A 57,671-nucleotide genomic window follows, 5' to 3' on the forward strand; every position below is an offset into this window, starting at 1 on the left:
ATTCCAAGAAAAAATCTTCTCACGCTAGCTGGTTTTTGTTGCTGGAAATGGTTGCATCGTTTAAATTTATTAATGTTATATACTACCAAATTAATAGTTGCTCATTTAAGAACCTCCTTCAACTTTACCCAACTCGACACATATACTTTTTGAAACATTGCTGCAAGTAGAAAAAAACAGGTTACCCACCTTAACTTCTTTAAATTTGCTCACAATCTCTACTTGATGCATAAGGTTTTTGTTACACTCCTTTCATCTACCGATTACCTCTACCTACCGCCTTTACCTTTGCTAAGGTCAGAAACACGACTAGCTTCAGGACTTTCTAAGCTCGACTGTGGCAGGTCACCAAAATTACTGGAATCACTAACACCAAGCGATATAGGTGCTTCTACTAATCCATACCCTCCTCCTACTCTGTGATATCCTAATTCTAGATAAGTACGCAGTAATGGATCAATTTGTTCTCTATTTTGAATGTATGCTTGCAATTGCACATCTTGAAATCCCGGATCATTCCTGAATAATTGTGAAATGCCCACTCTTATGTTCTGAAAGTAATTTCTATCTCTGTTTGGGAGGCCTCTTCCAAGAAAATCGCGTATTATATTTATGATATTCTGCACTTGCCCAATATGATTTTCGTTTAGAACTCGATTAATATCACTAGCATTTTCTAATGTCCATAAACCACAATTCCAACCATCTGTTTGCTGACGAACAGAAACATTATTAATCCTGATATTATTTCCTAAGTTATTTTGAATGATATCGGTAATACCACCTGGAACAGCAGTAGCAGTTGAATCAGCATAGTACCCAACATAGTTCCCATTTTGACGTTCAATCACTAGTGTAACCCAATGAGTATTATTTAAAGTAATTATTAAAGTTAAACGCTGTTGTTCTTCATTTTCCCTAAATTGATTTAATACTCTAACAATGTGCTCGTTACCGTCATTCCTTGCCAAATTAGCTACTTCAAAAGTGTGATTACCTTCAGTACGAAGCTGATATCGCAATCTTCCAGCGTGAGCTATATCAATTTGTTGAAGCCAGTAATCATAATGTCCATTTCTCGTCGCAAATTCTAGTGTAAGCAGATCGTTGACATTTTGTATTTGATTACCATCTCCAAGAAGATTGTTTATTTGTCGTAATATTTGTTCTTGTGATAAATGAGTAGTTGTAGTTCCTTGTGATCCATTATGTGCAATATTATCTGTACCTGACCCTATTCTCCTTAAAACCTCTTCTCTTGTACCCTTGAAGTGACGTATAACATGTACCTCAACCCATTCATCATTACCTCGACTATATAAGAAAGTTGATGGCTGTCTTTCACCTTCATTAACATTTTCCTGAAAATTTCTAAATCTTTCATCTAGATTCCCTATTCCCTCCACTATTTCAGGTCTTCCAGTCTGTTCTGCCCCTAAAACACGACTATGACGATCAATTATATGTACATACAGTTCTTGTGGAATAGTTATAAGTTCTTCCTCTCTTCGTGCATCTCTATTAAATAGAGCATAAGACAAAACCACCTCATTTCCAGAAGTAATAAGCAAATATCCTCTTTGCTTGTTCATAAGTTCTTTTATTCGATCTTTTGCGTTATTCTCCTTTTGTGCTACTTCTTCTGCATTACCAGCAAATCTTAATATATATCCAATTGGATGAGTATCTAGATCATTCTCTGTAGGTTGTCTTAATAATAAAAGGTCTAATCTCTGTTCTGTAATTCTTGTGAGTATTACCCTTTCTCCTTCTTCTTCCTGACCCCTTTTCAAACTATATGTTTGACCAATTTTATACATAGTAATCACTTTATAAGGATTATCACTAGCATAAAATGTACCATGTAGTATAGAACGAAATTTATCCTCACTATTAACATTTATTGCATCCATAAGTGGCATCAATGCTCCAGAGATCTCTTGAAATAGTTCTCTATGCTGACCTACATTTTGCCAGCCATCATTCATAACTTGATTCAAAGTGTTATGTACATTTTCAGCATTAGGCACTTGTACAAGATCACCAGCAAGAAAATTATTTGCATTATTATTTTGGTAATCGTGATACAAACCAAGGTCATTTGGTTGATCAATATCTAGCTCAAATTGGTCATTAAGTGTGAATGAAACTTTCCATACATGAACATCATTCCCATCAATATTGAGAGTTTGTAAATTGATAGCTTCTTGTTGTACATCATCATTAATTCTGATATTAAATATAACTATATCAGAACCTTGAGCATGAAAGACCATGGTTAAAGCATGATCCCCATCATCATATCTAAGTATATACTTTGCTATAGGTACCTCTACTTCTTCTTCACCTTCTAGTTGTAAATGATGTATATCAAAAGCACTACTCCCAAAAGCAAAACCAGTTATACAATCAAATATTCTGTTATAATTCTCTGCATTCCTTGGTATTTCATTAGGAAGGTGTTGAAGCAAGAAATCTCTAATATTTTCTCTAATTCCTTCATTCTCCAAACACTCAAATAATCTTTGTACTAAAGGAAATCTATCCTGTTGAAGTTCTACTATATCAACACTAAAGGGATCTAGATTTAAATTAAAATTTAATCCAACACAGACAGTATTTCTTGATTCAGTATGAATAGGTATAAATGAAGAAGTGTGTAACCTTCCAGCGTAGCCTATGGCACAGTTTAATGCAACATCTGACGGTGTATCAAATATAGCAAGATTAATAACAATAGGAATATTTTCTCTTTCTGCTTGATGACGTACAAGAAATGCAACATGTGAGTTTCTAGGAGATAAGTCAAGGTCAATGCCTATTGCGTAGTGATGACTAAAATTTGCTAAGAAACCTAATAAAAACCCGTGACTCTCAAACTTTTGACTGCGATTTTCAATATTATTTTCTATCTGCGCTCTATAATTATTATAGGTATCAGTTATATATTCTAAAATATCTTCTCGGAGAGAATCTCTTACATCTTGTCTTTGGTTGCTTGCTAGCATTTCTATAAAATCGCCAATTCTTTGTTGACTAGGTTCGACTCGTGCAAAATTGATCAACCTATCAAGCTGTTCACACTGATTTCGATTGAGTTGTCTCCTTTCTATTTACTTAATTGTTAATCTGTGATCTTCTAAGAGCTGTCTAATAAGATTAATTTCAGATGCTGAATATTTGCCAAATTTATCTCTACCTCTAAGATCTTTTTCACGAATCACCTCGAATACTGTTGCAATTGCTTCTCCCTGACTCTTGCCCTTTCCATGCATGCATACTTTGTATTGCTCAAAATTTAGGTCTTCTTCCCTTAAATTTGGATTTTGCCCTCTAATCTCTCGCACTAGAGCATTTCTTTCCCTTGTACTGAACCTTAACCCATCACTATTAGGACGATCAGAAATACTGTAGCATCTGACAACTTGCTGTCCGTCACGATAAACAGCAACTTTTAGGTTTCCCGTATCTCGATTTTCACCATTACGTGGATTAACACCATGGTTATCAAAACGAAAATAGACTTTTTCACTTGGATCTAAAATACCTTCATCATGCGCAGTAGCAAACATACTAAAAAGAATACAGGAAGGAAACAACCTGCACTTACATGATACAAGAAAGATGGACATTGATCTAAAAAAGATTCAAACCTTTGTCTGAAGCCTTCAAGATCTCCATCCACTAAACTCCTAATAAGTCCATCACCATTATTCATATAAGATACCCTTCTATTTTCTACGGCTAGAGACACCACTCATACTAGGAGCTTCAAACTTGGACTGCGGACCATCACCAGAACCATCAAGTGGCAAAGATGTTTTCTTACTACCATGAGCTTGAGATTGCGTCCGTAAATCATACCTAGGGCCATCACCTACAGGACCAGGTGGTAAAATTGTTTTCTCTAACTCAGAGAATAATTCTTCTGCAAACAGACCGTAATCTACATTTACTCTTTTACCTTCTCTACCACACAATCTAAGGTTTTTTATTATCTTTTCCTTAAAGAACTCAAATCTCTCAGGAAAGCTATTTTTAGCAAATAACATCATATCTAGTATTTCTTTTTTCTCTATTTCTTTTTCCTCATCAGACTTATAAATGTCTTCTCGTTTCCAGTTAACTATCAATTCTGCAAGTACACCCTTTATAGGAATTCTACCATTCGAAGTATCAATAATAGCAGTCTTTTTGTATTCATCCAAGCTGTCACACTCCCAAATTTTCATAATAACAGACCTAGCTTGAGCACTTGACTCAGGATTTTTCAACATCACATCTGAAAGTGAGGAAAGAAGAAGCTCATAGTCTCGCTGTGAGAATATTTTGTCCGAACAGTCTCCTCCTGCTGGAACGCCTTTATAACACCAGCACTGTACCAAATCATGAACCGTATCAAAAAAACATGACTCTATTAATTCAGCAAGAAGGGAATATACTCCCTTATCTTTCTGCAATAATTTCTGTAAAAGAGTATCTTTGTCAGCTATATTCCTTACACAAAAATCTAAAATAGGAGCGTCTTTCTCAACAGATTGAGGACGAGAAAGAGCAATAACAGCTTCTGTAAGCTTCTTTTCTTTATCTTCTTCTTTTAGATGATTATAAAAATACTCTACTCCTTCACTCCATTTAAGTTTTACAGCACTGTCAAAACCTTCTACTGCATCATACTCCTTTAATTCCCCAGACTCTCTATTGATCCAGAAATCAAAAATACGACCATTCCTCTTTATCGTATCTAGCAGGGAGTTTCGTACGTATTTGTCAATTTCAGTTTCAGTTTTGCCATCAAATTTACCAGGAGGAAATTTGCTCTTGAGAAATTCGAATCTTTTTTGAAAGAACGGAAGAATTTTTTCTACCACACAGTAACTAGAAGCCATCTCATTCTGCGAAGTGGATTATCGATTTCTCCTATTTTCTCTTCAGTCAATCTTGTACCTAAAACATCATTATTTAACCTTGTACCTCACCAACAACCTTCATCTTGGAATACATTGTGCAAAAACTGCAGCTTATCATCCTTAAAAAATTTAATATTCTCTATATAGGTTTCCGCCCACCTTTTAATAGCTAACTTCCTTCCAGAAGCAATTTCAGAATCTGTATGTTTTATAACATCTTGTAGCTTTTTAAGTACTGCAGCATGACGATCTGTCTTCCTTGGCATTTTACCCTCCCATTAAATATTAATAGTATTATGTAAAAGGGGCATTATACAGACATTAGAATGGATTGCAATATTAAAATTACTAGAATAGAGGGTTTAATAAAAAAACGTTATGGCTAAAACTTCTTTTCTTGAATTTTCTCAATATAATCAACAGAGAGGCCAGTATCTTCAGCGATAACATCTGTTCACCTTTTTTTCGCCGATTAGGATTGTATATTAAATCAAAGTCGCAAGACTATAATGAGCAAGGAGTGATACTGTCAATTGGATTGATTGATAGAAATCGTAGGCATCTCAGTACACTCCTAGCTTTAAAAAATGGAGTACGAACGGTAGGAGGATCTAAAAGATCGAATCACAATCCTGTACAGCATTTACATTATTATTTGATTATATTTATAGGTACAAAAATGGCTAGAACAGTTTTTGTGGGTATTGATGTTTCAAAAGAAACACTTGATATCTCAATCAACAATAAACATCAGCGTATAGAAAATGCAGAGAGAGCTATATCTGAGTTTATAAAGTCGAAAATGGCTAACGTATTTGTTAAGTTATGTGTAGTAGAATCCACAGGAGGTTATGAGAAACTTGTAATAAAATTGTTACAAGAACATAACATAGCTGTTCACAGAGCTCACCCAAATCGGGTATGCATTTGCAAAAGCCTGCAACCACTTTGCAAAAACAGATAAATTAGATGCAAAATTACTAGAAAAATATGCTGAATTTATCACAAAAAATGACGAAGTAATAGAATACATAGTTTCACAAAAGCAAGAAGAACTAAAAGAGCTAAGAGCAGTTGAGCGCAATCTAAACGATGAAGTTCATGCAAATAAGTGTCGTTTGCATAAGGTTACAGGAAAAGCCAGGGAATATATAGAAAAACAGATAGAATTTGCAAAAAAACAATTAGAGCAAATTAGGCAAGACATAGAAGATATAATAAACTCTGATCCTGATTTGAAGGAAAAAAGCAAACTGCTAACTAGCTATAAAGGTGTTGGACGGAAAACCGCAAGTATCCTACTCATAGAGGTACCTGAACTTGGTAGGTTAGATAATAAGGAAATAGCTTGTCTAGTTGGAGTTGCACCAAAAACTAGTGAAAGCGGAAGGAAAGTGAGCAAGGCCCAAGTCATAGGTGGCAGATTTTATGCTCGAAAAGCATTATACATGTCTGCTGTGGTTGCAATGCGTCATAATAAAAAAATGAAAGTATTTTACCAGCGTTTAGTTGACTCTGGCAAAGTCGCTTTAGTTGCTGTAATGAGAAAAATCATCATTTGTTTAAATGCTATGATAAAAAACAATAATTTTTATCTTGATGTTTAAGACGGTAGATTCCTACTGAATAACAGTAAGATTTTTCAATCCTGTTCCACAGCAAATTTTAATGCCATGTGAGTAGTTATAGTGCTGTTAACAATCAAAACGACAAAAATTAACATGGTGATTAGTAGTGTATAAATATTCAAGGACAAATTTTCAAATTGAGTTAGCATTTTAAAATACAAAAAGGTTGGCATTATCATTGGCAAAACAAGAATTTGCGATACTCCTGATGCTAAGTTGTTTCGACCAATCATCAATGCATTTCCAGTGGCTGAAATATTAATGATTATCAGCGTATTAAATAATAAAGACACTCCAACTGCTATTGAGTGTTCAATACTATTGCCTAGAACTGCAAAGCTGAATATAGAAGAAACCACTGAAATCGGTAGCCCAAATAATAACCAGTGAGCGAAAATTTTATAAGCAACTATGAGCCTAGAAGAGAGTGGCTGTACAAAGATTTGCTCTAATATTCCATCATGATAATCAGATGTAAACAAATTATTTGTAGAGATCTGCAAAACAAATGTAGCACATATCCATGTTAATGTTAACATAACTTCTTGTTTATTGTTGTTTTCAAGTGTAAATGAAGATAAACTTAACATTATAATAAAAATACATACTATATAGGTAAGGTTCTTACCATCTATTACTAATTTTCTTACTAAGTCGATCATACTAGGCTTTTAAATGTTTATTATAAATTATAGTGTTTACTTTGAGGGTAGTATAATTTTTTGTTTATAAGTTATATAGGTTTTATTATTTTTTTGATAATGCAATTATGGAAAAGTTACCGAAAATAAAGTCACCAGAGGATTATACTCCTTCAGAAGATGAAGAATATATGAGCGTAAAACAACTGGAATACTTCAGCTTAAAGTTACAATCAATACTCGCTGAGTTGGAGAAACAAGAACTAGAAGATAATAGTATTGATACATACTATTCTGATGGAGATAGTGGAAATGAGGAATTAATCAAGCGCCGAAAAGATAGAAAAGAAAAGATTAAGGAGGCGTTAGAAAAAATAAAATTAGGCACTTATGGTTACTGCGATGGAACAGGAGAAGAAATAGGGGTCGAAAGACTTAAAGCTAATCCGCTTGCTATATATTGTATTGAAGAGCAAGAGAGAGTAGAAAAAGAAAAGAACGTGTACAACATTAACGATTAATTTACACATAAGTGGTGAGCCATTGGGCTTCAAGAGGAGCAAGAGGCGGATCAGGACTGAAGTATGTTATGCTATAAAGAAAGTGGAAAATTGGACATTCTCAACTCGACTCCTGCAGATTAAAAATTAAGTTGAATTAAAAATTGGGTTTGACGCAGTTTTTTCCCATAGTTTAAGAAATTAAAAACTTAACGATTAGAATTATAATTACAAACCACAGTAAAAAATAGACTTTTCCATTTGATTTATTTTTAACTTGGATGTTTTCTAATTTTTTATCAGCTATTAGGTTTAATTTTTCTATAAGGCTAAATATCCCTTGGATTGTTTTTACAGGATAAGAATTTCTAATTTTTTCCCTATACCCTATTTTACTTTCATGTTGACTGCTTATCCACGCTTCAACTACTTTCCACATATTGATTTCTGGGTAGATCTTTCTACATGTCCCTTCCAGTAAAATCATAGTTTTCTGCAGCAATAACAATTGTGTTTGAACTTTCATATCAAAATCACCAGTTATTTTTAATAGCTGAGCAAGTAAACTAGCAAATGAAATCTTCTGTATAGGCTGCCCAATAATGGGTTCACCTATTGCCCTGCAGGCTGTGACAAAATTTCTATGCTGTAATGAAACGTAACCAGCTTTAAAGTGCATTTTTGCAACGTGGTCATAATCCCGATTTAAAAAGCCTTTGAGTATCTCTATAACGTAATAGCATGTCTCACGATCTATTCTACCCATGATTCCACAATCCAGGGCAATAATATTGTTATTACTATCAACCATTAGATTTCCAGGATGCATATCAGCATGAAAAAAACAATCCCTGTATACCTGACTACAAAACGATTCTATAAGATTGATAGCTAATTGCTTACGATTATTCAGTTTTTCAACTTCGTATATTGGTGTTGCTTCTATCCATTCTAATGTTAAAACCTTTTTTGCAGTTCTATTCCAATCTATTTCAGGTACATAAAAACCTCTGTCATTTTTTGTGTTTTCCTTTAGTTCTGAAGAGTGAGCAGCTTCAAAACGTAGATCTAACTCTAATCGGCAAATTTCAGCAAAAGTTTTGACTAATTCAATTGGCCTCAGCCTTTTTGATTGTTCGCTAAATTTTTCTGCAATTTCTGCGAGCCAAGAAAGCATTTTTATATCCCTTGAGAATGTTTTCTCAATATTTGGCCTTAAAACCTTCACAGCAACTTTCTTACCCTCAGTTGTAACCGCTCTATGCACCTGAGAAATCGATGCTGCTGCAATTGGCTTTTCAGAAAAGCTTGAAAAAATGTCGCTCAATTTACAATTAAACTCACTTTCTATAGTTTTAACTGCTATTTTATGTGAAAATGATGGCAATCTATCACATATCAATAACAAGTTATTTGTTATATCCTCATTTAAAACATCAGTACGTGATGAGATAGACTGCCCAAACTTAATGAACACCGGACCTAATTTTTCAAGAGCACACTTTAGCTTATGGCCTTGTATTTTATTTATTGATTTCTTTGATGGTGGAAGTAAATAAGGTAATATATTGTAACGTGTCAGCACTGTAGTTATGTGCAGAAGACGCAAAATATTTTGAATCATTTTGCTACGTAACTGCTGAATATTTCATTTAGGGTTCTATTTTTCGTAATCTCATCAGGCTTGCCTTGGCAATAGATAGTATTATTTATACAAATTACGTAATCTGAGGATGGTAGAGCAGAGTTAAGATCATGAGAAGTCATAAGAATCGATACCAATCGTTTTTTTGCTATTTTATTTATAATATCATAAAATTTAGCCCGCGCGTTAATATCCATTGCACTGACTGGTTCATCTAGAATGATCAAGTCAGGCTCTGCAATTAAACAATGTGCAAGCAGTAGTAGTTGTGTTTGCCCTGCAGAAATTTCTAACACTTGATTCTTCAAAATGTTACCGATACCAACCAACTCTATCGCTTCTGTAATAATGGATTGATTTTTCTTTAGTCTTTTCAAGGAGCTATTTAAAAGGAAATATTCAACTGTTATTGGCATCAAATTACTAATACTAAAATTTTGCGGCATATAGCCAATTTTTATGTTGTCAGCAAATACGATACTACCGGTACAGCTTTTATTTATGCCAGCAATTGCTTTCACTAAAGAGGTTTTACCTCCACCATTTGGACCAAGTATTGTAATTACGTCTCCTCTTTCCATGAACATATTGATATTGTCAAGGATTCTTTTACCATCATATGTGAGAGCAAGATTTTCTATTTTTAGAACACGATTATTGACATTATTTAACTTTTTGGCAAAATTTAACTTCTTTTCAACGTTTATATGAGACATTTACTGGCTTTTTTTCTATTACTTTCATTTACACTATACTATAATATTGCCTTTTCATCCAATTTAAAAGTTGTAGCTACAATCAAACCTATCCACTCACTTGTAGCTTCTGTGACAGAAGGGATTTTAGAACCGGAATTGCTTGGCTATGCAACATCTGCGCATAATTATATATTAAAGCCGTCTGATGCAAGTAATTTGGAATCAAGTGATGTTATATTTTACACTGACGATAACTTAGAGACGTTTGTTCAAACTTTCGCCAAAAATAATAAAGAACTAGTGCAATTGTCAAAGGTAATCAACCTACTTCCTGCTCGGCCACATTCATTTTCTAGAAAAATTACCAATACTCAAGATGAAAAAGACCTACACATTTGGCTGAGTCCCGAAAATGCAAAGAGCATGGTACTTTTTATAAGTGCAACATTGTCTAACATAGATAAAGAAAATTTCCATCGATACAACTCTAATGCAACAAAAGCCATAAAAAAAATAGACCAAGAAGTAAAAGAAATAGTGAAAGAACTGAATGATTTTAAAAATCAAAAATACATCGTCACTCACGATGCTTATCAATATTTTGAAAAATATTTTGGTTTAAATCACCCAAGCGCCATTCTTTCTATAGAAGAGGATTCGTACATAGGTATGAAGAGTTTAATGAAGCTAAAAAAGATAATGAAGGAAGAAAACGTTAAATGTATATTTGCTCACTCACAAGAAGATAGCATAAAGCCTAATACTCTTTCTAATGACGCAAAAATGGTAGTTCTTGATCCTATTGGATCAGACATAGAGCCTGGAAAAGATGCATATCTAGCTATAATCAATAGCATTGCACAAAATTTCAAATCTTGTTTTGTTGAGTAACAAGTTCTTTTTAAAATGCCTCTGACTTACTGTTTTATTGTTCTGCATTTAAATCACAATTTGTCCTTTACATATTATACAGGTTTAAAATTATGCTTTATTCTTACGTTTATATCTTGGTCCAATGCAATCAATAAGTTAAGCAAGTATTCTAAGGAAAACCCTTCGATTTTTGACCTATTGATTTGAGATACTTTAGGTTGATCAATCTTTAGAGCGCTTGCTGCTTTTTTCTGTGTTGTGTACCTCTTACTTATTAATTGTGCAATGACCTTTATTAATTTCAGTTTTGCATCTTTTACATCCCTCAACTCTACTATTATAGGATAACTTAATTGTAAATTTTGCATAATAATAAAATTCCTTATAAAAAAACTACTTTAATTTTTCTTCTTTAAATAATACGTGCCTTCTGACTACTGGGTCATACTTCCTAAACTCCAGTTTTCTGGTGAGCTTTTTTGGATTACACTTTTTTACATAAAAATAGCCAGTTGATTTTTCTTCACCAGTTTTTGTTATCTTGATTGCAGTGCTGACTAACTTAACGAGCAAAGAAGCATTTTTTTTCGCCATACTTATAATGATATAATAAATTCTATGCGAGTTTATTACGCAAAACACTAAAAGTCAACCGAATAATGCAGATCGTAAAATTCTTGACAATCAACAGTGCATTAAGTAGCATGAAGTTAACTTCAGAATGAAAAGCAAACGGTAAATAAGTGGCAAATAGTGGCAAAAGGTTATTATTGATAGAAAATTCTGCCTGTTCTAATGAGGTAAGAGTTGCCTTATCAGTTAATAATAAGGTTGTAGAATTTGAACAAGAATTCAAGGAAAAAAAACAATTAAGAGGTAATATATACGTTGCTTATGTAAAGCGTATAGAGCCTTCTTTGCAAGCCGTATTTATTGAATATGGAAAAAACAAGCAAGGTTTTTTATCTTTTTCCGAGATATCTCTAGATTACTTCAATATTCCAGAAAAAGAAAAGGAAACTATCTTTGAGGGCTGCTCAAATGACGATTGTACAGAAGAAGCTTCAGCAAATGTTTCTTCAGATTCTGCAGCTAGTAAGAATGTCAACGAGTTAGGTAGTGGTTTTGTAAGAGAGGTACCTTTATATAAAAAATACAAATTACAAGATGTTATTTCAGTAAATCAAAAAGTATTGGTCCAGCTAACTAAAGAGGAACGAGGCAATAAAGGAGCTTCATTTACAACATACATAACTTTAGTGGGTAGATACTGTGTTTTCATGCCAAATTCCATGAGTAAAGGTGGAGTGTCTCGCAGAATTGAAGATGCTAATGTCAGAAAGCAGTTAAAGGATATACTGAGTTCAATAAACTTGCCAAAAAGATCAGGTTTAATAGTAAGAACTGTTGGTTCAGGAAAAGATAAGAAAGAAATTGAGCAGGATTACAATTACTTATCCTCATTATGGCAGAGCATTCAAAAAAATGCCTTCTCTGTAAATGCTCCATCATTAATTTACAACGAAGCAGATGTAATTATGAGATCTGTTCGTGATTTTTGTAGCGATGGTATAGAAGTCATAGTATCTGGGAAGGAAGCTTTTGAAGCAGTGAGACAATATACTAAAAATGCATTAAAAGGTAGTAAGTTGCGTTACAGATTGTATAGAGGTTCTATCCCAATCTTTACTTACTATGGAATCGAAGATCAAATTTCTGAGTTATATAGCAATAGGGTAGAGTTGCCATCTGGTGGGTCTTTGGTAATAACTTTAACTGAGGCGTTTGTTTCAATAGACGTAAATTCAGGAAAGATGACAGGAGAAGATAGCATAGAAGAAACAGCTTATAGAACCAATATGGAAGCAGCACCTGAAATATCAAGACAGGTGAATCTTAGGGGCCTATCAGGATTAATAGTAGTCGATTTTATTGACATGTTGAAATATCAGTATTGCAGAGCTGTTGAGTCTGCTATAAAGCAAGCGTTTAAAGACGATAAAGCTAAAGTTCAATTTAGCTACATAAATGACTTTGGTTTAATGGTATTTTCAAGACAAAGAATTAAACCAAACATACAAGAAATTAATACTACAGAGTGTTTACACTGCAAGGGTATTGGAAGAGTAAAATCGAACGAAGTAATTGTTGCATCGATACTAAGGGATTTACAACACATTGCTCATAGGAACCAAAATAAGTCTTTTGATTTAGTAGCGCATAGTGCGGTTATAGCGCATATTTTTAATAATAAACGGAATACAGTTTCTACAATCGAAAAAGAGTTTAATATTACATTTAACATTAGTATTGATAACAGTTTAGATATAAATACATTTGTTTTAAAACAAGGAGATGATGTTAATTCAAACGGTTATAAGCCATTACAGAACTCTGGATACCAAATTGAGGATAGCAGCAATGAAGAAGTTGATAATTCAAATAAACTACGAGGCAATTTTTGGCTGACTAAATGGCTTTCGCGCTTTTTAAGTTCTAATAACTAATTAGAAACCCTAAATTGGGCTTGTAATTAATAAGTCCTATACTTATATATTCTTATATCAGATAATATTTACAATGGGGTACTCATTATGGGAAGAGCAATAGGCATAGATCTCGGAACAACAAATTCTTGTGTTGCAATAATGCAGGGCAAGGATACAAAGGTAATAGAAAATAAAGAAGGGGCAAGAACTACTCCATCTATAATTGCATTTACTTCGTCAGGAGAAAGGTTGATTGGCGCTCCTGCAAAAAGACAAGCAACCACCAATGCAAGTAATACTTTTTTTGCTACTAAGAGATTAATAGGCCGTCAATACGGTGATTCTGAAATGAAAAATCTAAACGTGCCGTATAAAGTGTTTGCAGCAAAAAATGGTGACGCATGGGTTAAAACCACTGATAATAAAGAATACTCTCCTAGTCAAATTGGTGCATTCATACTACAAAACATGAAAGAAGCAGCAGAAGCTTATCTTGGAGAGGAAGTAAAAGATGCTGTGATAACAGTGCCAGCATACTTCAACGACTCTCAACGTCAAGCAACAAAAGATGCAGGAAAAATCGCCGGATTAAATGTGCTCAGAATAGTAAATGAACCGACTGCTGCAGCGCTTGCTTATGGTCTTGATAAGAAACATGGGCACACAATAGTGGTATATGACCTTGGTGGTGGTACATTTGATGTCTCAATACTTGAAATAGGTGAAGGGGTTTTTGAAGTAAAGGCTACAAATGGTGACACTCATCTTGGAGGTGAAGACTTTGATAACGCAATAGTGAGTTATTTACTAGATGAATTCAAGAAAAGTAATGGCATTGATTTGAAAAATGATCCAATGGCTATGCAAAGAATCAAAGAAGCTGCTGAAAAAGCGAAAATTGAATTATCAAGTGCAATGGAAACGGAAATAAATCTACCGTTTATTACAGCTGATGCAAGTGGTCCAAAACACTTAAATATGAAATTAACGAGAGCAAAACTTGAAAGCTTAGTGAATGGTTTAATCGAAAGAACTATGGCTCCTTGTAAAAAAGCTCTTGAGGATGCTGGTTTGTTTGCTAGTCAAATTGGCGAAGTGGTTCTCGTTGGTGGCATGACTCGTATGCCAAAAGTCATAGAGAAAGTTAAAGAATTCTTTGGCAAAGATCCACATAGAGGAGTAAATCCTGATGAAGTTGTAGCAATTGGAGCTTCAATACAGGCGGGAATCATTCAAGGTGATGTAAGAGATGTGTTACTACTTGACGTGACTCCACTTTCTCTTGGTATTGAGACTCTAGGAGGAGTATTCACTCCACTTATTGAACGTAATACTACTATTCCTACTAAAAAATCTCAGGTGTTTTCAACTGCAGAAGATAACCAAACAGCCGTTACAATTAAGGTACATCAAGGTGAAAGAAAATTGGCGGTTGATAACAAGCTACTTGGTCAGTTTAGTTTGGAAGGGATACCTCCTGCTCCTCGTGGAGTTCCTCAGATCGAAGTAACATTTGACATAGATGCAAATGGAATAGCACACGTTTCTGCAAAAGATAAAGCTACTGGAAAAGAGCAAAAAATACGCATTCAATCTTCAGGTGGTCTATCTGATAATGAAATAAATCGCATGGTAAAAGAAGCTGAAGAAAAAGCGCAAGAAGATGAAAAGCGCAAAAAGTTTATTGAAGTGAAGAATCAAGCGGATAGTTTAGTTCATTCTACAGAAAAGTCTCTGACAGAGTATGGTGATAGAGTTTCACCAGAAGATAAATCTGCTATTGAAAATGCAGTTAACAAATTAAAAGAAGTTAGTAAATCTGATAACATTGATGACGCTGATTCAATCCAGCAGAAAGTTACTAATCTTTCTCAATTATCTATGAAACTTGGAGAAGCTATGTATAATGCCTCACAACAAAATAGTGCTGGAAATGGCTTTTCATCAGAAGGGAATCCAAATGATAAAGAAGAAAAAGTAGTAGATTCTGATTATCAAGACATAGATAATAAGGAAGAGAATAAATAAGGGTGTATTGTTATATCACTTTTCCTGTCATCCCAGTGTCAGCTACTTGGATGACAAGAGGAGCATGTTGTTGCTTAAAGAAACCATTATGGATATTATTAAAACAATAGAAGAAAAGATACGCGATTCGATAGATGTAATTGATATCAACATTGTCGATGAATCAGCAAAGCATGCTGATCATTATTTTGCTTCATCTTCAACATTACCTTCGCACATTAAATTAATATTAATATCTGACGGCTTTATTGGAATGAGCATTCTAAAAAGACATAAGTTGATTTATGAGTTATTGAAGGGTGAGATAGAGCTAATACATGCAATTTCTCTTCACTTATATACGCAAAACGAGTACAATTTAAAAAATAAATAATAAAAATGTGAAGGAAGAGTCTATATTAGTTAAAGCAGGAAGAAAATTTAATGACTATAAAGGTTCTATGAACCCGCCAGTTTATCATTCTTCTACTATATTATTTCCTACTTACAAGGACTACTTAAATGCAGCCAATGGAGAAAGTATATACGATGTAATTAACGATGGTGTTGCAAGGGATTATAGCTACAGTAATGTTGGTACTCCTACTGTCCATTATCTTTCAAATGCGCTGGCTGAAATTGAAGGGAGTGGACAAGCGCTTATTTATCCTTCCGGACTATTTGCACTTACTTTTGCTATTTTGACTTTCACTAAAGCAGGCTCGCACGTTTTAATTCAAGATAATAGTTATTATAGGCTTAGGAGGTTTGCAGAAAATGAGCTACCAAAAAGAGGAACAGAAGTAGCTTTTTATGATCCAACGCAGGATATAACTGATTTAATTCAGAGTAATACTTCATTGATAATGATCGAGACTCCTGGTTCTATAATGTTTGAGATTTCAAATATAGAGCATATAGTAAAAGTTGCTAAAGAACATGGAATCGTAACCGTTTGCGACAATTCATGGGCCACTCCTTTGTTATTTAAGCCGCTTGATTATGGAATTGATGTTGCACTATATTCAGTGACAAAGTATCTAGCCGGTCACTCAGATTTAGTTATGGGAGCTATTATTGCTGAAGGTAAAATTTTTAAATTGCTTTATGAGAGCTATAAAAATTATGGAGTAACCATTCAATCGCACGACTGCTACCTTGCACACAGGGGACTAAGAACACTGCACACACGTATGAAAAGGCACCAAAATACAGCAATGGAAGTGGCAAAGTGGCTAGAAGCACAGCAAAAAGTTAGAAAGGTTTTATATCCAGCACTTCCCTCCCATCCTCAACACGAATTATGGAAAAGTTACTTCAAAGGAGCAAGCGGCACATTCAGTATAGCACTGGATAGAGAATATTCATGTGAAGAACTAAGCTGCATGGTTGATCATATGAAAATTTTTAGTATTGGTGCTTCTTGGGGAGGGTGCGACAGTTTGATATTACCAGTGGATCGTAGATCTATGTCAAGATCTGTAATGAATTCAGATTGTGGTGGAAGTTTCGTGCGAATATTTTGTGGACTGGAAGATCCTGAAGATTTAATCTTTGACCTTAATGACGCACTAAAAAGGTTACCATGTTTAGACTTTCAAAACGATGAAGTAGGACATGAAACTGAGAGAATTACTGCATGATATTGTTGATGTTAACTTTGACGTTGAAATCAAGGGCGTTACATGTAATCCCAAGAGAGTCAAGGAAGGTTATCTTTTCGTTTGTGTGTCAGAAAGGGATAGGATTTACATAGATCAGATATTATCTTGTGGAGCTAAAGCGATAATTGCAAGTGATTGCATAACAAATGGTGTCATTCCAGTGCGTGACGCTGGAATTCATATTTTCCACCCAAATCCTCAAGAAATATACAGCGAAATAGTCAGCAGGTTTTATCAATTCAAACAGCCCAAATATGTTGCTGCTGTAACGGGTACGAATGGTAAAACTTCAGTAGTAGAATTTTGCCGCCAGATCTGGCAAAACTCTGGCTATAATGCTGCGTCTATTGGAACACTTGGAACATACATCAATAATGGTAGAAAAGGTAATAGCAACAGTCTTACCACTCCAGATGCAGATGACCTTTACGCAACATTGTGTGGTATAAATGTAGAACACTTAGTGTTAGAAGCATCAAGTCATGGGATTGATCAATATAGAATCCATGGATTAAAGTTGAGTGCTGCAGCTTTTACTAATTTCTCGCAAGATCATTTAGATTACCATAAAAATCTTGGTGAATATTTAGAAACTAAAAAAAGGTTATTTTACGAGGTATTACCAGAAGGAAAAACAGCGATTTTAAATGCGGATATAGATGAATACTACGCGTTGCTTAAGATAGCTGAAAAACGCAGCAACAAAGTTATCACCTATGGAAAAACAGGCTCTGATATTACTTTATTGGAGCAAACACCAACCCCTAATGGTCAACACCTTACAATAAAAATTGGTGGTGAAATTTATGATACGTTTTTTCCGGTTCTGGGGCAATTTCAAGCATATAATCTGTTGTGTGCAATGGGTATAGTTACCTCGTCTGGACTGAATTACAGAGAAATATGCGTAGAAAAACTCGTTTCTCCACCAGGAAGAATGGAAAAAGTGAAACCTTTTGCATTTGTGGATTACGCTCATACTCCAAGTGCGCTTAAACAAGCCCTATTGTCTTTAAAATGGCACTTCAATAAAAAAATAATTCTAGTTTTTGGTTGTGGTGGCAATCGTGATCAAACAAAACGCGCAGAAATGGGTAAAGTAGCACAAATATATGCAGACAAAGTGATAATCACGGATGACAATCCGCGTGATGAGAATCCTGCAGAAATTCGTCGTGGTATTTTACTACATTGCCCTAATGCGCTAGAGATAGAAGATAGAAGGGAAGCTATAGAGAAAGGAGTAGATATTGCCTATAACGAGGGTATGATTCTGCTAGTTGCAGGAAAGGGGCACGAAAGATTTCAAATCATAGGGAATCAAACCTTTGAGTTTAGTGATGTTGAGGTTATTAAAAATCACGTTTTAACATGCTGATTTTCACAATCATTCACCGTTCTTGCAAGCGATAGCACTCTCACTTCTTTTGCACCGGAGTTTAAAATTTCTTGAGAGCAAGATCTTACAGTTGCTCCGGTTGTTACCACATCATCAACTAATATCACGATTTTATTTTCGATAATTTTCTTGTTGCTTATGCTAAAAGCCTTTTTCAAATTTTTTTCACGCTGTTTAAGTGAAAGACCAGCTTGAGGCGCAGTATGGCGAAGACGTTTTATTGCAAATGGCGTATAGGATAAATTGGACAACTTACTCAACTCTTTTGCAAGCAATGCTGCTTGATTATATTTACGTTTAAACAAGCGCATTTTATGTAACGGTATAGGAATTATGACCTCTGCATTCTGAAACGTGTCCTGATTAGCTTGGTGTATCCACTTTGCATAGATTTTTACGTAATTCAAATTATCAAAAAATTTGAAATTTATAATCATGTTTTTACTATGTTGATCATAAGCAAAAACTGATCTTAATACTTTAAACGGTGGAGGATTGATGATGCACTTACCACACGTATGAATATTATCTGAGATTACTACGTCACAAACATTGCAGTAATGCTTAGTTAGAAAATTGATTTTTTTGTTGCATTCACTACACAGATTAAGATTTTCATCAATGATATATTCACAACTTACGCATACGTTCGGAAATATAAGATTTGTAGCTTTTTTTAGTAAGAAAAGGTTCACAATTCATTAAATATGTTATAAAATTTATATAGTATAGCTAAAGTAACTTGTACTTACACTCTTTCACTTTTTATTTCATCTCAATGTAATTCAAACTGAGCCACTGCTGAAAAAGCAGAACTTATAAGTATGCGGTATACCATTGACTAAAGTAGTCCCCGAATCACTCCGATTAGCACCGAACAGAAGAAATCTGTCAAACCAGGAAGAAACTCCTCAATTTAAGTTTTTAGTAGTTTTTAAGTATAGTTGTATAGGAAGCACCTCTGCAGTTATAACCGAAATTTTCACTGGTGCCATAAGTGCCCGTCGTTTAGCATGGTTTTGGGAGGAACGGTCAAATCATTGATGGAGTCTTTTAGGCTACCTCGGTTAGGAGATTGTATTATCTAACCGTTCCAAGCTGAAGCGTTTCCCTATTACAAATTATAATAAGGGAGTTACTATGAAAAAAGCAAAAAGTAAATTAGAGATCATGAATCCTGATGCAGCAGGAATAGATGTTGGTTCAGCTGTACATTATGTATGTGTACCAGAAGGAAGTGATGAACAGCGTATACAAAAATTTAGCTGCTTTACAGAGGATCTCCATAACATAGCAAAATGGCTGAAGAAATGTAAAGTTACTACAGTAGCCATGGAGTCAACAGGAGTATACTGGATTCCTTTGTTCCAAGTACTTGAATCATATGGACTTGAAGTAAAGCTTGCAAATGCAAGACATGTAAAAAATGTACCTGGAAGAAAGTCAGATGTTCAGGATTGTCAATGGCTTCAACAACTACATAGTTATGGGTTAATCCAAGGATCATTTAGGCCAGATGATCAAATGTGTGTATTGCGTGGTTATGTTCGGCAACGTAAAAACTTAATTGAAAACGCTGCTAAACATATTAATCGCATGCAAAAGGTGTTAGTACAAATGAATATTCATTTACATAAAGTGATAAGCGATATTACTGGCGCCACAGGAATGCAAATTATTAAAGCAATAGTAGAAGGTGAAAGGAATCCTGAAAAACTAGCTGAATTCAGAAGTGTGAATATGAAGAATGATAAGGCTACTATAGCAAAAGCATTAACAGGCGATTATAGAGAAGAACATTTATTTGTATTAAAGCAAGGATATGAAGCATATAATTTTTTTCAAGAAAAAATAATTGAATGTGATAAAAGTATAGAGAACTATTACAAAGCATTAGAGACGAAGTCCGATGAGAGTAAAGAGTTAGGTAAGGAAAAAAATAAGTCTAGAAGAGGCAGACCAAATTTCACCATGCGTGAGGAATTGTATCGGGTAACTGGTATAGATTTCACTAAAATTCCTGGATTTGATGTATTAACTGTACAAACCATTATTGCGGAAGTTGGCATTAATCATAATAAATGGCGATCAGAAAGGCATTGTACCTCATGGTTAGGGCTTAGCCCTGCTAATAAGATTACAGGAGAAAAAGTATTTGGAACAAAAACTCGTAAAGTTATTAATCGTGCTACGAATGCCTTGCGAATGGCTGCTTATGCTGTGGGAAATAGTAAAAGTGCATTGGGTGCATATTTTAGGAGATTAAAAAAACGGCTAGGAGCAATAAAAGCAATTACTGCTACAGCAAGAAAATTAGCATGCATCTTTTACCAAATGTTGAAATATGGACAAGAGTATGTGGAAAAAGGAATGAGCTATTACGAAACACGTTACAAAGAGAGAGTTGTAAAAAATTTAATCAAAAAAGCACAGGAATTTGGCTACATATTAGTTCAACAAGAAGAGCTAGTTAAGGGAGTTTCTTAGGAGATAAAAGCTGATGTTTTTCTGGCTCCTGTATTTCACTTAACTTACTTTGCACTTTGTTGCAAGCCCACACAAGTGGCGTTATCATTGGCGCGGCAGCCCAAATGATAGCAGCGCAAGCATAACTTACAATCTTGTTAAATACTTCAGCTACTGCACTAGCACAATCTTGCCCAGCACTTAAAAATGCATTTGAATGATCAACTAATGATTTTGTACTTGCTTTTAAACAATAGTCCCCTGTTATTTTTGACAATAACTTGGCTGGAAAGTATGACGAATATGCCACCATCAAAAATAAAGGTTTCAATATTATGCTAGCTGCTAGAAAAGCACCCCGTTCACAAAGTGGAAACACTTCCTCTGCTCTGTGGCCCACGTATTCACATTTATCATTGTTTTTATAATACTTGTTATAATCGTCTTTACTCTCAACTCCACAAATTACATCTTTTACAGGTCCTAATATATTATCAACATAATGTACAGACTTATAGAAACTATTTTCTGGAACTAGTGTGCAATCTTCTGCTCTCTTAGCAGGTACAACTCCATATTTAACGTACCTTCTAAAGTATCGATATACTGACATTCTTATCTCCAAATCATAAATATGCAACCTAGCCTAATATAATTAAGAAATAGTTTATGCTTGATTTAATAAATATGTTTTAAGATACCTGCCTGTAACACTTTCTGGAATTTTTACCACTTCTTCTGGAGTTCCTGTAGCAATCACTTCTCCGCCTTTTATTCCGCCCTCTGGTCCGATGTCTATTATATAATCTGCAGTTTTTATAACGTGCAAATTGTGCTCGATAACTATAACAGTGTTTCCCAGATCGACTAATCTATAGAGTATTTTTAGTAAGTTATTTATATCTTCAAAGTGTAATCCAGTTGTTGGCTCATCAAGAATATACAATGTTCTTCCGGTAAATCGTTTTGATAGCTCTTTGGACAGCTTTATTCGTTGTGCTTCACCCCCAGACAACGTTGTTGACGACTGTCCGAGTTTTATATAGCCAAGCCCCACTTCCTGCAAAGAAACCAACTTTTCTTTTACCATTGGAAGGTTTTCAAAAAAATCATAAGCCTGATCTATCGTCATATCAAGCACATCAGAGATTGATTTTCCTTTATAAGTAACTTCCAATGTTTCACGATTATACCTTCGCCCTTTACACTGCTCACACTTCACATAAACGTCCGGTAGAAAATGCATCTCTATCTTTAAGTGCCCATCACCTTTACAAGCCTCACACCTTCCCCCTCTGATATTAAATGAAAACCGGCCTATATTATATCCCCTTGCTTTTGACTCCGAAAGACCTGCAAACCAATTTCTTATATGAGTAAACATACCGACATATGTTGCTGGATTTGAAGCAGGAGTTCTCCCAATTGGCGACTGATCAACTTCTATAACTTTATCTATATATTCAAGGCCTTCTATTCTATCACACCGACCATACCGTGCAGACGAATGATATATCTTATGTGCTGAATATTTATATAACGTTTCTATGACTAAACTTGATTTTCCCCCTCCTGATATTCCAGTAACACAAATAAGATTCCCTATAGGAAATTTAACGTTCACATTTTTTAAGTTATTTTCACATGCATTTATTACTTTTATGAACTGAGTTGTTTGCTTTCTTCTCCTTGGAATTAAAATTTTTTTCTCTCCACTCAAATATTGCCCTATTATGCTCCCTGAATTTCTTTGCACCTGGTCTGGTGTTCCTTCTGCAATAACTTTTCCACCATTTACGCCAGCTCCAGGACCAATATCAATCGCATAATCAGCAGCCATTATTGTATCTTCATCATGCTCAACAACGATTACAGTGTTACCCATGTCTCTCAAGTCTTTCAGTGTAGCAATTAACCGGTCATTATCGCATTGATGAAGGCCTATCGAGGGTTCATCAAGCACATACAGCACTCCTGTTAAACCAGAGCCAATTTGCGAAGCAAGTCTGATCCTCTGACTCTCACCGCCAGAGAGAGTGCTAGATTCTCGATCGAGCGTTAGGTAATTCAACCCTACACTCTTTAGAAATGCTAGCCTCTTGATTATTTCATTTAATATTTTACTTGAGATTTGCTTCTGTTGTTCTGTGAGCTTGTCTGGCAAATTTTCAAACCACTTAAGGGATTTATCGATGCTGAGCCCTGATATTTCACCTATATGTCTGCTATCAATTTTCACTGTGAGTGCTTCTTTTCTCAATCTATAGCCAGTACATTCCTTACAATGAATAACAGAGCAGTATCGCTCAACAAGCGTTTCATCATAATCCATCTGGTTCTCCAAGATACTGATCAAACCTTGAAATTTATTAGAGCCAAAGAGTATCATATCTTTTACTTCTTGATCTATGTTCTTCCACGGAACATCAAGGCTAAATTTACAATTTTCAGCCAGTGATAGAATTGCACTTTTTAGAAATCCATAACTTATGTGCACTTGACGGAACATTGGTCCTACTGGCTTTAAAGCACCCTCAGATATTGAAAGAGTTTCATCTGGCACTATCAGCTTTACATCAACAGCCAGCTTTTTACCAAGCCCATTACACGAACCACATGCACCGTAAGGGCTGTTAAAAGAAAATAATCTTGGTTCTATTTCCTCAAGAGTGAAACCAGACTCGGGGCATGCAAAATTCTCTGAAAAAGTCAGAATTTGACCATTTTTATACTCGGAATTATGGTTGTCAGGTAGGGTTACTACTTCTACATACATTAGACCATTACCAAGTTTTAGTGCTGATTCTATACTACTTGGCAGTCGATTTCCTATATCGCCCAATATTGATATTCTATCTGCAACCACAAAAATGTCGTGTTTCTTGTTCTTATCGAGTTTAGGCAAGTCATCTACATTGTACACTTCACCATCTATTTTGAACCTTACGTAACCTTGTCTTTTAATTTCCAATATCTCTTTGAGATGTTCTCCCTTTCTACCACGCACAACAGGGGCAAGTATATATATTTTAGTTTCTAAAGGTAACACAATTATAGTATCTACAATTTGAGATACAGTTTGCTTTGTTATCGGTAATCCAGTTGCAGGTGAATAAGGAACCCCTATTCGTGCATATACTAAGCGCAAGTAATCGTAAATTTCGGTAACAGTTCCAACTGTTGACCTTGGATTTTTTGAGATCGATTTCTGGTTGATAGATATTGCAGGGGAAAGACCTGTAATCGACTCAACATCTGGTTTATCCTGAATGTTGAGAAATTGACGCGCGTAAGCTGATAGGCTTTCAACGTATCGGCGTTGGCCTTCTGCATAAATCGTATCAAATGCGAGACTAGATTTACCAGAACCACTTAGCCCAGTTATAACAACTAACTTATTTTTCGGTATATTGACATCTATACCTTGCAGATTATGTTCCCTTGCACCCTTAACTCTTATAAAATCGTCCATATTATACTATATAACGTATTTTAACCATTATAGCCTTAAAATACATGAATTTACAGTGATATGTTGATTTTCTATTGATTTTTTCAACTGTTACGGAAAATTAGGCAGCGTTTGATAAATCGTCATTCCGCTACTTGTTAGCGGAATCTATGCTGAGATACCGGGCGGTATGAAGTAGGGCTGTACAACTTATGTTAGAGTCTTAGGGCAAATCTACTACCTATAAATTCTAAACTGTTGTTACGTATTAGGACCACCAAATACATCCCCAGGACCCAAAGTCAGTTTAGCTATATCAGAAAACAGGTTATGTGGAAATCTTAAAATACTTCTTGTTCGCCAAGCAAAATAAATACATTCCTACAAACAAGCAGATGCTTAATACTGACACATAAGAAAACTTAAAAATTAAATCTCTAATATATATTGCTAAGCATTTACCTGCAGAAAATTTGTATAGTAATCCAACACATACAACGGCACTATCAATTACTGATGCCATAATTAAAGTAATGAAATTTGCCATATGAAAATTCAACTTGGACTTCAATTTTTCAAAAACAATTATGCTTGAGAGAAGAGATACCAAAATTGCAGCATATGAAGTCAATATCATCAAACTAAAACTTTGCCATTTTAAAATACAGCATAGTGCTGTACACACTATTAAGCTATACGTAGCTTTTTCTTTGCCATAAAATTCAACCATTGAATTTACAACTAAAGCAGCTCCTATAAATAAAGCAGCACATATCATCAATTTATTTGAAGTGTTGAGTAAAGAAAGACTGATAAATAAGAGTGTCGGTAAAATAGACATAACTACCTACCCAAATTTAATGACATACATTTATTTTAAGTAAATATTGCACATAGTGAAAGAGTTATTTAACCTAATGGAAAACAAAAAACATTTTAAACTGACATGCTATAGCTACCCAAGAAAGGTTTTCCTATGTCATACCGCCGCGGCCGCTAACAAGCAGCGGGATGACGAGTTTGTCGTTTATCAAATCGTCTGTAAACCTAAGTTACTTTAGCTATATAATAACTATTTCCCAAATCTTTCAGATTTACTTTTAAAACATCCTTTATGTTTAGCACCTTTTTCTCTGTTACTTCACCAATATATGAATAAACTACGCCTTTAAACAATTCTTCAAACCTCTGCTGATTTTGTGGTGCAATAGTAACCAAAATTCTACTTTGCGATTCAGAAAACATTATTATCTTGTTTATTATGTCTGTATTTTGTGTTTTTCCTATTGGTACTAGTGAAAGATCGATTTCAGCACCAAGGTCTCCTGCAATTAGCGATTTTGCCAGAGCAATAATTAATCCGCCCAAGTTTGGTGCAATTGCAGAGGCAATTATGCCATCTTTTATTGCCTGGTTGTAACGCTCATACAACTTCCTAGCGCTCTTTGCATCAACTTTTGGCACGTTGTTATTATTTATTCCACTATATAACTGATATTCAGATCTGCCAAGCTCATCGTGGGTTGTACCAAGCACATATATCAAGTCCCCTGGCGTTTTCACATCAAGCGATACCGCATTTTCAATATTTTCTATAACTCCAATTGCTGAAATGAGTAATGAAGGTGGTGCAGATATCATCACTTTCTCGCCATTTTCGTCATATCCCTTGAAGTCATTGAACATACTGTCTTTTCCGGATATGAATGGCGTTTTAAATGCAGTTGCAAAGTCGTAACAAGCCTCTGCAGCTCTCTTTAGCTGCCATAGCCTTTCTGGATTATAAGCATCGCACCAGCAAAAATTGTCGAGCAACGCTAGATGATTTATATTTCCTCCTGCAGCTACGTAGTTGCGTATTGCAGTGTCAATCGCACATGCTGCCATGTGATAAGTGTCAATTTCTCCATAACTTGAGCCAAATCCCTGCGATTTTACAACACCTTTGTTTGAAGAAAGGACTGGCCTCGAGACAACAGCTTCACTGCACACTCTTCCCTTGCCTTGCAGTGGTTTCAGTATTGACGATCCTTGAACCTCATGGTCATATTGCACCACTATAAACTCTTTGCTGCGTATGTTTGGTCTGCTTAGCATTTCTTTTAGCTCGACTTCTAAAAAAGACGGATTTCCAGCGCGTGAGGCTGGCTGGTCAGCTACTTGGATGAAAGGGGAGGGGGCTTTAGACCATGGCTTTATCTGTAAATGCACTTTGGGATTACCGTCATGCAGAAATTCAGTTTCGATGTCCATTATTACTTTCCCTTCAGGACATTTAACAACAGCTTTACCACTTTCGTTAAACTCTCCAATCACACAAACCTCCACATCATGTTTTTTCATGATTTGCTTAAACATAGGAAGATTTTCTTCTGGCACTGCTAAGGTCATTCTCTCTTGTGATTCTGATATCCATATTTCCCACGGAGCCATACCATCGTTTTTAAGGAGAACCTTGCTCAAATCAACTTCAAATCCGTCTTTTCCCATTTCACCAATGGACGATGATAGACCGCCTGCTCCATTATCCGTTATTGCATTATAAAGACCAAGCTCTCTTGCTTTTATGACGGCATTGGATAGTTTTTTTTGTGTTATGGGGTCGCCAATTTGCACAATCGTTGAAGGGCTGTTTCCCGACAAAGCCTCTGAAGAAAACGTTGCACCGTGAATTCCATCTCTTCCAACTCTTCCACCAATAATTACGATTTTATCGCCATTTTTTGGTCCTTTAATGTGTGAAGGTGCATTATTTATATTGCGTGGAATAATTCCAACGCTTCCGACAAAAACTAATGGCTTTCCACAAAATCTATCGTCAAAATATACTGATCCAAGTTGTGTTGGAATACCGCAGCAGTTGCCAGCAACATTAACGCCATGAATCACTTCTTTCATTATATATTTTGGCGGTAAAATCTCATCAGTATGCTCCTTGTCCCTATAAAATTTGCCTTTTGCTTCTTTGGCAAAGCAAAAGTAATAGGTATTCATTATAGGCTCCGCACCTTTCCCGAAACCCACTATATCACGATTAACTCCAAGCACTCCGGTCATTGCTCCACCAAATGGATCAAGAGCTGAAGGGCTATTGTGAGTTTCAACTTTATCTACAATCAAGTAATCGTCATCAAAAATTATTCCTCCTGCGTTGTCGGAGAAAACTGACACGCATATGTCATAATTTATCTCACGCGTTGCACGCTTTATATAATGAGCATATAGACCGTCTTTTATTTCATCAATAGGGGAGCAAAAAATATTGTGTTTACAATGTTCAGACCAAGTCTGTGCCAGAGACTCAAGTTCAATATCATATGGATTTCTACCGAGTTTTTTAAAGTAATCCTTTATAGCTTTCATTGCTGCCAGCGAGAGCCCTAAAGTGCCATTACCATCGATTCCATCTCTGCTGATTTTTTCAAGCTCTTGGTCACTCACATTGAGGTCAACAGACTTAGCGTCCTTTTTCACGGATTGATACTGAGTAAACTTCTTATATTTACCATAATATTTCCAGCTATAGTTATTATTTTTCTTACAGATAAGTGTGCAATATTCAGTGATAGGGTTGAATTCTTGTTTTATATCATCTTCAGTTGGCAAATTCCCTTGACTTAGAATCAATTTTGAACTTCTTGCTTTGATCTCAATTGGTGTCATTCCAGCGCGTGACGCTGGAATCTGCGTTTTCTCTTTCTGGATCCCAGTGTCAGCTACTTGGATGACAGAAGGGAGGGCTGGGATGACAGGCTGGTCGATATAGCCTTTGCTTATTAAATATTCTGTAATAATTTGTTTTGCTGTGTTGCCTACATTGTCGGTCATGCCAGGTAAAAAGCTTATCTCCAAGCCCCACTTTGCTTGTGGTTCTATGAAGTTATATTGAACTTCTTCAAGGTTTTCATTGTAGGAATAATAACGGCAGTCTTGTATGACTTTATTATAAAATAGCCCACAAATTTCTTCATGTAATTTTGATGGTAATTCTTTGCTTATGTAAATCAAGTAAACATTAACTACCCTTCTGCGGCCAACTTGTTCACATTTATTTAAAACTTCTATTCTGATGTTTGCCATGTAATATTGTGAAAGACTTTAATATATCATAGCATAAGAAACTGCGAGCACATTTATATTTTGAGTGATTTCTATATAATAAAATATTGTATTAATTGTTACTGTTAGTGGGAAGAGTTTTTACCGTTAATGTGGATGAGTCCTTTTTCAATGTATTGGTTCAGCACATATTTTCTGAATATGAAAGAGAAAAAATTCCCGAGATAAAGATCATACTTCCCTGCAAAAGGGATGTAATAGCGCTGCTGAGTGCGTTCAAGAATTATAACGCTAAAAAATGCATAATTTTGCCAGAGATAGTTTCGCTAGAGAACATTGATGAGGAGGATTTAATATTAAATCTTGATAGAGTTAAAGTTATCAATCCAACAAAGAGGACGCTGCTACTCATTCAATTCATATTGGAGTGGAATAGAAAAAATAATGATAATTTCCCTATTGATTTAGCCTATAGCCTGCCATCATTGCTTGATAAAATTCAATCTACCCAAACAACGGATTGTTATCAATTCGATGAACATTCAAAAAAAATAGAGAATTTCATAAGCTTACTCATTGAGAGTTGGAATAAAATTTTAAAAGATTTAGGAGTAGTAGATATATTAGAACATAAGAGTGATTACATAAACAATATGATAATCTCTTTACAAAAAGACCAACATATAATCTTTGTTGGAATTGGAAAGGATAAGTCGTTAATTAAGGCTATATATGACCTGCCGTTTGGAAAAATAATTTTGCCTAATCTGAATTTGAAAATTAAAGAGAAAGATTGGCAATCACTTGATAAAAAACATTATCAATATTGCCTGAAAGATCTGCTCGATTATTTAAAAGTGGATAGAAGGGATGTTAGCTGCTTGAACACTATAGAGAATGAAATAACTGACTATGTTTTTGATACAACTGCCGATCTAAGCAAAGTTAGTAATGGACATATTGGCAATATTGAAGTCATCACTTGTGATTCCAGAGAGGAAGAAGCACAAGTGACATCATTAATTATAGAGAATGAAGGTTATGAAAACGTTTCTTTGGTTGTCTTTGATAAATTACTTGCAGCTCGTATAGCATGTTTATCAAGGCAACACAGTGCCATACCGGAAAATTATCCTTATATAACACTCCTACTTTATAGTATCGAAGTTTTGACCTCAAATTGGAGCAGTGTGTCATTACTTTCGCTCCTTAAACATAGGCTAGTGACTTTTGATTACACTCAAGAAGAGTACTCTCAGATTTTATCTGAATTTGAAATAGAGATATTACGCAACTTTAGTACAAATGGCCTTAAAGATATTATAGATGCTATTAATACCTATAAAAAGCTAAAACATAAAGAGGATATATTACTTATTATCAATAGGTTAGAGGCTATACTTAATCTTTTACTTAACTCTATAAATTGCCCTATTTCTGATGTGGTGGCAACTCATTTGCAGTGTATTAATATGCTATCTGGTATAAATTTTTCAGAGCTAAATAGTGAAATAGGTAATTTCACCTGTAATTTCTTGAATGCATGTGAGGGTATAGAAATTAAGTACTCCTTAGAGTTATATAGCCAAATTCTGACCTTATTTTTAGAGAAAGAGTTTTTCTCTGTAGCAAATGACTTGAATAAATTCAGCTTATATCACAACAAAGTTGTAATACTCGCTGGATTTAATGAAGCGCCAAGCTTTCAAAGTCCGCTTTTGAATGCACTTACGAGAGAAAAATTTAACCTTCCTTCTGCGCAAGAAGAGCAGGGGTATTTTTTTTATACTTTACACAATTTGTTTTGTACAAGTAAGGTTTATATTACAAGATCGCTAAGCAATAGAAAACCAATTCTATTGCAGCGTTTGGAAATTCTGCTCAAGGAGGGGAAACAGCCGTATCGCGATTGGCTGAGGATATTAAATACGCCTGAATGTACTGTTCCATGTACTCAGCCTATGCCAAAACCTCAAACCGAAGTTAGAAAAGAAAAAATGCAGGTGATGTCTTGCAGTGCAATAGAAAAGCTAATTCGTAATCCTTATTCATTTTACGTTGAATATATACTGGGCCTTAAACAATTAAGAGACTTGAATTTTAAGCCATCGATATTGGAATTTGGCACTATGGTGCACAACATTCTTGCAAGATATTTACGCAACAAAAAGTCGCCAATGAGCATTGCACGAAAAGCATTCTCGACTAATCAGTTTAATTTTTCAAATATGTGGTGGGTAAGACTGCAAAGGATAATTCAATCTTTTGTCGAATTTGATGAAACTCGAAGCAATTATGTTGAGTTGGAAAAGAGCTTTTCCTGTCCGATATTTCATATTCCAGCGCGTGACACACAACTGCGCGGATGCTGTACGACTTCCACTAAGAAGAAGGGTGTCATCCCAGTGCTTGACTACTTGGATCCAGAAAACTCAATTGCAACCAAACAACCGTATAATGAAAACTGGATTCCAGTGTCAGCTACTTGCATGACAAAAGCAATTTCACTGACAGCAAGATGTGATAGAGTTGAGTATCTACCAAGTGGGCAAGTAGCAATTATAGATTATAAACTTGGTTCACCACCTTCCAACGAAGAAGTAATGTCGGGGTTTTTTCCGCAATTAATTTTACAAGCCTTAGCGGTAGAACATATAACAAGAAGAGAAGTCTCAGAACTTGCTTATTGGAAACTTGATTATGATAAAATAAAAGTTATTTCTATACAAAATTATAGATACAAAATGCAAGAATTAAAAAATGATCTGCCTGGTTTTTTATCTAATTATTTAAGTAATTCCACACCTTTTATTGCCTCTCCATATTTTGATAAATTCCTGAGATTTAACAGCTATAAACAGCTAGAAAGGGTAGGGGAGTGGTTGTAAATGGTGTCATCCAAGTAGCTGACACTGGTTTTCCTTTATGACGGCAGTGCCACTATGATGTCATTCCAGTCTGGAATCCAGCCTTTCCATCCAAGACGGTGTCATCCGAGTAGCTGACACTGGTTCCTTTGTGACGGTGTCATCCCAGTGCCCAGACACTGGGATCCAGAAAAGTTTGCTTGTAAGCAAGCAAACTAGCATAGAAAGTGGTTGTTAAAACACAACGTTTTTGATGAGATTATATGGAAAACTGGATTCCAGACTGGAATGACAAGTTCTCGGCAACCCCTACGTCATACCGCCGTGGTATCTCTAGATCCCGCTAACACGTAGCGGGATGACGATTGTCAGGATAGTACCTTCTCCTATCATCCCAGTGCCCAGACTACTTGGATCCAGAAAACTTAACTTTAAATAAGTGGCTGCATAATAAAGACTAGATTCCAGCGTCACGCGCTGGAATGAAACCATTTTCGGTCTCTTAAATTGCTTTAGCTACAAACATTAAGAAATTTACCAAATAAAAAAAAGGCAAAGAAATCCCGTGGTGCGAGTTTTGACCCTCTAATACTTTAAATTGGCGCTGTAATAATGTGCTGACGCTTAGTTTAAGCGCGATTTGGCTGAATGTAGAAAAAATTTAAAAGACATGCAGCCGCTATAATTTTATGTAATCCGCCAAAAAATACCCTAAGTTTTTTACTGAATTTTGTCATTGGACCTGCGCAGATCAAAAACAAGTTTTGAGTCAAAAATACCCTCACTATCATAATAAGGGGGCTGGCGGAGTTTGTCAAGGAAGTTTTTTCGTTTCTATTCCCAAGAAAAGTTCGTTATATGGTTATGCAAGAAGTCTATTATATTTCCTTACCCATTTGCTTAACTTTCTCTCTACTTTTTTTGAATAAGGTCACTATTGGCATGACAAACATTCATCGTAGTCAATATCTGTTTTGTGTTGCAATATTTCACTTTTTTTGAATATGTCATGCGAAACCTTGTCAGCTCTCTGCATTGATTGTGATCTGCAGTAATATAAGCTCTTCAATCCTTTTTTCCAGGCAAGCATGTGTATTTTATGCAAGTAACGTTTGTGTATGTTGGCAGGCAAGAACAGATTGACTGATTGAGACTGACAAACATACGGAGTTCTATCACTTGCATGTTCTATAATCCATCTTTGATCAAGCTCGTACGCTGTTTTAAATGTCAGTTTTTCATGCTCACTAAGAAAATCTAAATGCTGAACGGAACCCTCGCTTGTCGAAATTGAAGACCATATTTTATCATTGTCTTGATTTTTTTCTGCTAATAGTTTTTGCAAGAATTTATTTCGCACTACAAATGAGCCTGTCAGTGTCTTTTGTATGAATACGTTTGCTGCATATGGCTCTATTCCAGGAGAGGTATTGCCTGCAATAATGGAGATTGAGGCAGTTGGAGCAATAGCGAGCTTGTGTGTAAACCTTTCCATTAGATCGATTTCTTTGGCATCAAGACATGCCCCCTTTTCTTCTGCCAATTTTTTAGAAACTATATCTGCTTGCTCACGTAAATACTTAAATATTTTTTTATTCCATTGTTGTGCTATTACTGATTCAAAAGGAACCATTTTGCTTTGTAAAAATGAATGAAAACCCATCACACCAAAACCAATACTGCGTTCTCTGGCTGCAGAATATTTTGCTCGCTGCATTTCATTCGGTGCTTTATTTATGAAATCTTCCAATACATTATCAAGAAAGCGCATTATATCTTCTATGAAGAGTTTATTGTCTTTCCATTCTTCGTAGTACTCAAGGTTTACGGATGATAGACAACACACAGCAGTGCGTGACTTATTCAGGTGATCATAACCTGTAGTTAAAGTTATTTCACTGCATAGATTTGACATCTTGATGTCTAAGTTGAGCTTTTTGTAAGATTCTGGCTTATTGTTATTTGTTGCATCAAGGAAAATAATGTAAGGTTCTCCAGTTTCAACTCTTGCTGTTAATATTTTGATCCATATATCCCGCGCTTTTACAGTTGAAATAACCTTATTGTTGTGAGGGCTTATTAAATTCCATTCTTGATCATTCTCAACAGCCTGCATAAATTTATCTGTTACTATTACAGCATGATGTATATTTAACGCTTTGCGATTTGGGTCACCGCCTGTTGGCTTGCGCAAATCCAGAAACTCTTCTATCTCCGGATGAGATACAGGAAGATAGACTGCTGAACTTCCTCGCCTTAAGGATCCCTGACTAATTGCGAGCGTTAGAGCATTTTGCACCACAATAAATGGTACAATTCCTGATGTTTTACCACTACCTTTTACACTTTCACCAATTGAACGTAAATTTCCCCAATAACTACCTATGCCTCCTCCACGTGCAGCAAGCCAAACATTTTCATTCCATAAGTCAACTATTCCCTGCAAGCTGTCTTCGGTTTCATTAAGAAAGCAAGAGATAGGCAACCCTCTCTTGGTGCCACCATTGCTGAGTATTGGTGTTGAAGGCATGAACCACAAGTTGCTCATGTAGTCATAAAGACGCTGCGCATGTTCTTTGTTATCAGAATAGTAATTAGCAATACGTGCAAAGAGGTCTTGGTAACTTTCATTTTCTATTAAATACCTGTCTGATAGAACTGCTTTTCCAAAATCGGTTAATTTGCTATCCTTTGCGTAATTAATAGTAATGTTATTCATAAAATTCCTTTTATTCTTTTATTATATATAGATACTTAAAAGCCACTTTGAGCGATTTTTAAGTTAGGTTTTTCGGATTTTCTTGTTGATGCTGTAATGCAAACAAGATACCGTCAACCTGACTGCCATATATTTTACAGTAACTCATATAACTTATCTGCATATTTATTTTTTTTGCAACATGTTGAACATAACTTTCTGAGTGACGAAAATAGTCTCCTTTGTTTACAAAGTCAATACCTTCACCTTCCTTTCTTCTTATTAAACATATAATAACCCCTTTTTTGCTCGTAGATCTTTTTGCTAATTCCAATTCTTCTTGAAAGTCATGTAGATAATGTAGCACTTCAGCAAAGATAATTACATCATACTGCTGGTTTTTCTTTTGTTTAAGAAACTCTTTCATTTCCATATGTATTAATTCATTGTAAACAGGCTTACCTTTTATAAAGCATCCTCTTGCGATATTTAGCATTCTACTTGAAATGTCAATTCCTGTTATGTGGCTTCCAGTACTATTTATTTTCAAGAAATGACCACATATTCCAGTCCCACAACCAAGGTCAAGTATATTGAGCTCAGAAGTGGAGTTGTTGAAGATTTTTGTAATTATCATGTGTACAAGTTCATGCCCTCTATACTGTTTAGCAATCAACCAATGCTCAACAAAATATTCACCTGTGTAATCAAAATATTGTCTTATGAGGTTTTTTGGCAATTCTGTAATAGGCGCTGAGTTTGTCATTTTTTTTATATAGTAAGATGCCTCCTCGTGATCACTATCTAATTTTAGTGTCTGTGTTAAATAATTATAAGCTTTATTAGTATTCCCTACTGCAAAATGACACCTTCCGATGTTATACCAGACTATGGGTAAATGGGGGTAAAATATGCTAATTAACCAAAATCGTAACTTTGCATCTGATATGCTACCTTTATAAAAGTGATATAAACCGATTTCAATGTTGGTATTTAAAAGGTTCTTAGATTTTTTAAGAAGCACTGTCATTTCTTTATGAAGAGTATTATATTTATTCACAATGAAGTGTTTTACTTTCTTAATATTTAATACACCAATGAGCTTAGACATACAATTTAAAGCAACGTTTTTTATAAAAGAGAGATTACTTTTCATACATGAGAAATACTCCGAATATTCATTATCATTTTTAGGCAATTGATTTTAACACATTTTATCTTACAAAATATCTTTTTTATTAATTTTTACTGTATATATAAGTTTACCGCATATTTCTCAGATTGTACTGTTTAGGATTGCTAGTATATTGTTGTTGATAATATAAGTAAATGTTTTGTGCAAAAAGGCATTGACATATTATTTATTAGGTTATAATATATAAAAGATTAATTTAGTTTTTAGATGTTTGACAAGTTTTATGGTAGAGATTAATTTAATCTCAATTCAATTTTAATAATATTTAACTCTGCATATTCTGCATATAGTCAGATAAATAAATTATTAAGAGCACTTGATGGATGCCTTGGCGTTAAGAGGCGATGAAGGACGTGGCAGGCTGCGATAAGCTGTGGGGAATTGTCAACAAATTTTGATCCGCAGATTTCCGAATGGGGAAACCCAACTAGCTTAGCTAGTTATTACGTACTAAGTATGTAAGGCAAACTTGGTGAACTGAAATATCTAAGTAGCCAAAGGAAAAGAAATCAACCGAGATTCTGTTAGTAGTGACGAGCGAAAGCGGAAAAGGCTAGTGATTTAAGAATAAGAATTAGAATACTCTGGAAATAGTAACCATAGAAGGTGATAGTCCTGTATAAGTAGAAAGTTTTTAAATCCTTGAGTAGAGCGGGGCACGTGAAATCCTGTTTGAATATGGGGGGACCATCCTCCAAGCCTAAATACTCCTTAACGACCGATAGTGGATAAGTACCGTGAGGGAAAGGTGAAAAGAACCCCGGGAGGGGAGTGAAATAGAATCTGAAATCAAGTGCTTACAACAGTTGGAGCTCTATATCAATTTATTGATATTTAGAGTGACAGCGTACCTTTTGCATAATGGGTCAGCGAGTTAATCTATGAAGCAAGCTTAAGCCGTTAGGTGTAGGCGTAGCGAAAGCAAGTCTGAATAGGGCGTTTTAGTTTTATGGATTAGACCCGAAACCAAGTGATCTAGTCATGACCAGATTGAAGGTGTGGTAAAACACACTGGAGGATCGAACCAGTTAATGTTGCAACATTATTGGACGAGTTGTGATTAGGGGTGAAAGGCCAATCAAACTTGGAAATAGCTGGTTCTCCGCGAAATCTATTTAGGTAGAGCGTTGTATGTATGTTGTTGGGGGTAGAGCACTGGATAGACTAGGGGGATTCACCGTCTTACCAAATCTAACTAAACTCCGAATACCAACAATTAATTATACAGCAGGCACACTACGGGTGCTAAGTCCGTGGTGGAAAGGGAAACAACCCAGATCACTATCTAAGGTCCCAAAATTACAGCTAAGTGGGGAAGGAAGTAGAAAAACCATTACAGCTAGGAGGTTGGCTTGGAAGCAGCCATCCTTTAAAGAAAGCGTAACAGCTCACTTGTCTAAATAAGTTTTTCTGCGCCGAAAATGTACCGGGGCTAAAGCTGTATACCGAAGATGTGAGTGCTTATTGATTTCGATCAATAGGTGCGGTAGCGGAGCGTTCCGTAAGTCTGTGAAGGTGGTTTGTGAAAACTGCTGGAGATATCGGAAGTGAGAATGCTGACATAAGTAGCGTAAAAGGGTGTGAAAAACACTCTCACCGAAAATCTAAGGGTTCCTACGTTAAGTTAATCTGCGTAGGGTTAGTCGGTTCCTAAGGCGAGTCCGTAAAGGAGTAGTCGATGGCAATTAGGTTAATATTCCTAAACCTCTTAAGTGTGACGGGTTTCGTATTTGTATAGATCTTATTGGATTGATCTATGCTTAAAAGAAGCTCCAGGAAATAGCACTTATATTTATGAGGCCGTACCGCAAACCGACACTGGTGGATGAGTAGAGTATACTAAGGTGTTGAAAGAATGATGTTGAAGGAACTCGGCAAATTATACCTGTAACTTCGGAAGAAAGGTAACCTGCTTTTAGGCAACTATAAGTAGGTGGCACAAAATAGGGAGTAGCGACTGTTTACTAAAAACACAGGACTCTGCAAACACGTAAGTGGAAGTATAGGGTCTGACGCCTGCCCGGTGCTGGAAGGTTAATAGGAGGGGTGCAAGCTCTAAATTGAAGCCCCAGTAAACGGCGGCCGTAACACTGACGGTCCTAAGGTAGCGAAATTCCTTGTCGGGTAAGTTCCGACCCGCACGAATGGCGTAACGATTTCTCCACTGTCTCCAACATCACTTCAGCGAAATTGAATTCCCCGTGCAGATGCGGGGTACCCGCGGTTAGACGAAGAGACCCCGTGCACCTTTACTATAGCTTTACATTGCTATTAAAAGTGTGATGTGCAGGATAGGTGGGAGACTTTGAAGTTATGGCGCTAGCTATAATGGAGTCAACCTTGAGATACCACCCTTTACATTTTTGATATCTAACTATGTTTCATTATCTGGAACTAGGACATTGTATGGTGGGTAGTTTGACTGGGGCGGTCGCCTCCTAAAAAGTAACGGAGGCGTGCGAAGGTAAGCTAGAGCTGGTCGGAAATCAGCTTGATAGTATAATGGCATAAGCTTGCCTGACTGCGAGGCTGACAAGCCAAGCAGAGACGAAAGTCGGTCATAGTGATCCGGTGATTCTGTATGGAAGGGTCATCGCTCAACGGATAAAAGGTACGCCGGGGATAACAGGCTGATGGTGTTCGAGCGTTCATAGCGACGACACCGTTTGGCACCTCGATGTCGACTCATCACATCCTGGGGCTGAAGAAGGTCCCAAGGGTTCGGCTGTTCGCCGATTAAAGTGATACGTGAGTTGGGTTTAGAACGTCGTGAGACAGTTCGGTTTCTATCTGCCGTGGGTGAAGGAAATTTGAGAAGGTCTGACTCTAGTACGAGAGGACCGAGATGGATATACTTCTGGTGTACCAGCTGTTATGCCAATAGCATCGCTGGGTGGCTATGTATAGATGGGATAATTGCTGAAAGCATATAAGCAAGAAACCCTCTTCAAAAAGATTTCCCAATTAAGGCCGTGGAAGACTACCACGTTGATAGGCTAGGTGTGGAAGCATGGTAACATGTGAAGCTAACTAGTACTAATAGCCTGATTGATTTATTTGCTTTCTAGATGTGTGTATGCAGTGTTAAATATTAAGTTTAAATTGTTAAGTTAGAAATTTTTATTGACTTGGTGGCTATAGCAAAAATGAACCACTCGATCTCATCTCGAACTCGGAAGTGAAACTTTTTAGCGCTGATGGTACTTGAAAAGGGAGAGTAGGTCGCTGCCAAGTTTATAAAAATTTCTTTTTATCGCCTTTTAATAATTCTTTTATTACGAGAAGTCGCTTCTATATTCAAATCTAATAATTGTGGTCTAGGCTTATTCTTATTCTGCTCTAAGTATTGACTTTGCTCAAATGCTAATTCCCATTGTGTACGATAACTAGATTCTTTATATTCATAAAAATCTTCTTTAATATTATTTGTATTTATATTGAGATTTTTATCTTGTTCTTTTCTACTCTCTACCATTAAACACCCACACCCGTTAATTTATTTTAAAAATTTTACTTATGTTATCATAAAAAATATAGTTGTAAATACCTTAATTGAGATTTTTTTTATTTTATCTTTTTTAAGCAAATAGTTAGATCTTTTTGTAAGTTTTTATAATTTGCTTGCATAATGTTTCTATGAGTTAGTATTATGTAGTAGTGCCCTATATTGCTTATATTTAAAATGCTAATTTTAGCAAGCATTCGTAATTGCCTTTTTATTTTATTTCTTTTTGCTGCTTTTCCGGCTTTTTTACTGATAGCCAGACCTACTCTAATAGTATGAGTGTACTTTTCAGGTTCTCTTTCTTTTATAGCGTACAGTGATATATAAAGCCCACGATAAAAAAGATTGCTGAGTGCTAACTTATTTTTGAAAGCAAAGGAAAAATCTTTTTTTTTATACTTACTATGCGCATAATTTGTTACACCCTAATGAACGGCGCCTATTAAGGATTTTTCTTCCAGCTCTTGTTGCCATACGTGAACGAAATCCATGTCTGCGCTTTCTTATCAAATTTTTTGGTTGAAATGTTCTCTTCATTGTTTTTATATTAATATAATTATTTATTTTAAATTGTTTTACTTTATTGTCAAATGATGGTGAACTTGTATGACATTTTCATAGAATAAAATTTGATGCATGGGAAAATGAATTCGGTGATAGTCATACCTGTCCTACTAATCCTTTTATTTTGTTTTAGTAGGTTTCAAGAAGTAAATAAGGTTAAATCTTATCTATATCTTAGTTGTGTGTGGATGCTAACTTGGTTGTTAGTACTCTATAATAATTGTTTTGTAACTTTTATTTCTATAGCGTTACTTTTTTTCATGCTTGCTTTTATCTTTAAAAATAAAAGAAATAAGATAATAAAACTTTCGTTATTTGTGGCTTTGGCCATATCATTTTTTATCACTTTATTTATAATGCTATCTATTTTTATTCAATCCATTAATTTTTTTAATAAAGTAGCTATTTCAGAATTCTTGTTTTGCTTGAAATGGGGCCACAATGTAGTCACTGTCAATGTAGAAAAGATAGGATGTTTTGGTATAGCGCCGCTTTTAGTAGGTACATTACTTATAACTATTATAGCAATGTTAGTTGTCGTTCCGCTTGGTTTATTTTCTGCAATATATATTAGTGAATATGCGAGTGAGAAAGTGCGTTATATTGTTAATACAACTTTGCAAGTTTTATCTGCTATTCCTACGGTTGTATATGGATATTTTGCGGTTGTGTTCTTGTCTTTCTTTATAAAGCAGGTAGCAAATTTTTTTGGTTTAAGTATACACTCAGAAAATGCCTTAGTTGCCGGTTTATCGATTGGGATAATGATTCTTCCTTTTATTATTTCTTTACTCGAAGATGCCATAAGATCTGTTCCAAAAAGCTTGCGTTATGGCTTCATGGCACTTGGCGCAACTCCAGCGGAAACTATATGGCATATAACAATACCTTATGCAATGCCTACAATTTTAAGTGCAATTTTATTGTCAATTTCAAGAGTGATAGGTGAAACAATGATTGTGCTAATGGCTGTGGGAATCAACGCAAATTTGACTTTTAACCCTCTTAATTCAGTTACTACCATTACCGTGCAGATCGCTACATTACTTACCGGAGATCAGGATTTCAATAGTGTACAAACTCTTGCTGCTTATGCGCTTAGTTTAGTATTGTTTATTATTACTTGGCTATTAAATGCATTTGCATTGTTTGTAATGAAGCGTAACTAGTAAGCGTTTTAATGTTGCAAAATTTCTATTACTAATATAAGATTTATTTTCTTTAGAAGTTCTTTTATGGAATTATAGTGTTGGGTGATAAAAATAAAGAGATGAATATAGGTAGAGCGATTAAGGTAACTCAAGCAGTTGTTGATATAAAATTTGAAGGTGAATTGCCTAAAATATTTAATGCTTTAAAAAGCAAACTAAAATATAAGGATAAGGAGCTGGTTTTAGAAGTTTCGCAGCATATAGGTGACAATATAGTTCGTTGTATTGCTATGGATAGCACAGATGGCATGTCAAGGGGGGATGAATTTGTTGATACAGGCGCACCAATATCAGTTCCGGTTGGGCGTTCAACTTTAGGAAGGATTTTTAATGTTGTGGGAGAGCTTATAGATGAGTGTGGTCCGCTGAAAGGAAAGTATGATTTAGAACCTATACATAGAGCACCTCCAAGTTTTACTGAACAGAGAATACAGGAAGAAGTTTTAGTTACGGGAATAAAAGTTATAGATCTTCTTGCACCTTATCTTAAAGGAGGAAAAATTGGCTTATTTGGTGGAGCCGGTGTTGGTAAAACAGTCCTGATAATGGAATTAATTAATAATATAGCAAAAGCTCATAAAGGATTTTCTGTGTTTGCCGGGGTAGGGGAGAGAACGCGTGAAGGTAACGATCTTTATCACGAGATGATCACTTCAAATGTAATAAATATAAATGAGCATGAAAAATCTCAAGCTGTTTTGGTTTATGGTCAGATGAATGAGCCTCCTGGAGCAAGGGCTAGAGTTGCTTTAACAGCACTTACTATGGCAGAGTATTTTCGTGACCGTGAAAACCAAGATGTTCTATTTTTTGTGGATAATATCTTCCGTTTTACACAAGCTGGTTCTGAAATTTCTGCTTTACTTGGAAGAATACCGTCAGCTGTTGGTTATCAGCCAACCCTTGCAACTGATATGGGTGCAATGCAAGAAAGAATAGCTTCAACAACTTCTGGCTCTATTACTTCTGTGCAAGCTATATATGTTCCAGCGGACGATTTAACTGATCCAGCCCCAGCAACTACATTCTCTCATCTTGATGCCACCACAGTGTTGTCAAGGCAAATAGCTGAAATGGGAATATACCCTGCTGTTGATCCACTTGATTCAACTTCTCAGTCTTTATCTGCTGAAATCATTGGTGAAGAACATTATAAGGTAGCTTCTGAGGTGAAACGTATATTGCAAACTTATAAATCACTGCAAGATATTATCGCAATACTTGGTATGGATGAGCTATCTGATGAAGATAAAATTATTGTTGATAGGGCTCGTAAGATTCAGAAATTTCTTTCTCAACCTTTTCACGTTGCAGAAATATTTACTGGTATGCCTGGTAAATTTGTTTCACTTTTTGATACTGTTTCCAGTTTTAAAGAGATTGTTGAAGGTAAATATGATCACTTACCAGAGGCTGCTTTTTATATGGTGGGGAATATAGATGAAGCAATAAAAAAGGCTGAATTAATACAAGCTAAAGCTAAATAAAAGTTAAAGATTATGAATACTTTTAAAGTGCAATTTTTCTCTCCTGATGATCAAATTTCATTCAGTGGAGTGGTTTCTCTTTCAGTAACTGGGCTCGAAGGGGAGCTTATGATTTTAGCTCACCATGCTCCTTACTTAATTTATTTATTGCCTGGTATGATTACTGTTAAAATGAGTAACCAAACAGAAAAGAAGGTTGTAATTGATAGTGGCGTATTAGAAGTTGCAAATAATAATTGTAGCATTATAACAAGTCAAATTCAGGTTTTTGATCGTGCAATTCATGATGAGAAATCGTTTAAAAATAAGAGAATTAGTATATATTTAAGTTATCTTGATGAGAAATTTCTTTCTTAGTTATTTTAGGCAAAAAGTCGGTTATCACTTTCTTGTCATCCAAGTAGCCCAACTTTTGTCATCCAAGTGCTTTTTTTTCTGTCATTCAGTATTCTCTTCCCTGTCATTCCAGTATTCATCTTTGTCATCCCAGTGCGTGACACTGGGATCTAGGTGTAAAAATATTTGTAAATTATGCAATGGGTAATAGATTCTAGGAGCATATAATGTTCATAATAAAAAAAGATGGATCCCAGTGTCAGCTACTTGGATGACAAAGGAGGGCGTTTGGATGACAAGATTTTGCAAGGGTATTTTTTTTATGGGAGATTAATATGGAAATTTTTCTTGATAGCGTTGATTTAAATGAAATTAAAGAACTAAAGGAGTTCATTGACGGCATAACAACTAATCCTTCTTTAATAGCAAAGTCCGGGCGTAAAGATAAATACGAGGATTTAGTGCGTGAAATATGCTCTATTATCAAGGGGCCTGTTAGTGTTGAAGTTGTTGCAAATAATCATGCAGATATGGTTAAAGAAGGCCTTAAGTTAGCGAAAATCGCTGATAATGTTGTGGTAAAATTGCCCCTTACATATGAAGGATTAATTTCTTGTAAAAAGTTGTGGACAGAGCATAAAATACCTGTTAACATCACATTATGTTTTTCTCCTGGACAAGCACTGCTTGCCGCTAAGGCCGGTGCTTGTTTTATTTCTCCCTTTGTTGGTCGCCTTGATGATATAAGCTATGATGGCTTATCGCTAATAGAAGATATATGTACTATATATTCTAATTACGGTTTTGATACTAAAGTTCTTGTTGCATCAGTGAGAAGCCCAGCACATTTAATAGAAGCTGCAAGGCTTGGTGCTGATTCAATTACTGTGCCAGCAAAAGTACTTAGACAATTAATTAATCACCCACTTACTGACCAAGGGCTAGCAATATTTGAAAAAGACTGGGGTGCAAAATAATAAACGGTCACTACTCTGAATCGGTTGACAAATTGGACGCTTGATAAGCGTAATTTGGAGCTTCTTGTGTAATGACTATATCATGAGCATGACTCTCTCTTAATCCTGATGCAGTAATAGTAACAAATTTACAATTTTTTTTCATCTCTTCTATATTCCTATTACCAGTATACCCCATTGCAGCTTGCAATCCGCCAATCAACTGATGGATTACTCCTGAAGCTGGACCTTTGAATGGAACTCTTCCTTCCACTCCTTGTGGAACTAATTTTAGTTTTGAATCTTTATCTTGAAAATAACGGCTAGCTGAACCTCGTTTCATTGCACTAATAGATCCCATTCCTCGATAGCCTTTATATGCTCTGCCCTTATACATGATAATCTCACCTGGGCTTTCGTCAGTGCCAGCAAAAATCGAACCAATCATCACAGAGTCAGCACCAGCTGCAATAGCTTTTGCAACATCTCCTGAGTATTTTACCCCACCATCAGCAATTAGTCTGACGTTTCTTGCTCTACACGCCTCTGCAACATTCTTGATTGCAGAGAATTGTGGCACACCAACACCTGTAACTATTCTGGTTGTACAGATTGATCCTGGTCCTATTCCGACCTTCACTGCATCAACACCCGCATCAATCAACGCTTCAGCAGCCTCCTTTGTTGCAATGTTTCCGCCAATTAATTGCGTATTAGGATACATCTTTTTTATTTTCCTAATGGTATTGATAACGTTTTCGGAATGACCGTGAGCAGTATCCACAACAACTACATCAACTTCTTCTCCAATCAAAGCTTCACATCTTTCTATACCATCTTTTTTACCAGTGCCAATTGCAGCGGCAACTCTGAGCCGCCCTTTACTGTCTTTACATGAATTTGGGTATCTATTGTATTTTTCAATGTCTTTAACCGTAATTAAACCTATACAACAAGAATTTTCATCTACGACCAAAAGCTTTTCTATTCTATTTTCATGCAACAATTTCATTGCTGAGGCACTATTCACTCCCTGCTCCCGCACTGTCACTAACTTATCTTTTGTCATCACTTCGGAAACTTTTACATTCATGTTCTGGTCTTCAATAAACCTTACATCTCGGTTAGTTAAAATTCCAACTAACTTGCGTTGATCGACTACAGGAATGCCAGAATAATTGTGCTCTCTCATTAATGAAATTGCTTCCGCAACTGTTTTATCCGGTGAAATCGTAATTGGGTTATACACGATCCAACTTTCATATTTTTTCACCCTTCTTACTTCTAAAACTTGTTCATCTATTGATAAATTCTTATGTATGCAACCTATCCCTCCATGTTGGGCAATAGCTATTGCAAAGCCCGATTCAGTAACAGTATCCATTGCAGAGGATATGAGAGGGATATTTAGTTCTATATTATTTGTTAAATAAGTTTTTGTATCTGCATCGCAAGGCAATATATTAGAATAGGCTGGCAAAAGAAGTATATCGTCAAACGAATAACAAGCTTCCATTTTTTTCATAGGCTTTATTTAAAGCTTATATGCCAATTAATTAAATTGCAATAGGGCTTTTGCAAAATGAGCATTCTACATTATTTGCCAGCAAACAAAACTGCTCAATAGTTAAGTTTTCTGGACGTTCGTTTCCACTCAATTTAGCGTTTTCAAGGACAGTTTCAGCGTGGTTCGTTATATTTTGCAAGCTATTTCTCAGCATCTTTCTTCTTTGAGCAAAAACGGCACGTGTTAATCTTGTTAAGGTTTCCAAATTTACTGCAAACTTTGGGGTAGGCAAAAGATTTACTGTAATTACTGAAGAATGTATTTTTGGTCTTGGAAAAAACTCTTTAGGTTCAATATCAAATTCCTTTTTTATATCACATAGTAACTGGCTTAGCACTGATAAGGAACCATAATCTTTAGAATTGGGTCTTGCCGTAATGCGATCTGCTACCTCTTTTTGAAACATTAATGTCAAGTTCGTAAAAAATTTTATATTATTTAACCACTTTAAAAATAACACTGCCGAGATATTGTAAGGCAAGTTAGCAATAACTTTGACTGGGCGCTCTATCAGCTCTTCTTCTATAACATGCAGTGCACCCGCTTCTATAATTCTATACTTTCCTTGATGCTCATTTAGCAGTTGGTCATGGTGTTTTACTAAATCTCTATCTTTTTCTATAGAAAGTAGAGACTTTGGATTATGCACCAATATTTCTCTTGTTAATGCACCATATCCAGGACCAATTTCAATGACATTAAAATTCTCTAGACTACCGGCTAAAGCGACGATTTTTTTTGTTATCTCACTCGATAAAATAAAATTTTGCCCTAGACTCTTTTTTGGCTTCAGTAAAAATTTTCTCATATTATTTTCATTATACAGTATTTTAAAAATCAGTTGACTAAAATCCATTGATAATTGTATATTATTAATGTGTTTAACGCCGGCTTAGCTCAATTGGTAGAGCAACTGACTTGTAATCAGTAGGTTGTCAGTTCAAGTCCGACAGCCGGCACTCTCGCCCATATAAGTAAAGTTGATGTCCTTTTTAATAGTAGCAAATTGGAAAATGAATGGAATGCGTTCTTCATTTGTTGACTTTATAGGCAAACTTAACAACAAGAGCAACGAAATTACCTCTAAATTAGTAATTTGCCCTCCTTTTACATCATTTCCAAGCAGTATAGAGTTGAACAATAATATTAATATAGGAGCACAGAATTGCCATCATAAAAAATTCGGTTCTTACACAGGTGAAATTAGTGCAGAAATGTTAAAAGAACTAGGGTGTACTTACGTAATACTTGGGCATTCTGAAAGGGCCAATGAAAAAGATAGTGAAATAAAACTTAAGTCGGAAATAGCAATAGAATCAGGCTTACACCCAATTATCTGTGTAGGTGAAAATTCAGAAGATTATAAGAATGAAAAAACAAAAGAAGTAATAGAATATCAATGCAAAAACCGTTTGCCAACACACGGTGAATATACCGTAGCATATGAGCCAATATGGGCAATAGGCACAGGTCATGTGCCAAATAATGATGCAATTGCTGAGGTGATAGAGGTAATAAAATTGTGTACTGGTAAAAAACACATTACATATGGTGGTTCAGTCAGTTCAGAAAATATAGAAAATTTGTTAAATATTTCAAATTTATCAGGAGTTTTAATTGGCAGTGCAAGCTTAGATTTCGATCACTTTTATAAAATCATACAACAAGTTGAAAAAAAGTTTTCTCTTATCAATTCTAAAAGTAGATAAAAGGGAATTACTCACTATAGGAATAGGGCTATCACGGGCGTCTCAGCAGATTCCGCTAACGCGTACTCCCTCGTCATAACGTCACGGTATCCGCTAACACGTAGCGAGATGAAGGTTGTCAGAGTGACACTGGTTCCCATACAAAGGTGATGTCATCTAAGTAGCTGACACTGATTTCCATCCAAGACGGTGTCATCCCAGTGCCCAGACTACTTGGATCTAGAAGACTTAATTTCAACCAAGTGGCTGCATAATAAAGGCTGGATTCCAGCGTCACGCGCTGGAATGACATCTTTCTTGGTGGATTCAAATCACAATGTTCGTACGGTTGTGGGCTTATAGCTAAAGTAATCTAGAAAATTAACGATATTTTATTCCCCGGTGAACGCTCTATTTTGTTTTCCAACTCTAGTTCTAAAAGAGCCATTAGAGCTATGTTGGCAGAAAGTCCGCTTGCTAATATAAGTTCATCTATATCAACAGGTACAGAGTTAATATGATCAACTATAACAGATTTTGCCTGTTGTAATTTTTCTTGTTTTTGGTTAACAGCTTAGTGCTCAACATTAAATAGGTTTTTTTGCTGCAGAGGTAAACTAAACCTAATACTCTCTATTATGTCATCAGCGGACTCGATAAGCTTAGCACCGTTTTTAATTAAATAATTACTACCACTACAGCGTGAATCTAAAGGGAAACCAGAAACTGCAAATACCTCTCTCCCTTGATTTAAAGCAAAATCTGCTGTTATTAGAGAGCCAGAATGTTTCGATGCTTCAATCACTACAACACCCAGCGATAGACCAGATATAATTCGATTCCTTTGAGGAAAATACTGAGGCTTTGGTTTAGTAGCAAATGGAAGCTCAGTAATTACTAAACCACCGTTCCCAGTGATTTTTTTGTATAGATCAAAATTCTCTTTTGGATACACCACATCAATTCCGCTTGCTGTAACAGCAATAGTGGGATGATTTTTGTATATTACACTGTTTGCTGCGGTATCGATTCCTTTTGCAAGTCCAGAAACGATAACAAAACCAGCTTCGCTTAAATCAAGTGCTAGTTTACTGGCAAAATTTCTTCCATTCATCGAAGAGTTGCGCCCACCGATTATTGCAATTATCTCACGGCTTAATAATGATATATTACCAAACGCAGTTATTATAGGAGGACAACTAGAGATATTTCTTAAAAGATCAGGGTAATCTGGGTCACATGCGGGTATAATTTTAGCTCCAATTCTTTCTGCATTATTGATTTCTTCTCGTGCATCTTGAATGCCATACACCTTATTATTAGCCACCCTATTGAGATATTTTAGCACCTCATCTAGCGATCCATGTGTTCTTAGTATACTAAAAAACTTTATTGGTCCTATAGTGCTAGCCAAGCTTAACCATACTTCTAATTCTTTGTTGTTCAATTTATTTATCTTCATAAAAGGCTTGAATTTCTTATCAATTTAGTGTACCCAAGATAATACAAATATACAGTGTTTTATGACGCATTTTGTTACAGATAAATGCATAAAATGTAAATATACGGACTGTGTGGAAGTATGTCCCGTTGACTGCTTCTATGAAGGTAAAAACATGCTCGTGATTAACCCAGATGAATGTATTGATTGCGGAGTGTGCATACCTGAGTGTCCAGTAGATGCAATTGTAACTGATGATTCCATAAAAGATATTTTAGAACTAGATGAAGAGTTGCTGAGCAGCGAACAAAAAACTTTCAAGTTATTTTACGATATAAATGTAGAATACTCACAAAAATGGCCAAATATCACAGCTAAAAAGCAACCTCTCTATACTGCAGAAGAGTATAAGGAAAAAAAGGATAAAACAACTTATTTTGATGAAAATTTAGAATAATGCTACTGAAGGAAAAGAAACTTTTTGTATTTCAGGGTTGTTGTTTTTGGTTGCTGAAAGTGGCTGTATTATTTAAGTTATTAATAATACTTACTGCTAAATTACAACTTCTTTATCACTACCGTGTTCTGTGTTGTTGTATTATTCTTAACATTTATATATGTATACATACACGTACCAATATTTGAGAGGAAGAAATGAAAAAATTGCTCACCTTAATAGCTATGTTACCTGCTATTTCTTTGTCAGGGGCGTGTTTTGGAGTTGATTCTATTGAAGAAGATAAAATCTTTATACTGTGACAACACATGGCAGCACCAGATTTTTAAGCTTTGCTTATGCTCTTGGCTATCACTATACAAACAGCACCCAAGTTTCAATTGGGCCTATATTTTCATTTTCAAGTCTAGCAGCAGGAGAAACGAGAATAGGAATTTTGTCGGGTTTACGCTACCATTATGATATTAAAGATATAGGTATTGCTCCATACATCAATGCTAATCTTAGAATATTATCTTCAGGCTTTTCTGATTATAATCTTGCATACCGGATAAGTTCTGGTGTTGACTTTCCAATTTCTCCAAAAGCAAGTCTTTCTGTTGGCTATTACTTAGAGAGAGGTCTGTTAAGTCGTGGTTACCTTCATGGGCCGGAAGTGGGAGTAAATTTTAACTTTTAAGGATTTAACATGTATGAAAACCTGTACGCAGTCTAAAAGACATGGTAGAGTAGGTATAATTTATATAGAAAATATGTGCGTAAGTCCATATTATAACTTAAAATGCAGACGTTAGCATAAAAATTATATAGAATGCTCATGATTCCAACTATAGCAATTTTAAGTGGTGGATTTTCTTGCGAGAGAGAAGTGTCGCTTATGAGCGGAAAAGCAGTAAAGAAGGCACTTGATAGCCTTTCATATAATGCAATAGAAATAGATGTTGACAGCAACATTGCTGAAAAGCTTAAAAAAATTAATCCGGGCCTTACTTTTATCGCTCTGCATGGACCTTATGGTGAAGATGGTTGCATTCAAGGTTTATTGGAAATCTTAGGTATAAAATATACACACTCAGGAGTTATGGCTTCTGCTGTTGCTATGAATAAAGTGATGTCAAAGCATATATTTCGATCCCTTAGTATCGACACTCCAAAAGGTTATGTAATTAGCCAAGAAGATCTACTAAAAAATAATATTAAAATCGATTATCCGTACGTCTTAAAACCAATTAACGAAGGTTCTAGCATCGGAGTGCATATTGTTTCCTCATATGAAGACCATTTAAAATTTAAAAATGACGCTATCATACTTGATGTCATTCAAGTAGCTGACACTGGAATCCAGAAAAAAGAACCAGTGTCAGCTACCTCTATGACAAGAGACTTGATGATCATAGAAGAATATGTCCCAGGAATAGAGTTACATACTGCTGTATTGCTAGATGAAGCAATTGGCACTATGGAAATACGACCAAAAAATAAATTCTATGATTATGAAGCAAAGTATACAGGTAGATTTGCAGAACATATATTTCCTGCTGAAATTCCTGACAATATATATAAAATGACCTTGGAACACGCACTGAAAATTCATCAATTTTTAGGCTGTAAAACTATTTCCCGCTCAGATTTCCGTTATAATCCCAAAAATAGCACTTTAAAAATGCTTGAGATTAATACACATCCTGGCTTTACTGAGTTATCGTTAGTGCCAGAAATTGCAAAATTGGCAAAAGGAATCAATTTTAATGAATTAGTTAAAATTATTATTGAAGATAGTTTGCAGCACAAAAATATTAGGGATTTAAGTCATGTTGAGCAGTATTACTAGAAGCCAAAGGAGTTTTTTGCGTAAGTGTGCCTTGGTTATTATCACAGCACTTTTTCTTACGCTAATTCTCTACAGCTCACTTGATAAAATAATAAATCGATTTAATTACTACTTTACTTGGTATAATGACTGCCTATCTAGTTTATTACTCAGTAGTGGATTTTCAATCGACGAAGTAGTCGTGAGCGGCAATAAATTTACAAACAAAAAGGATATTCTAAGTTTGACAGATAGAACGCAACCTATCCTGTATATATCACTTTCAAAACTTGCCGGTAACATACAATCCGTAAGCAGATGGATAAAATACGTAAGAGTTCACAGAATTTTGCCCAATACCCTACATATTAATATAGATGAGCATAAACCGTTTGCTCTCTGGAAAGATAATAACAAAACCTCGGTAATTGATTTCGAAGGCAAAGTGATCGTAGATGACTATCCAGTAGATGATCTTGTTGTAATTACAGGACAAAACTCGTTATCAAACCTAGAATTTGTTAGAGATGTGTTAGAGAGTAAAACTCAATTAAGTGACCACATTTCTTCTTTTGCTTATATAGGGAATAGAAGATGGAATATCATACTTGATAACGATTCCACAGTGAAACTGCCTGAAGATAACCCTTCTAGTGCATGGGACTATTTAAACCACTTACACAATAAAACTGATTTTACTTTCAGCGATTGGAGTATTATTGATATGCGTATTACTGATAAAATTTTTGTGAAGAGGTGATCTGCTGTCATCCAAGTAGCGGGATGACGAGCTTATCGTCATGCTGCCGCGAACCATCATACCGCCGCGGTATCTCTTAGCCGCTAACAAGCAGCGGGGTGACGGTTGTCGTTTAGCTGCAAACATTAAGAAACTTACCAAATGGAAAAAAAGGCAAAAGAAGCCCCGGTTAATATCTATTTTAAAACATTGGCGTTTTTTTTATGTTTTAAACACTTAATAACCGCGACTCAGCTTATGTAGGTAAAAACCTAGAAATTTTATAAAGACATACGATGCACATAGTGCAAAAAATTAAACAATAGTACGCCAAATACGAGTTTTCTTGTCATTTTAATCTGTTGCAGAGATTGCGAGGTTAAATAAAATAGCTTCAATTTTATGACGTTCGGTACAATGTTGCAAATTAAAAATTTCTCCATCCTACGCTGGTTCTTCGATCCGAAATGCTACTTCTACCTGATCACGACCAATGTTAATTTGTTCTATTAATGCTTTAATAATACCACGTTTAGTTCGCCAATCTAGCTGTTCCAAGTTCGATTTTACACTAGAATAAAGACTCTTTATTCTATTTATAATAAGATTCATTCCCTTTTCTACTGCCTTTTGGTCAACTACCTTTTTTTTCTCTTCTTCTATCCCTTTTAAGCGTTCCTTCATTAGACTTCTTGCATAACTAAAGAAAAGGAGTACTATAAGGAAGGTAATATATTAGTGAAGGTATGAAATTTGAACAAATAAACAAGCTTGATGAAGAGGAATTTCGTAGGTTAACAGGAGTAAAAAAAAACATTTAAAAAAGTAATTCAAATTTTAATAGAGGAAGAGACTAAGAAAAAGGCAAAAGGTGGAAAGCCAAATAAGCAGTGCATGAAGGATCGTCTTTTAATGGCCTTGGCATCATTCTACCTTATCTAAAGCCATTTTATACCTTTTTATCCCTTCTGGGGAAACCTTTTTTCAGTTAGCTATAGATTACTTGTCTACCTTATTTGCCGTTCTCCTGAACGAATATACAGCAGCTATAAAAACTGTTTAATAGCCACCCAAAACCCTTATTTCCCACTCAAGTTCAACATTAAATTTATCCTTCACTGCATCTTTTACTCTGTTGCCAAGGTTTTCCAAGTCAGATGCAGTTGCATTATCGTAATTGAGCAAGAAGTTACAATGTTTCTTAGAGATTCTAGCTCCACCAATATTTAACCCTAGGCAGCCAGATTTATCAATTAACTCCCATGCTTGGTAGTTTTTTGGATTTTTGAATATGCACCCAGCAGTTTTTCCTCTTATTGGCTGGCTTTTATTTTTTTTCTCAACAATTTCTTTTAACCTTTGCAATATAAGCTCATGCTCTGAGTTTACTCCTTTAAACTCAGCTTCAACAAAAATCCAATTTCCTTTTAAGCTATGTCCACGATAAAAATATCCCATTTCTTTGCTGGAGAACTCATATAGGTTTCCATCCTCTAGGTTCACTGCTTTTATGGATTGTACAACGCTTGCGATGTCACTACCATACGCACCTGCATTCATTTCTATTCCGCCACCAATTGTTCCTGGAATTCCAACTAGAAACTCGAGTCCACTAATTTGTTGCTCTCCTGCAAAGTAAGCAAGGTTCCTGAGCAGCGCAGCACCACCTGCAACAATGGAGTTGTTACCCTTACTTTTAATATATGCAAACTCCTTACCTAATTTTATTGTTATTCCTCGAATGCCACTATCTCGTACTATTATGTTGGATGTTGCACCAATAACGCTAACTGGCAGTTCAGTATTTTTAATCAAGTATGTTAAATCTTCAATATCACATGGTTTAAATAACACATCAGCTCGTCCACCGACGTTTAACCACGTCGCTTTAGACATTAAGATGTCATAACGATAGATTCCACGTACTTTAGGTAAGCTTATAAGCATTTTGATTTCAACTCTAGTCCTGCATCCATACCCATTTTCTCCGCATCTTCTATAAATGAAGTGCGCTCAGTGAAGTATATATTTTTTCCACTTGCTAACATACAACAAAGGTGTAGCATATTTTCGTTCACATATTCAGCCAAAGCTGCAAGTGGTGTAAAACATGAACCATTCACTGTCTTCATAAAACTGCGCTCTGATTTCACTCTTATAAAAGACATATTATTATTAATTTTCTCTACAAGATCGATAATTTTTACATCATTCCTTCTACATTGAATACAAATCGCTCCCTGTCCCACTGCACTTAACATAACTTTTGGTGGCAATACCTCTGTAATTAAGTGATTCTTTTCTAATCTTATGAGTCCTGCTTCAGCTAGAATTATTCCATCAAAACTTTGATTTTGCAATCTAGTTGTTACATTTCCACGTAGCGATATTATATTTAGATCTGGTCTAATATTTAACAACTGAACTTTTCTTCTTATTGAAGAAGTGGCAATAGTAGCCTGCTGTGGCAAAGACTCAAGGCTATTGTGTTTATGAGAAATAAACGCATCGCATGGACTTAGCCTTTCTAAAACACAAGGAATTGTTAAACCCCCTGAGAAAAACGCAGGCACATCCTTTAGCGAATGAACTGCCATATCTATATTATTTTCGAGCAATTCAGCCTCAATTTCTTTAATGAATAATCCTTTACCTCCTATTTCAGCAAGATTTGCGTTTGCGTACTTATCTCCAGAAGTTTTTATCTTAACAATTTCAATAGATAAGTTAGGAAAAGAGTCCAGCAACTTTTGTTTTGCTTCCAAAGCCTGGGCAACTGCAAGCTTGCTTCCTCTGGTACCTATTTTGACTAGCATATGTATGACTGTTTGAATACCAAACCTTAACCTAATTAATTATTTAAACACTTTGGTAGCGTGTATCGCATGAACTTCGGTTACCATCTCTCTGATGTCATCCGAGTAGCTGACTACTTGGATCCAGTTTAATTAATCATATGAGTCTTTGCATTTATTGTACTTTAACTTAAAACCAAAAGCAACTTTGCCTTTACAAAATAATAACCTTTTATATGCATAAATAAGCTTACTGGATTTCAATGTCAGCTACTTGAATGACATCGTTTACTATGTTCCATATTGCAATGTTCGTACAGCTGTGTGTCACGCGCTGGAATGACATGGTGGAGTGTGTAAACGCAGTCTCAACAACCATAGGGTGTCATCCAAGTAGCCGACACTGGTTTCCATCCAAAATGGTGTCATTCCAGTGTCAAGCACTGGAATGACACCATTTCCGTGAATATTCCTCTTAATTTGTAACTAACCTAAGCCATAAATATTAAGAAATTTACCAAACGAAAAAAAGGCAAAAGAAACCCCGTTGGTGACTAGTTATTTATATGTACTTCAAGATATTAGCGTTTTTTATTCTAAACGCTACGATTCAGCCGCTTTTAAATGCGATTAATCTAAATTATAAACGTTAAGAAATTTACTGAGCGGAAAAAAAGGCAAAGAAACCCTAGGGTAGCTAGTATTCAAATTCTCCCTTGTCTATTTGACGTCTTTTACTGTCTTAAACGCTTTATAAGCGCGTTTCAGCTTATATAGGTAGAAACCTAGAAGTTTTATAAAGACATGAGGTGCACATAGTGCAAAAATTAAGCATGATTTACGCCAAATACATTAAGTTTTTTGTCATTAATCCACTTCAGAGATTGCGAAGATAAATAAATAGCTTCACTGTTATGATAAGGGGGCTGGCGAAGGGTGCCAAGGAAGTTTTTCGTTTCTATAGCTACTTGGATGACACCATAGGTTATTTAGGCAACAGAGAATTTTACAAAAATCTATTTTTAACTTACACTGCAATTTTAAACCTACAACTTATGTACAACAGGCTTATAGTCAAATCTTTTTCAGTGTTATGCATCTGTTTACTTGCTTTATACATAACACTGCCAAATTTCTTTGATAATAAGCTTTTTATTTCGAAAAAAAGAATAAACTTAGGCCTTGACCTGAAAGGAGGGGCATCTTTGCTTCTAAACATAGACTTAGACTTCTATTTTAAGGAAAAGCTAAGCATGCTAGCAGGTGAGATAAAAGAGACATTGCTAACAAAAAATATTGAATCTAACGTACAAAATAGCGAACAAGTAATTGTAACTTTAAATAATATTGATGATTATAAAAAAGCATCTGTGTTGATTAATGCGATAAATCCAAATTTAGAGCTAAATAGAAAAGATTCTTCAATTCTCATTTCGTATAAACCCCATTATAAAAATTCTTTGATCAGTGAAGTAGCTGCAGAATCAATAAACAATGTCCAGCGCCGTTTGGACAAACTTGGCACAAAGGAAGTCAGCGTTCAAAAACAAGGGCAGAATAAAATATTAGTGCAGGTGCCTGGAGTAGAAGACACCAAGCAGATAAAATCTCTGCTTGGCAAAACTGCTAAACTAGCTTTTCATTTGGCAAACACTAACATAGCCAAGGTGCAGGATATAGATCACGAAACTACTGTCATGCTCAAGGATTCTTTAGGTAATTCTTATCCAATATTCCGCAAAACTGAAATAGGTGGCGATTCGCTGGTTAACGCATCAGTTAGATTTGGTCACTTAGGTAAACCAACAGTGCATTTTAAATTTGACAGCATAGCGAGTAAAAGATTCGCGAAAATCACTAAAGAAAATGTGGGAAAACCTTTTGCAATTGTTCTGGATAACACAGTCTTAACAGTACCTACAATACGTGAGCCAATTTTAAATGGAGAGGGAGAAATTAGCGGTAATTTCACTGAAAAACAAGCAAGCGAACTTGCAATACTTTTTAAATCTGGAGCACTGCTAGCACCACTTAAAATAATTGAAGAAAAAAACATTGGCCCAAGCCTTGGAGAAGAATCAATAAAGGCAGGGGAAATGGCAGCAACAATCTCTATTATAGCCGTGGCTTTATTTATAATTATCACTTACGGCAAATTAGGTATATTAGCTTCTGTTGCGCTTTTTTCTAATGTAATTCTTATATTATCAATTCTCACTCTGCTTGAAGCAACTCTAACTTTACCTGGAATTGCAGGTATTGCACTCACTGTCGGTATGGCGGTGGATGCAAATGTTTTAATATTTGAGCGAATTCGCGAGGAAATCAAATCTGGCAAGAGAGTGGAACGTGCTATTGAAGAAGGGTTTAAAAACGCTATAAAGACAATACTGGATTCAAATATCACAACACTCATTGCTGCAGGAATAATGTTCATTATTGGCAGCGGAGCAATTAGAGGCTTTTCTGTCACTTTATCAATAGGAATTTTATGTTCGATGTTTTCTGCAATCACAGTCACAAAACTCCTGATAGAGTTGTGTATGAACCCGAAGGAACTAGTGCTTTGTTAGTCAACCACCTTCATTCCCACAACGTTATATCCTGAATCGACGTGCAAAATTTCTCCAGTAGTGCCACTACTTAAGTCGCTTAATAAGTATAACGCTGTCTTGCCAACATCCTCTATTGTAACATTGCGTCTAAGCGGAGAATTATTTCTATTCCATTCTGATATGAAGTGAAAATCGCTTATTCCAGAAGATGCTAAAGTTCTGATTGGACCAGCGGAAATTGCATTTACTCTGATATTTTGTGGCCCGAGATCACATGCTATATATTTTACACTTGCTTCAAGTGCTGCTTTACATAAACCCATAACGTTATAATTTGGCATAACTTTTTCAGCGCCATAATAAGATAAAGTAAGTAAACCACCACCACCTGACATCATTTTTTCAGCTCTTTGCGCTAAAGCAGTGAAAGAATAGCACGATATATGCATTGCATTGAGGAAGTTATTCAGTGAAGTATTGACATATTTACCATCTAACTCATTTTTATCGGAGAATGCTATTGCATGCACCAAAAAGTCAAGAGTACCCCATTTTTTCTCTATTATTTCAAAAGCGTTATCTATGATTTTTTCATTTGAAACGTCACAGTGTAATATTAGCTCCACATTTAATTCATCTGCTATTGGTGATAGTTTTTCTTTTATTATTTCATTCTGATAGGTGATTGCAAGTTCTGCCCCGTGCTCTGAGAGAGCTTTTGCTATACCGCATGCTATCGATCTCTTATTTGTTATTCCAGTTATTAACCCCTTTTTGCCTTGTAATAGACTTGTTGTCATAGAACTATCTGTTTTTTATAATTTGGAGTATTAACTAGATAAAGTCAATTATGTTTTAAAACATTTTTTGCAGTAACTTGAAGTCTAATACCACTGTTAACAAAAAGGCAGCGATGAGAGTTTCTATAGCTAACCCAAGAAAGGTTTCCCTACGTCATACCGCCGCGGATAGATTACGCTAACGAGTAGCGGAATGACGGTTTTTCAAATTGTAGGTAAACCTAAGCCACTTTAGCTATAGCAGCCGTCTATCTTAGATTGCTTCTTATTAAAAAAAACAAAGCCTTATTAATTAAATATTATAGTTAATAATTACACTCTTTTGATAAGTAATTAAAATAGTGTTAAATTGTGTGCATAAAATAATTAGTGAGGTTGCAATGTTAAGCAGTATTATAAAAGTAAAATTAGAGAAAAACTGTTGTCCTTTTGAGGAATTAGAAAACTTCTTTGCTGAAAGGGTATTTCATATAGATGATCGAAAAGGATTCAAAGATTCTTCAGTAAAGTTAGTTATCGAACATGGATACGATGAAACTTTAACTCTACCAAGAGAAGCAATACCTAATT

At 35.4% G+C, this 57,671-nt stretch carries 44 protein-coding genes, 1 tRNA gene, 2 rRNA genes and 3 pseudogenes (1 of these 50 running past the window's edge); 24 read left to right on the forward strand and 26 right to left on the reverse strand.

Translation table 11 applies throughout. The annotated features are described in order from the left end of the window. Positions 1-269: 269 nt before the first annotated feature. The 4 genes from OM966_RS04865 to OM966_RS07260 all read right to left on the reverse strand — a co-directional run bounded on the left by OM966_RS04865 (position 270) and on the right by OM966_RS07260 (position 5,176). Positions 270-3,065, reverse strand: coding sequence for a cytoplasmic incompatibility factor CifB (locus OM966_RS04865; RefSeq protein ID WP_319604187.1), 2,796 nt, complete (start codon positions 3,063-3,065; stop codon positions 270-272). Between the two features lie 48 nt (positions 3,066-3,113). Next, positions 3,114-3,572, reverse strand: a complete 459-nt coding sequence (locus OM966_RS07255) for a hypothetical protein (RefSeq protein ID WP_319604185.1) — start codon at positions 3,570-3,572, stop codon at positions 3,114-3,116. A gap of 159 nt (positions 3,573-3,731) precedes the next feature. After that, on the reverse strand, positions 3,732-4,889 hold the full coding sequence (locus OM966_RS04870; protein WP_319604183.1) for a cytoplasmic incompatibility factor CifA: 1,158 nt from the start codon (positions 4,887-4,889) through the stop codon (positions 3,732-3,734). 86 nt (positions 4,890-4,975) lie between these two features. Further along, a complete protein-coding gene (locus OM966_RS07260) occupies positions 4,976-5,176 on the reverse strand; it encodes a hypothetical protein (RefSeq protein ID WP_319604294.1) in 201 nt (66 codons plus the stop codon). A gap of 413 nt (positions 5,177-5,589) precedes the next feature. On the opposite strand from OM966_RS07260, the pseudogene OM966_RS07575 reads away from it, so the two are divergent. Then, positions 5,590-6,517 (forward strand): annotated as a pseudogene (locus OM966_RS07575) (IS110 family RNA-guided transposase). 35 nt (positions 6,518-6,552) lie between these two features. Here the strand turns inward: OM966_RS07575 and OM966_RS04885 are convergent. Beyond that, positions 6,553-7,200, reverse strand: coding sequence for a heme exporter protein CcmB (locus OM966_RS04885; RefSeq protein ID WP_264329053.1), 648 nt, complete (start codon positions 7,198-7,200; stop codon positions 6,553-6,555). Positions 7,201-7,307: 107 nt separating this feature from the next. On the opposite strand from OM966_RS04885, the gene OM966_RS04890 reads away from it, so the two are divergent. Continuing rightward, positions 7,308-7,700 carry a TraR/DksA family transcriptional regulator gene (locus OM966_RS04890; RefSeq protein WP_253302608.1) on the forward strand — a complete coding sequence of 131 codons (393 nt, stop codon included), beginning with the start codon at positions 7,308-7,310 and terminating at the stop codon, positions 7,698-7,700. Between the two features lie 172 nt (positions 7,701-7,872). Here OM966_RS04890 and ubiB read toward each other — a convergent pair whose 3' ends face one another. Continuing rightward, positions 7,873-9,303 carry a 2-polyprenylphenol 6-hydroxylase gene (gene ubiB / locus OM966_RS04895; RefSeq protein WP_264329054.1) on the reverse strand — a complete coding sequence of 477 codons (1,431 nt, stop codon included), beginning with the start codon at positions 9,301-9,303 and terminating at the stop codon, positions 7,873-7,875. Then, positions 9,300-10,040, reverse strand: coding sequence for a metal ABC transporter ATP-binding protein (locus tag OM966_RS04900; RefSeq protein WP_264329055.1), 741 nt, complete (start codon positions 10,038-10,040; stop codon positions 9,300-9,302). The genes ubiB and OM966_RS04900 overlap by 4 nt, the downstream gene beginning before the upstream one ends. Between OM966_RS04900 and OM966_RS04905 the strand changes: the two genes are divergently transcribed. Continuing rightward, the gene (locus tag OM966_RS04905) at positions 10,032-10,913 is read left to right on the forward strand and encodes a zinc ABC transporter substrate-binding protein (protein ID WP_264329056.1); all 882 of its coding nucleotides are present in this window, start codon (positions 10,032-10,034) and stop codon (positions 10,911-10,913) included. The genes OM966_RS04900 and OM966_RS04905 overlap by 9 nt on opposite strands. Before the next feature lie 74 nt (positions 10,914-10,987). Here OM966_RS04905 and OM966_RS04910 read toward each other — a convergent pair whose 3' ends face one another. Both OM966_RS04910 and rpmG read right to left on the reverse strand, forming a co-directional pair. Beyond that, entirely contained in the window at positions 10,988-11,263 is a 276-nt protein-coding gene (locus OM966_RS04910) for a helix-turn-helix domain-containing protein (RefSeq protein ID WP_264329057.1), read from the reverse strand. Positions 11,264-11,288: 25 nt separating this feature from the next. Beyond that, positions 11,289-11,489, reverse strand: coding sequence for a 50S ribosomal protein L33 (gene rpmG / locus OM966_RS04915; RefSeq protein WP_264329058.1), 201 nt, complete (start codon positions 11,487-11,489; stop codon positions 11,289-11,291). A 149-nt stretch (positions 11,490-11,638) separates the two neighbouring features. Here rpmG and OM966_RS04920 point away from each other — a divergent pair, with 149 nt between their 5' ends. The 5 genes from OM966_RS04920 to OM966_RS04940 all read left to right on the forward strand — a co-directional run bounded on the left by OM966_RS04920 (position 11,639) and on the right by OM966_RS04940 (position 18,433). Beyond that, entirely contained in the window at positions 11,639-13,402 is a 1,764-nt protein-coding gene (locus tag OM966_RS04920) for an Rne/Rng family ribonuclease (protein WP_264329059.1), read from the forward strand. Positions 13,403-13,489: 87 nt separating this feature from the next. Next, the gene (gene dnaK, locus OM966_RS04925) at positions 13,490-15,412 is read left to right on the forward strand and encodes a molecular chaperone DnaK (RefSeq protein ID WP_264329060.1); all 1,923 of its coding nucleotides are present in this window, start codon (positions 13,490-13,492) and stop codon (positions 15,410-15,412) included. An 88-nt stretch (positions 15,413-15,500) separates the two neighbouring features. Next, positions 15,501-15,785, forward strand: coding sequence for a BolA family protein (locus OM966_RS04930; protein WP_253309613.1), 285 nt, complete (start codon positions 15,501-15,503; stop codon positions 15,783-15,785). Positions 15,786-15,792: 7 nt separating this feature from the next. Next, positions 15,793-17,034, forward strand: a complete 1,242-nt coding sequence (gene metC, locus OM966_RS04935) for a cystathionine beta-lyase (protein WP_264329061.1) — start codon at positions 15,793-15,795, stop codon at positions 17,032-17,034. After that, positions 17,009-18,433, forward strand: a complete 1,425-nt coding sequence (locus tag OM966_RS04940; protein WP_264329062.1) for a UDP-N-acetylmuramoyl-L-alanyl-D-glutamate--2,6-diaminopimelate ligase — start codon at positions 17,009-17,011, stop codon at positions 18,431-18,433. Before metC ends, OM966_RS04940 begins: the two co-directional genes overlap by 26 nt. Here OM966_RS04940 and OM966_RS04945 read toward each other — a convergent pair. After that, complete coding sequence (locus OM966_RS04945) at positions 18,415-19,149, reverse strand: ComF family protein (protein WP_264329063.1); 735 nt, start codon at positions 19,147-19,149, stop codon at positions 18,415-18,417. The genes OM966_RS04940 and OM966_RS04945 overlap by 19 nt on opposite strands. Before the next feature lie 445 nt (positions 19,150-19,594). Between OM966_RS04945 and OM966_RS04950 the strand changes: the two genes are divergently transcribed. Further along, positions 19,595-20,941, forward strand: a complete 1,347-nt coding sequence (locus OM966_RS04950) for an IS110 family RNA-guided transposase (protein WP_264329064.1) — start codon at positions 19,595-19,597, stop codon at positions 20,939-20,941. On the opposite strand, the gene OM966_RS04955 is transcribed toward OM966_RS04950, so the two are convergent. The 4 genes from OM966_RS04955 to OM966_RS04970 all read right to left on the reverse strand — a co-directional run bounded on the left by OM966_RS04955 (position 20,925) and on the right by OM966_RS04970 (position 28,451). Further along, a complete protein-coding gene (locus OM966_RS04955; protein WP_264329065.1) occupies positions 20,925-21,533 on the reverse strand; it encodes a hypothetical protein in 609 nt (202 codons plus the stop codon). The genes OM966_RS04950 and OM966_RS04955 overlap by 17 nt on opposite strands. Positions 21,534-21,587: 54 nt before the next feature. Next, a complete protein-coding gene (gene uvrA, locus OM966_RS04960) occupies positions 21,588-24,392 on the reverse strand; it encodes an excinuclease ABC subunit UvrA (RefSeq protein WP_264329066.1) in 2,805 nt (934 codons plus the stop codon). Between the two features lie 307 nt (positions 24,393-24,699). Continuing rightward, on the reverse strand, positions 24,700-25,212 hold the full coding sequence (locus OM966_RS04965) for a hypothetical protein (protein ID WP_264329067.1): 513 nt from the start codon (positions 25,210-25,212) through the stop codon (positions 24,700-24,702). A 206-nt stretch (positions 25,213-25,418) separates the two neighbouring features. Further along, positions 25,419-28,451 (reverse strand): phosphoribosylformylglycinamidine synthase subunit PurL, encoded by a 3,033-nt coding sequence (locus OM966_RS04970; RefSeq protein WP_264329068.1) that lies wholly within the window; start codon positions 28,449-28,451, stop codon positions 25,419-25,421. A gap of 107 nt (positions 28,452-28,558) precedes the next feature. On the opposite strand from OM966_RS04970, the gene OM966_RS04975 reads away from it, so the two are divergent. After that, positions 28,559-31,318 (forward strand): PD-(D/E)XK nuclease family protein, encoded by a 2,760-nt coding sequence (locus OM966_RS04975; RefSeq protein WP_264329380.1) that lies wholly within the window; start codon positions 28,559-28,561, stop codon positions 31,316-31,318. 913 nt (positions 31,319-32,231) lie between these two features. Here the strand turns inward: OM966_RS04975 and OM966_RS04980 are convergent. Beyond that, a complete protein-coding gene (locus OM966_RS04980) occupies positions 32,232-34,016 on the reverse strand; it encodes a ribonucleoside-diphosphate reductase subunit alpha (protein ID WP_264329069.1) in 1,785 nt (594 codons plus the stop codon). Positions 34,017-34,074: 58 nt separating this feature from the next. Further along, entirely contained in the window at positions 34,075-35,151 is a 1,077-nt protein-coding gene (locus OM966_RS04985; protein ID WP_264329070.1) for a methyltransferase domain-containing protein, read from the reverse strand. Between the two features lie 335 nt (positions 35,152-35,486). On the opposite strand from OM966_RS04985, the gene OM966_RS04990 reads away from it, so the two are divergent. Beyond that, positions 35,487-38,251, forward strand: a 23S ribosomal RNA gene (locus OM966_RS04990). A 66-nt stretch (positions 38,252-38,317) separates the two neighbouring features. Continuing rightward, positions 38,318-38,424, forward strand: a 5S ribosomal RNA gene (gene rrf / locus OM966_RS04995). 16 nt (positions 38,425-38,440) lie between these two features. Here rrf and OM966_RS05000 read toward each other — a convergent pair. The 3 genes and pseudogenes from OM966_RS05000 to rpmH form a co-directional block, all read right to left on the reverse strand. Continuing rightward, positions 38,441-38,665, reverse strand: a complete 225-nt coding sequence (locus tag OM966_RS05000) for a hypothetical protein (RefSeq protein ID WP_264329071.1) — start codon at positions 38,663-38,665, stop codon at positions 38,441-38,443. Positions 38,666-38,754: 89 nt separating this feature from the next. Then, positions 38,755-39,078 (reverse strand): annotated as a pseudogene (rnpA, locus tag OM966_RS05005) (ribonuclease P protein component); the annotation flags it as partial. 19 nt (positions 39,079-39,097) lie between these two features. Then, positions 39,098-39,232 (reverse strand): 50S ribosomal protein L34, encoded by a 135-nt coding sequence (rpmH, locus tag OM966_RS05010; RefSeq protein ID WP_006279898.1) that lies wholly within the window; start codon positions 39,230-39,232, stop codon positions 39,098-39,100. A gap of 107 nt (positions 39,233-39,339) precedes the next feature. Between rpmH and pstC the strand changes: the two genes are divergently transcribed. The 4 genes from pstC to fsa all read left to right on the forward strand — a co-directional run bounded on the left by pstC (position 39,340) and on the right by fsa (position 43,270). After that, entirely contained in the window at positions 39,340-40,428 is a 1,089-nt protein-coding gene (gene pstC, locus OM966_RS05015; protein WP_264329072.1) for a phosphate ABC transporter permease subunit PstC, read from the forward strand. A gap of 101 nt (positions 40,429-40,529) precedes the next feature. Next, positions 40,530-41,957, forward strand: a complete 1,428-nt coding sequence (gene atpD / locus OM966_RS05020) for a F0F1 ATP synthase subunit beta (protein ID WP_264329381.1) — start codon at positions 40,530-40,532, stop codon at positions 41,955-41,957. A 12-nt stretch (positions 41,958-41,969) separates the two neighbouring features. Further along, on the forward strand, positions 41,970-42,314 hold the full coding sequence (locus OM966_RS05025; protein WP_006279902.1) for a F0F1 ATP synthase subunit epsilon: 345 nt from the start codon (positions 41,970-41,972) through the stop codon (positions 42,312-42,314). Positions 42,315-42,628: 314 nt separating this feature from the next. Further along, positions 42,629-43,270, forward strand: a complete 642-nt coding sequence (gene fsa / locus OM966_RS05035; RefSeq protein ID WP_264329073.1) for a fructose-6-phosphate aldolase — start codon at positions 42,629-42,631, stop codon at positions 43,268-43,270. Between the two features lie 10 nt (positions 43,271-43,280). Here the strand turns inward: fsa and guaB are convergent, their stop codons facing one another. After that, entirely contained in the window at positions 43,281-44,774 is a 1,494-nt protein-coding gene (guaB, locus tag OM966_RS05040) for an IMP dehydrogenase (protein WP_264329074.1), read from the reverse strand. Positions 44,775-44,805: 31 nt separating this feature from the next. Beyond that, entirely contained in the window at positions 44,806-45,624 is an 819-nt protein-coding gene (gene rsmA / locus OM966_RS05045) for a 16S rRNA (adenine(1518)-N(6)/adenine(1519)-N(6))-dimethyltransferase RsmA (RefSeq protein ID WP_264329383.1), read from the reverse strand. A 78-nt stretch (positions 45,625-45,702) separates the two neighbouring features. Between rsmA and OM966_RS05050 the strand changes: the two genes are divergently transcribed. After that, positions 45,703-45,775 (forward strand) — tRNA-Thr (locus OM966_RS05050). A gap of 24 nt (positions 45,776-45,799) precedes the next feature. Then, positions 45,800-46,525 carry a triosephosphate isomerase gene (locus tag OM966_RS05055; RefSeq protein ID WP_264329075.1) on the forward strand — a complete coding sequence of 242 codons (726 nt, stop codon included), beginning with the start codon at positions 45,800-45,802 and terminating at the stop codon, positions 46,523-46,525. Between the two features lie 352 nt (positions 46,526-46,877). On the opposite strand, the pseudogene dprA reads toward OM966_RS05055, so the two are convergent. Then, a pseudogene (gene dprA, locus OM966_RS05060) lies at positions 46,878-47,966 on the reverse strand (DNA-processing protein DprA). Between the two features lie 61 nt (positions 47,967-48,027). Here dprA and OM966_RS05065 point away from each other — a divergent pair. The 4 genes from OM966_RS05065 (at position 48,028) to OM966_RS05080 (ending at position 50,972) form a co-directional block, all read left to right on the forward strand. Continuing rightward, entirely contained in the window at positions 48,028-48,402 is a 375-nt protein-coding gene (locus OM966_RS05065) for a ferredoxin family protein (protein ID WP_096617230.1), read from the forward strand. A 298-nt stretch (positions 48,403-48,700) separates the two neighbouring features. After that, complete coding sequence (locus tag OM966_RS05070) at positions 48,701-49,081, forward strand: hypothetical protein (protein ID WP_264329076.1); 381 nt, start codon at positions 48,701-48,703, stop codon at positions 49,079-49,081. Positions 49,082-49,213: 132 nt separating this feature from the next. Next, complete coding sequence (locus OM966_RS05075; RefSeq protein WP_264329077.1) at positions 49,214-50,233, forward strand: D-alanine--D-alanine ligase; 1,020 nt, start codon at positions 49,214-49,216, stop codon at positions 50,231-50,233. Next, complete coding sequence (locus OM966_RS05080; protein ID WP_264329078.1) at positions 50,214-50,972, forward strand: cell division protein FtsQ/DivIB; 759 nt, start codon at positions 50,214-50,216, stop codon at positions 50,970-50,972. The genes OM966_RS05075 and OM966_RS05080 overlap by 20 nt, the downstream gene beginning before the upstream one ends. A gap of 423 nt (positions 50,973-51,395) precedes the next feature. Here the strand turns inward: OM966_RS05080 and OM966_RS05085 are convergent, their stop codons facing one another. The 3 genes from OM966_RS05085 to hemC all read right to left on the reverse strand — a co-directional run bounded on the left by OM966_RS05085 (position 51,396) and on the right by hemC (position 53,767). Next, entirely contained in the window at positions 51,396-51,635 is a 240-nt protein-coding gene (locus OM966_RS05085; RefSeq protein WP_264329079.1) for a hypothetical protein, read from the reverse strand. A 375-nt stretch (positions 51,636-52,010) separates the two neighbouring features. Continuing rightward, the gene (murB, locus tag OM966_RS05090; RefSeq protein ID WP_264329080.1) at positions 52,011-52,898 is read right to left on the reverse strand and encodes a UDP-N-acetylmuramate dehydrogenase; all 888 of its coding nucleotides are present in this window, start codon (positions 52,896-52,898) and stop codon (positions 52,011-52,013) included. Beyond that, positions 52,889-53,767, reverse strand: a complete 879-nt coding sequence (hemC, locus tag OM966_RS05095; RefSeq protein WP_264329081.1) for a hydroxymethylbilane synthase — start codon at positions 53,765-53,767, stop codon at positions 52,889-52,891. Before hemC ends, murB begins: the two co-directional genes overlap by 10 nt. A 1,034-nt stretch (positions 53,768-54,801) precedes the next feature. Between hemC and secD the strand changes: the two genes are divergently transcribed. Then, positions 54,802-56,319, forward strand: a complete 1,518-nt coding sequence (gene secD / locus OM966_RS05100; protein WP_264329384.1) for a protein translocase subunit SecD — start codon at positions 54,802-54,804, stop codon at positions 56,317-56,319. On the opposite strand, the gene OM966_RS05105 is transcribed toward secD, so the two are convergent. Continuing rightward, a complete protein-coding gene (locus tag OM966_RS05105) occupies positions 56,316-57,101 on the reverse strand; it encodes an enoyl-ACP reductase FabI (protein ID WP_264329082.1) in 786 nt (261 codons plus the stop codon). The genes secD and OM966_RS05105 overlap by 4 nt on opposite strands. A 380-nt stretch (positions 57,102-57,481) precedes the next feature. Here OM966_RS05105 and OM966_RS05110 point away from each other — a divergent pair, with 380 nt between their 5' ends. Then, positions 57,482-57,671 carry the 5' end (the start) of a hypothetical protein gene (locus tag OM966_RS05110; RefSeq protein WP_264329083.1) on the forward strand. It continues 608 nt past the right edge of the window, so the window shows 190 of its 798 coding nt (coding positions 1-190); the start codon lies at positions 57,482-57,484; the stop codon falls past the right edge of the window.

It is taken from the genome of Wolbachia endosymbiont (group A) of Andrena hattorfiana (genome assembly GCF_947179565.1).
Taxonomy (GTDB): domain Bacteria; phylum Pseudomonadota; class Alphaproteobacteria; order Rickettsiales; family Anaplasmataceae; genus Wolbachia.

What these genes read in the sequence shown, in the direction of transcription:
- uvrA (WP_264329066.1), bottom strand. Translation starts at nt 24,392, where the DNA reads ATGGACGATTTTATAAGAGTTAAGGGTGCAAGGGAACATAATCTGCAA.
- ubiB (WP_264329054.1), bottom strand. Translation starts at nt 9,303, where the DNA reads ATGATTCAAAATATTTTGCGTCTTCTGCACATAACTACAGTGCTGACA.
- OM966_RS04940 (WP_264329062.1), top strand. Translation starts at nt 17,009, where the DNA reads ATGAAACTGAGAGAATTACTGCATGATATTGTTGATGTTAACTTTGAC.
- dnaK (WP_264329060.1), top strand. Translation starts at nt 13,490, where the DNA reads ATGGGAAGAGCAATAGGCATAGATCTCGGAACAACAAATTCTTGTGTT.
- OM966_RS04910 (WP_264329057.1), bottom strand. Translation starts at nt 11,263, where the DNA reads ATGCAAAATTTACAATTAAGTTATCCTATAATAGTAGAGTTGAGGGAT.
- OM966_RS04950 (WP_264329064.1), top strand. Translation starts at nt 19,595, where the DNA reads ATGAAAAAAGCAAAAAGTAAATTAGAGATCATGAATCCTGATGCAGCA.
- OM966_RS04900 (WP_264329055.1), bottom strand. Translation starts at nt 10,040, where the DNA reads ATGTCTCATATAAACGTTGAAAAGAAGTTAAATTTTGCCAAAAAGTTA.
- hemC (WP_264329081.1), bottom strand. Translation starts at nt 53,767, where the DNA reads ATGCTAGTCAAAATAGGTACCAGAGGAAGCAAGCTTGCAGTTGCCCAG.
- OM966_RS04930 (WP_253309613.1), top strand. Translation starts at nt 15,501, where the DNA reads ATGGATATTATTAAAACAATAGAAGAAAAGATACGCGATTCGATAGAT.
- OM966_RS04985 (WP_264329070.1), bottom strand. Translation starts at nt 35,151, where the DNA reads ATGAAAAGTAATCTCTCTTTTATAAAAAACGTTGCTTTAAATTGTATG.
- OM966_RS05055 (WP_264329075.1), top strand. Translation starts at nt 45,800, where the DNA reads ATGTCCTTTTTAATAGTAGCAAATTGGAAAATGAATGGAATGCGTTCT.
- OM966_RS04885 (WP_264329053.1), bottom strand. Translation starts at nt 7,200, where the DNA reads ATGATCGACTTAGTAAGAAAATTAGTAATAGATGGTAAGAACCTTACC.
- OM966_RS04870 (WP_319604183.1), bottom strand. Translation starts at nt 4,889, where the DNA reads ATGGCTTCTAGTTACTGTGTGGTAGAAAAAATTCTTCCGTTCTTTCAA.
- OM966_RS04980 (WP_264329069.1), bottom strand. Translation starts at nt 34,016, where the DNA reads ATGAATAACATTACTATTAATTACGCAAAGGATAGCAAATTAACCGAT.
- secD (WP_264329384.1), top strand. Translation starts at nt 54,802, where the DNA reads ATGTACAACAGGCTTATAGTCAAATCTTTTTCAGTGTTATGCATCTGT.
- OM966_RS05025 (WP_006279902.1), top strand. Translation starts at nt 41,970, where the DNA reads ATGAATACTTTTAAAGTGCAATTTTTCTCTCCTGATGATCAAATTTCA.
- OM966_RS05065 (WP_096617230.1), top strand. Translation starts at nt 48,028, where the DNA reads ATGACGCATTTTGTTACAGATAAATGCATAAAATGTAAATATACGGAC.
- rpmH (WP_006279898.1), bottom strand. Translation starts at nt 39,232, where the DNA reads ATGAAGAGAACATTTCAACCAAAAAATTTGATAAGAAAGCGCAGACAT.
- OM966_RS04905 (WP_264329056.1), top strand. Translation starts at nt 10,032, where the DNA reads ATGAGACATTTACTGGCTTTTTTTCTATTACTTTCATTTACACTATAC.
- OM966_RS05000 (WP_264329071.1), bottom strand. Translation starts at nt 38,665, where the DNA reads ATGGTAGAGAGTAGAAAAGAACAAGATAAAAATCTCAATATAAATACA.
- OM966_RS05105 (WP_264329082.1), bottom strand. Translation starts at nt 57,101, where the DNA reads ATGACAACAAGTCTATTACAAGGCAAAAAGGGGTTAATAACTGGAATA.
- guaB (WP_264329074.1), bottom strand. Translation starts at nt 44,774, where the DNA reads ATGAAAAAAATGGAAGCTTGTTATTCGTTTGACGATATACTTCTTTTG.
- OM966_RS05075 (WP_264329077.1), top strand. Translation starts at nt 49,214, where the DNA reads ATGCTCATGATTCCAACTATAGCAATTTTAAGTGGTGGATTTTCTTGC.
- fsa (WP_264329073.1), top strand. Translation starts at nt 42,629, where the DNA reads ATGGAAATTTTTCTTGATAGCGTTGATTTAAATGAAATTAAAGAACTA.
- OM966_RS04955 (WP_264329065.1), bottom strand. Translation starts at nt 21,533, where the DNA reads ATGTCAGTATATCGATACTTTAGAAGGTACGTTAAATATGGAGTTGTA.
- pstC (WP_264329072.1), top strand. Translation starts at nt 39,340, where the DNA reads ATGAATTCGGTGATAGTCATACCTGTCCTACTAATCCTTTTATTTTGT.
- rpmG (WP_264329058.1), bottom strand. Translation starts at nt 11,489, where the DNA reads ATGGCGAAAAAAAATGCTTCTTTGCTCGTTAAGTTAGTCAGCACTGCA.
- OM966_RS04970 (WP_264329068.1), bottom strand. Translation starts at nt 28,451, where the DNA reads ATGGCAAACATCAGAATAGAAGTTTTAAATAAATGTGAACAAGTTGGC.
- rsmA (WP_264329383.1), bottom strand. Translation starts at nt 45,624, where the DNA reads ATGAGAAAATTTTTACTGAAGCCAAAAAAGAGTCTAGGGCAAAATTTT.
- OM966_RS05080 (WP_264329078.1), top strand. Translation starts at nt 50,214, where the DNA reads ATGTTGAGCAGTATTACTAGAAGCCAAAGGAGTTTTTTGCGTAAGTGT.
- murB (WP_264329080.1), bottom strand. Translation starts at nt 52,898, where the DNA reads ATGCTTATAAGCTTACCTAAAGTACGTGGAATCTATCGTTATGACATC.
- OM966_RS04890 (WP_253302608.1), top strand. Translation starts at nt 7,308, where the DNA reads ATGGAAAAGTTACCGAAAATAAAGTCACCAGAGGATTATACTCCTTCA.
- OM966_RS04965 (WP_264329067.1), bottom strand. Translation starts at nt 25,212, where the DNA reads ATGTCTATTTTACCGACACTCTTATTTATCAGTCTTTCTTTACTCAAC.
- OM966_RS07260 (WP_319604294.1), bottom strand. Translation starts at nt 5,176, where the DNA reads ATGCCAAGGAAGACAGATCGTCATGCTGCAGTACTTAAAAAGCTACAA.
- OM966_RS07255 (WP_319604185.1), bottom strand. Translation starts at nt 3,572, where the DNA reads ATGTTTGCTACTGCGCATGATGAAGGTATTTTAGATCCAAGTGAAAAA.
- atpD (WP_264329381.1), top strand. Translation starts at nt 40,530, where the DNA reads ATGAATATAGGTAGAGCGATTAAGGTAACTCAAGCAGTTGTTGATATA.
- OM966_RS05085 (WP_264329079.1), bottom strand. Translation starts at nt 51,635, where the DNA reads ATGAAGGAACGCTTAAAAGGGATAGAAGAAGAGAAAAAAAAGGTAGTT.